Raw genomic sequence first — 43,276 nt, 5'->3', positions numbered from 1 at the left:
CTACCTGAAACCACTCACCCAACTCGTGGTCGACTACCTCGAAGACGCCGGCATCGAAGTCGTCGACGCCCTGTCCCTCGAAGTCCCCGACAACCTCGCCGTCGCCCGCCTCGACCCCACCGACCTACGCGAACACTGGCGCAAACTCGACCTCACCGGCGCCGACGCCCTCGTGCTGTCGGCGTGCGTGCAGATGCCATCCCTCGAATCGATCCAGGCCGTCGAGGACGAGGCCGGCATCCCGGTCCTGTCCGCAGCCACCGCCACCACCTTCCGGATCTTGTCGCAGCTGGGCCTCCCGACGGTGGTTCCCGGCGCGGGCGATCTGCTGAGCGGCCGGCACCGAGACCCCACCGCCGCGTAGCCGTCGACGGCACACATCCGGTGCGGTCCGCACACCGAGTCGTGGTGTGACATGGGTCCGCGAGTCGGGGTCTGAAGCGCGCGAGTCGCGGCCCAGCATGTGGGTCGCGAGCCGGCCTGCGGGCCTGTGCTGGCGGGGGCCATGCACGTCTGGTTCGAGGCGTACGTGCGGTTGGGCGGCCTCGCGATGGGCGTGCGGATCGGACATCCGAATCCAGGCCATGATCGATCCGATCGGCACACCACTGCGGTCGGAACGACGCTGATGTACATGTCGCGGCGATCTTCGCCTGTTGATTTTTGCGGGCCGAACACCAGCGCGGCCCGTGGCGAGTTCATGTGCGGGTGAGAACGATCAAGCTGGTCCCGACTCGCATGGCCGGCGGACGGTGTGTGCGGACCCCACCGGACGTGTGCGGCGGGGCCTGTCGTCAGCCCCAGGTCAGGAAGCGGTAGTGCAGGCCCGTCGACGACTCCTGCCACGTCCCCACCGAGTCCGGCGGGCGTCCCACCTCCGGGGCGTGCGTGTCACCGTCGAAGTGCTCCCTGATCTCGGTGACCACGATGCGGTCCGCGAACGGCAGCGCCGCCCGGTACACCGCCGCACCGCCCATCACCCACACGTCCCCGGACACCGCGGCGAGCGCCTGCGGCAGGTCGGGGAACGTCTCCGCGCCCTCCCTCTCGACGTCCGGCTGCGGCGTGCGCGACAGCACGAGGTTGCGCCGGCCCGGCAGCGGCCGGAACCGCGGCGGCAGCGACTCCCACGTGCGGCGGCCCATGAGCACGGTCGCGCCCGCGGTCAGGGAGCGGAAGTGCTTCATGTCCTCGGGCAGGTGCCACGGCAGCGCACCGTCGCGGCCGATGACGCCGTTCGCCGACTGCGCCCAGATGAGCCCGATCACACCGCCACCGGTGCCTTGATCCCCGGGTGCGGGTCGTAGCCGTCGATCGTGATGTGCTCGTAGGTGTAGTCGAACAGGCTCTGCGCCGGCTTCAGGCTCAGCGTGGGGAACGGGCGCGCGTCGCGGGCGAGCTGCGTGCGGACCTGGTCCTCGTGGTTGTCGTAGACGTGGCAGTCGCCCCCGGTCCAGATGAAGTCACCGACGGCCAGGCCCACCTGCTCGGCGACCATGTGCGTCAGCAGCGCGTAGCTCGCGATGTTGAACGGCACGCCGAGGAACAGGTCCGCGCTGCGCTGGTACAGCTGGCAGGAGAGCTCTCCGTCGGCCACGTAGAACTGGAAGAACGCGTGGCACGGTGGCAACGCCATCCGGGGGATGTCGGCGACGTTCCAGGCGGACACGATGATCCGCCGGGAGTCGGGGTTCTCGCGCAGCGTGCGCAGCACCTCGCTGATCTGGTCGACGTGCCCGCCGTCCGGGGTCGGCCACGACCGCCACTGCACGCCGTAGACCGGGCCGAGATCACCGTCGGGCCCGGCCCACTCGTCCCAGATCGTGACGCCGTGCTCCTGCAGCCACGTGACGTTCGCGTCGCCGCGTAGGAACCACAGCAGCTCGTACGCGATCGAGCGGAAGTGGACCTTCTTCGTCGTGATCAGCGGGAAGCCGTCGGACAACCGGTAGCGCAGCTGGTGCCCGAAGATCGACCGCGTGCCCGTCCCGGTGCGGTCCCCCTTGCGGGCGCCCGTGTCGAGCACGTGGCGGAGCAGGTGTTCGTACTGCGTGTCCGGCATGCCCCCGAGCCTAAGCGTGGCGCCCGGACGGGTTTGGGGTCGTAGGCGGTCCGGGAACGAACCGACAACCCCGCCAGCTCATGTGCAGGAAGGCCCGTAGTGACCGGTGAGCGTTTCATCCCGTTCCGCAGGACCAGCATCGTCACGATGTGCGCGGACGAGGTCGCGCCGCAGGAGCGGGAGTCGTTCCGGATGTTCGCCGAGTTGCTGGCCAGCCTCCTGCACCACGAGTTCCGCGGCAGGCTCGAGGCGCTCAAGGAGGCCTACCACCCGTTCAACCCGGACGCCGACACGCGCACGCTCGTCGAGCTGGGCCCGGCCGAGCGGCAGGCGGCGCAGCGGCGCCTTGTCGACGAGCTGACCACGCTGGCCGAGGACGCCAACTTCGAACGCATCACGGCCGACGACCTCGGCCGCGCGTTCGTCGAGGAGTCGTTGATGAAGGTCCGGCTGGAGGCCGACTTCGACGACTTCGAGGAGGTCGTGTTCTACCGACGCGGCGAGCACACCCGGCAGGAGGAGGTGAAGTACCTGTTCGGCCTGCGCCGCCGGACCATCGAGTTCACCAACTACGGGAAGGTCCTCGTGTATGTGAAGTTCAAGGGCGCGGACCACTTCGAGGCCCAGGACAGGGACGTCGACGACCTGCCGTTCACGCCGGGCTCCACGATCATCAAGCTCTTCCAGGACGTGCCCCGCGCCGACCTGGAGATGCTGTTCCCCAACGCGCGGGTGCGGATGCGTCTCATCGACAAGCTGCTGATCGGCGTCCCGGCGGTCGTCTCCGGGATCATCGTGATCGTCACCAAGCTCGTCGCGGCGCTGCTGCCGGTGTTGTTGTTGCTGGGGTTCTGGCTCGGCGTGCGGAGGGAGCCGGTCGAGCTCGACCAGGCCCAGCTCGTCGCGCTCGGAGCAGGTCTGGCGACGTTCGGCGGCTACCTGGTGCGCCAGTTCACCAAGTTCAAGAACCGCAAGATCAAGTTCATGAAGTCGCTGTCCGAGAGCCTCTACTTCCGCAACCTCGACAACGACGCGGGCGTCTTCCACCACCTGCTGGATGCGGCCGAGGAGGAAGAGGTCAAGGAGGCGGTGCTCGCCTACCACTTCCTGCGCGGCGCCGACGCGCCGCTCACCGCCGCGGAGCTGGACCAGCGGATCGAGGACTGGTTCGACCGGCGGTGGGACGCAAGGTTCGACTTCGAGGTCGACGACGGCGTGGGCAAGTTGCGCCGGCTGGGGCTGATCGACGACGACGGACGGGGACGTCTCACCGCCGTCGCGTTGGACGAGGCCAAGCGGCGGCTGGACCAGACCTGGGACGACCTGTTCACCTACCACGCACCGACGCGCGCGGTGCAGGCCTGAGCCTGCGGCGGCTCGGGGCCTCCGTCAGCGCCGAGGGCCGCCACCCCGCGTCCTCGGTGTTGACATCGGTCCCGGGTGCGACGATCTCGTCGATGCGGTCGAGGACCGCCTCCTCCAGGCGGACGTCCGGTACCGGGAGCTGCGCCTCGAGCTGCTCCATGGTGCGCGGGCCGATGATCGCCGAACTCACCGCGGGATGTTCCAGCACGAAGGCCAGGGCGAGTTCCACCATGGTCAGCCCGGCGTCGTCGGCCACCGTCGCCAGTTCGGTGACGAGCTCGAGCTTGCGCTGGTTGGCCGGCACCGTGAGGTCGAAGCGACCGCCGGCTCCCGGCCGCGCGGGCAGCCGCCTGTCCCGCTCGCTGGTGTTCTCCTTGCCGACGCCGAAGCGCCCCGACAGCCACCCGCCGGCCAGCGGGCTCCACGTGAGGACGCCCATGCCGTAGTCCTGCGCCAGCGGGAGCACGTGGCCTTCGATGCCGCGGACCAGCATCGAGTACGGGGGCTGTTCGGTGCGGAACCTCTCCCGCCCGCGGTGCTCGGACATCCACCGGGCTTCCACGATCCGCCGCGCGGGGAACGTCGAGCTGCCGAACGAGCGGATCTTCCCGGCGTGGACCAGGTCGCTCAACGCCCCCAAGGTCTCGTCGATGTCCACCGACTCGTCGGGCCGATGCACCTGGTAGAGGTCGATGTAGTCGGTCCCGAGGCGGCGCAGGCTGTGCTCGCACGCCGCGGTGATCCAACGCCGGGACCCGCCCCGGGCGTTGGGGTCCTCGCTCATCGGCGAGCCGACCTTGGTGGCCAGGACGACCCGCGAACGGTCCACCTGGGCCAGTGCCTTCCCGACGATCACCTCGGACTCACCACCCGAGTAGACATCGGCGGTGTCGACGACGTTGATCCCCGCGTCGAGGGCCCGGTGGATGATGGCGACGGCGTCGTCGTGATCGGGATTGCCCCAGGCACCGAACATCATCGCGCCGAGGCTGAGCGGGCTGACCGTGATTCCGGTCCTCCCGAGGTTGCGCATCTCCATGGTCCCCACCCGACCACGACACTCCTGCCCGCCGTGAGGTCGATCCTGGCTCCGGCTTGCACGATCCTGTCGACCTCGCGCGGATCGTGCTTCACTCCCCCGGTGGACAGCCTCGACGAGCTCCGGACGCTGGTTCGCGGGCGCGCCGTCGGGGCCCACCAGAGCGTCTCCGTGCTCGACGGCGTCTCCCTCACTGTCGTCGAAGCGCCGACGCCCCCGGTCGCCGCCATGACGCAACCCTCGTTCGCCGTCGTTGCCCAGGGCGTCAAGCGGACGACGCTCAACGGCCGCCACCACGACTACCAGGCCGGCCAGTACCTCGTGGTGACCCTCGACCTACCGGTCACCGGCCAAGCGCTCGAGGCCACGGCGGAGGACCCCCTCGTGGTGGTGAGCATGACGCTGACGCCGGCCGCGGTCGCACCGCTGCTCCTGGAGGCCCCGCCCGCCCCGCGGCGCCGAGGGCGCCCCGGCATCGCCGTCAGCACCGCACCGCAGGAGTTGCTCGATCCGATCGTCCGGCTCCTGCGCCTGCTCGACCGGCCCGACGACCTGCGGGTGCTCGCACCGGGGCTCCGGACGGAGATCCTCTGGCGCCTCCTCACCGGGGACCAGGGCGCGCTCGTCCATCAGATCGGCGCCACCGACGGGAGCCTCGCCCACATCTCCCGCTCGATCCGGTGGATACGCCGGCACTACGACGAGCCCGTCGCGATCGCCGAGCTCGCCGACCTGGCGTGCATGAGCCCGTCGACCTTCCACCGCCATTTCCGCTCCGCGACCTCGATGACCCCCATCCAGTTCAGGCAACAGATCCGGCTCCACGAGGCCCGCACGCTGCTCGCCACCCGGGACGCGGACGTCGCCGAGATCGGCTACCGCGTCGGCTACGAGAGCCCTTCGCAGTTCAACCGCGAGTACCGCCGGGCCTTCGGCACGTCCCCAGGGAGGGACGCCGAAGCGATGCGCACCCGAACCGGCCGATGACCTGCGGGCACAGCGCCCGGCTCGGCGGTCCGGGCCTACCTGATCGTGATCGCAGTGAGACGCCGGTCACGTAGCGTGCCCGCTGCAACCCGCCCACGGTGAGCGGCACGACTCGGAGGCGCACATGCGTATCGGCGCTGTCATCGTCGTCATCTGGCTGGTCATCGGCGCATTCGCGGCGTACCAGCGCGGCTACTTCTCCGGGGACGAACAGGTCAACTGCGCCGAGATCGGCACCGTGCTGGCCACGGTCGTCGTCGGGCCGCTGAACTACGTCGGGCTGAACCCGCAGATCGAGTGCACGGTGCCGCAGCCGTCGCCCTGAACGAAGGACGCACGATAACCCGGTGATGTGGGGACGCATCCCCGCGACAATGACCGCGTGGAGGAGGTCGAGGTCGTCGTCGCCCACAACGAGCGCGCGACGCTACGCGTCGGCGACGTGTTCCTGAAGATCGACGCCGACCAGGGGCGCACTGATGTCGAGGTCGAGGCGATGGCCTTGGCGCCGATCCCCACTCCGGAGGTCCTGTGGCGGGAGCCGCCCGTGCTCGCGCTCGCCGCCGTCGACGGCACGGCACTCGGACGCCTCGGCGAGCCGTCGCTCGCGTCGTCGGCGGCATGGGCCGCGGCGGGCGCCGCCGCACGGACGCTGCACGACGCGCCGCTACCGCCATGGCCCGGCCGCAGTCCCGACGAGATCGCATCGCAGCTCGACGACGAATGCGAGTGGCTCGCCGCGAACGGCGTCCTCCCCACGGACGTGATCACGCGCAACCGCCACGTCGCCGAGGCCGCGCTCCGGCCGTGGACACCGGTGTTCATCCACGGCGACCTGCAGATCACCCACGTGTTCGTCGACGGTGACGAGATCACCGGCGTGATCGACTGGTCCGAGGCGGCCCGCGGCGATGCTCTGTTCGACCTCGCCATCTTGACGCTGGGGCACGAGGAGCGCCTCGGCGACGTGGTCACCGGCTACGGCTCCGACGTCGACATCGACGTGATCCGCGCGTGGTGGTCGCTGCGGAGCCTGCTGGCGGCCCGCTGGCTGATCGAGCACGGCTTCGACCCGTCCTCGCCAGGCTGCGAGTTCGACGTGCTGAGGTCCCGGATGTGAGGTGGCACGAGCCCCGACCGGGGCTCACCTGTCGTCGAAGGTGGCCAGGTGGGCCGTCACGTCGTCGGCGAAGCGAGCGAGCAGGCGGCCGAGGTCGCGGCGGTCCTGCTCGGACCAGTCGGCGACGGCGCCGGTGAACCAGCTGATGAGGCTGCTCGCATAACGTTCGGCGGCTTCCCTGCCCTCGTCGGTCGGCGCGATGATGCTCACCCGGCGGTCGTTCGGGTCGCCGGTGCGGCGTACCAGTCCGCGGCGCTCCAGCTGCTGGACCTGCCGCGTGACGTGGGGCTGGACGATCCGCATCCGCTCCGCGATCTCGCTGATCCTCAGCGGCTCGCCGGCGAGGTGCACCGAGAGCAGGACGGAGAAGGCCGGCTGCTCCACCTCGATCCCGGCCGCCGCCATGGCGTGCTCGACCAAGCGTCTGCGGCTGACGGCGTTGGCCAGCTGCGTCAGCCGGGGCATCACGGCCAGCACCTCGTCGTCCTGACCGCCTGCAGCCTCCGCTCCTGTGTTCATCCTCAGCCCTCGTTTGCATACTTGACGTAAGTATCTATACCCTCGGCTCCGCCAACAAGGATACCTGAGGTAAGCATCTACCGATGCTTCAGGCCTGCGCAGGAAGGATCCCGATGAACCACCCGCCCAACCGCAAGGTCCTGATCTCCGGGGCCAGCATCGCCGGTCCCACACTCGCCTACTGGCTGGACCGCCACGGCTTCAAGGTCACCGTCGTGGAGAAGGCCACCCACCTGCGCGGAGGCGGGTACGCCATCGACATCCGGGGCACCGCCCGCGACGTCGTCGAACGCATGGGCCTGCTGCCACGTCTCCGGCAGGCCCACGTCGACAGCCGTCAGCTCACGTTCCTCGACCCCGACGGCGAGGTCATGGCCGAACTGCGCCCCGAGGCCCTCACCGGCGGCATCGAGGGAGTCGACCTCGAAGTGCGCAGGGGCGACCTGGCCGACTGCCTCTACGACCTGGCCAGGGACAAGGTCGAGTTCCTGTTCAACGACTCCATCGCCACGCTCGACGACCGCGGCGACCACGTGGACGTCACCTTCGACAGCGGCACCCGGCGCACGTTCGACCTGGTGATCGGCGCCGACGGGCTGCACTCGAACACCCGCAGCCTGGTCTTCGGCCCCGAGGAGCGCTTCCACCGCTACCTCGGCTTCTGCTTCGCCGGCTTCACACTGCCCAACGACGCCGACCTGGCCCACGAGGGCGTGCTGTGGAACGTCCCGGGCAGGTCCGCCATCCTCTACGCGTACGAGCCCGGCGAGTCGACGTACGGGTTCTTGACCTTCGCGCAGGACGAGCCGCCGTTCTCCGCCTTCCGCAACCCGCAGGCGCAGCGCGACCTCGTGGCCGCGACGTTCCCCGACACGGTGTGGGAGATCCCCCGGATGGTGGCGGCCATGCGCGGGGCCGACGACCTGTTCTTCGACGTCGTCAGCCAGATCCACATGCCCGCCTGGTCCACCGGCCGCGTCGCCCTCGCCGGTGACGCCGCCCATGCCACGTCGTTCATGTCGGGTCAGGGGTCGAGCGTGTCGCTGGTGGGCGCGTACGTCCTCGCCGGCGAGCTGGCCACCCGGACCGACCACGTCACGGCGTTCGCTGCGTACGAGAACACGGTCCGCGAGTTCGTGGAGCGCAACCAGGCCCTCGCGACGGAGGGCGGCGGCGTGGTGGCCCCGCGCACCCGGCAGCACCTCGACACGCGCAACGCGATCCTGCGCAACCGCACGACGATGCCGTCCAGCACCGAGGGCCGCTCCGCCCACACCGCCTTCGACCTGCCCGACTACGAGCAGTCCCTCCGAACCGCCTGACAGCGCCGGTCGCAGGCAGTCATCCGAGCAACCCGGAGAGGATCCGCTTCAGCGCTTCCGGGAGCGGGTCGCCGATCTCGGGCTTCCCGCTGAGGGCAGCGAGATGCGGGTGCTTGCCCTGGGCGGCGACATGCGCCACGTAGCGGGCGCTTCGCAGCGCGTCGACCGGGGATGCTTCCGAACGGGCGGCTGCCGCGACGATCGCGTTGAGCATCGCGAGGGCGACCAGCTTGTCCCCGTCGGGAGCCGAGTGGTCGGCGAGGACCGCGAGGAAGTGCTCGGTGACGTCGACCCCGTTCGGGCCGACGACGGGCCGGGTGAGGACCAGCTCGGCCAGCCAGGGGTGGCGCCGGTAGATCTCGCGTGCCTGCAGGCCCATGTCGACCAGGTCCGAAAGCCAGTCGCCGGACGGGGAGGGGAGGTCGTACTCGGCGTAGACGTGGTCGGCCATCAGGTCGAGCAGGTCGTCACGGGTCTCGACGTAGCGGTACAGCGAGCCGGCCCCGGTGCCCAGTTCGGCGGCCACGTGCCGCATGGACACCCCGGCGAGCCCGTCGCGGTCGGCCACCCGCACGGCCGCCTCGGTGATCTCGGCCCTGCTGCGCCCCGCCGGCCGACCGACTCCGGACTTCTCGGGCCGCATCCAGATCAGCTCGGACTCCACCGCCCCTCCCCCACTCCCGTTTGCGAACAGCGTATGCCATCAGATAGCTTTGCGAACGTTGTTCGCGAACGAGGGAGTGGCGATGCAGGTTCTGATCCTGAGTCCCGGAACCAGAGGGGACGTGGCTCCGGCGACCGGGCTGGGCGCGGCGTTCGTGGCCGACGGGCACCGGGTCACGATCGTCGCGAACTCCGAGTACGAGGCACTGGTGACCGGCGCCGGATGCTCCATCGCGCCGATCACCGCTCCGATCACCCCGCCCTCCGGGACCGTGGGTGCGCGAGGTGTTCGCGCCCACCTGGCGACCCTGCGCACCTACATGGACCAGGCCGCCACGGCGGCCCTGGCGGCTGCCGTCGGGGCCGAGGCGGTCCTGACGAACGCGATCTCCCCGTACGGCCATGACATCGCCGAGCACCTCGGGGTCCCCTCCGCCGAGGCGCTCCTGCAGCCCTCGCAGCCCAGCGCGGCGTACCCGCCGATGATCGCGAGCGGCACCGACCTCGGGCGCGTCGGCAACCGGATGGCAGGTCACCTCGCGCAGCAGGTACGCACGCCCTACGACCCGGCCCGCCAACGGGTCCGCTCGGAGCTCGGGCTGCCCCCCGAGAGCCGTCGAGCCGCACAACGGCGACGACGCTCGCAAGGACTGCCGATCCACCACGGCATCAGCCCCGCCGTGCTCCCCCGCCCGGACGACTGGCCCGCGGAGCTGACCCTCGACGGCTTCTGGTGGCCGCACGAACCCGACGACTGGGCACCCCCGCCGTCGCTGCTCGAGTTCCTCGACGCCGGGCCCGCCCCCGTGGTCGTCACCCTCGGCAGCATCCCGACGAGCTCGGCCACGGCACGCGCCGTGGCCGACGCGCTCACCGCCACGAAGGCCCGCGCCGTCCTGCAGGGCGAGGACCTGCGCCAGGTCGCCGAACACCTCGGCAGCCCCGACATCCTCCACGTGGGCGAGGTGCCGCACAGCTGGCTCCTCCCCCGGGCAGCCGTCGTCGTCCACCAGGCCGGCGCCGGCATCACCTCCGCCACCCTGCGCGCCGGCATCCCCTCCGTCACGCTGCCGGTGCACACCGACCAGCCGTTCTGGGCACGCCGACTGGTCGCGCTCGACGCGGGGACCGAACCGATCCCGGCGAAGGACGCCGACGGCGGCAGGCTGGCCGCCGCCATCACCACCGCCCTGTCCAGCCGACAGCTCCGCGACGGCGCACACGCGGTCCGGGACGCGCTGCGCGGCGAGAACAGCACACTGCCGCTGCAATCCTGGCTGCGCAGGCTCGCCGTCACCTCCTGAGTCCGCCACGGCGCAGCGCCGTCACCCCACAGCGGTCGTGATCCACTGCAGGATCGCGGCGTTGGTCTCGGGCGCGTTCTTGTGCAGCTGCACGGAGTGACCGCTGTCGGGGACGACGACGGCCGCGAGGTCGACCTCGTCGGAGTAGTAGGGCCGCTCGTGAGCAAGCATCGACTCGGCGGTGCAGACGCCGACGGTGCAGTACTGGTCCTGGTCACCGACGACGAGGAGGGTCGACACCGTGATCGCGCGCGAGGGCGACTGCGCCGGAGGAAGATCCGGGCCGTCCGAGTCCGCCGCGGTACTCAGGTCCTTGAGGCGCTCGTCCGCCTCGATGACGGCCGGGTCGGCGTTGGGCTCGTAGTAGAAGAACTGCCGCACGCCGGGTTTCGTCGTCAGGTAGCCGGGGTCGCTCACCGTGCCGCGGAACTTGGGGTCGTCCTTCGCCGTGACCTCGAACTGGATGTCCTCGCCGGGATCGGCCGACGGTGGCGGCTCCTGCCTCACGACGTGGCTCATGCCGGTGAGCACGAATGCGTCGACGTCGTCGAACTCCTCGTTCCAGGCCATCGACGAGCCCAGCGAGTGGCCGACCCAGACCACCTCGGCGAACTGGCGGTCCTCGATCTCGCCCGCGCGCAGCATGCTGATCACCTGGTGGATCGCTTCGGTTCCGGAGTCGAGGGTGTAGAGCGCGCTGGGCGGCAAGGTGCTCCTGCCGGTGGCGAGCCGGTCGATGTTGAACGTGGAGTAGCCGGCGCCGAGGGCCGCCGCGACGTACGAGTAGTGGGAAGGCTGCACGGGCATGTCGAAGTAGCTGTGGTTGTAGGAGGAGCCCGGCACCAGCAGCTGCACGATCTTGCCCGTCCCGTCGCCGTGGCGCGGCCGGCACAGCTCCCCGTACACGTGGGCGTTGCCGATCTCCGCGACCGACACCGGGACCTGCACCTCGTCACAGTCCGCGCCAGGGTGCCTGTCCTGCGTGGAGGTGATGACCGGCACGGCGAGGCCGACCGCAGCGATCGCCGCCAGCGACGCGACGATCGCCCTGGTTCTCGTCGACGCGGTGCGCCACCGGGATACGGACATGATCACGCGCTCGCGCTCTCCGGGTGGCCGAACCATCGGGTGACGGCCTGCGCGAACGCGTCGCGATCGGGGGCGTCCTCGTCGGCCCATGCCACGACGCCGTCCGGGCGGACGAGCAGGGCGCGGAACCCGAGGTCCTTGCGCACCCGGCCTCCGGCATACCGGATCCGGCCCTCCCAGCCCTTGGCCGTGACCTGCAACGCGGTGTCGGTGCTGAAGTCGAGCGCTACACCGTGGCCCTGGCGCATCAGGTCGCCGAGACGGGTGCCGTCATCGAAGCGGAAATCCGGGACGGTCCGGCCGACGAGCGGGTGCTCGCTGCCCAGGTCGTAGCGGTGGAACAGGCCCGATGTCTGCCGGTACACGTGCGTCGTCCCGTCGGAGGTGCGCATCAGGTCGTGGATCAGCCGCTGCAGTGCGGGCGCGTTGGGGCCCGGCTGCATGGTCGCCACCTGGGCGCGTGACCAGTCGAGCACCGAGGCGCCGACCGGGTGGCGCTCGCCGGTGTAGGTGTCGAGCAGGCCGACGGGCGCGTGCCCGTGCACGGTGGCGGCGAGCTTCCACCCGAGGTTCACGGCGTCGCCGATGCCGAGGTTGAGCCCCTGGCCGCCCAGCGGCGAGTGGATGTGCGCGGCGTCGCCGGCGAGCAGCACGCGGCCGTTGCGGTAGGTGCTCGCCTGCATCGCGCGGTCGGTGAAGCTGGTGGCCAGATGGACGTCGGTCAGCTCCACGTCGGTACCGGAGATGCGGCGCAGGACCGCCTGGAGGTGCTCGCGGGTCAGCGGCGTGGAGCGGTCGAACGCGCCACCGTCGAAGTCCATCATGCCCACGTGACCGTCGAACGGGGTGCGCAGGTACATGCCGTTCGGCGTCAGGGTGAACCCGAGGCGCAGCTGCTGCGGGTCGGCGAAGCTGACGCGTGCGACGTAGCCGGTGAACAGCGGCTCGGTGCCGACGAAGTCGAAGCCGGCGAGCTCGCGAACCACGCTGCGGCCGCCGTCGCAGCCCACCAGCCAGCGGCCCCGGTACTCCTGCCCGCCTGCCGCGGCGACCACAACCCCCTCGTCCTGGGTCACGGCCGTGACGGGGGCGCCCCGGACGATCTCCACCCCGAGGCCGGCCACCCACCGGGACAGCACCGCGGAGACCGCGTCGAGGCTGGTCATGAACCCTTCCATGGCCGGACCGGGCAGCCGGAACGGAAGGGCGGACGTGTCGATGTCGGCAGCGTCGAGGCCCATGCCGGCGAAATGGCTGACGCCACGGGGGGCGGGCGCGTCGACCGCGTCCGGATCGGCGCCCACCTGCTTCTCGTCGGCGCGCGACGCGCGCACGACGGCCTCGAGCAGGCCGCGCCGGTAGAACGCCTCGGCCGACCCGGCGGTGAGGCCCCGCAGCCCGAGCGGGAGCGCCGTCAGCGGCGAGCCGGGTTCCTGGTCCCGCTCGAGGACCATCACCGAGCAGCCGGACAGGGCGAGCTCGCCTGCCAGGAACAGGCCGACCGGACCGCCACCGGCGATCAGTACGTCATGCATGGGACCCCTTTGATGGCTAGCTAGCGGAGATGCGTCAGGCCGTCGAGGACGATGGCGATGCCGGTGAGGAACTGCTCGCGGTCGTCGTGCTCCCTCATCTGGGTCACGACGGCGTGCAGGAACGGGTGGTCCTCGGGATCGAGCTCCTGCCACGCCGCCGACGTCGCGTCGAAGAACTCGTCGCGATCGAAGGCAGGCCCCGGGCCCGGGACGTCCCCGTCGGTGCGGGCGTTCTGGCTGACGGCTCCGAGGATGTAGTGCACGAGCGTCGACGTCGCGTCGAACCAGGAGGCTCGCGGCACGCCCAGGGCGCCCACCTGCCGGCCGATCCTTTCGAAGATCCCCACCGTGACCGGTCCGGCCGGGTTGCGGACGATCTGGAGGGTCAGCCGCGTGGCGAGCCAGCGGTGTTCGGCCATAGCGTCGAACAGGGCCAGCGCAACCGCGCGGACCTCGTCCTCGGGTGCGGCCGCAGCCCGGGAGGGGTTGGCCGCCAGAGCCGCGGCGATGACCGTTTCCGTCGCCGCGTCGAGCAGCTCGCCCCGGGCGCCCACGTGATAGTAGATCGCCCCGGACCCGGTGGTCAGGCGCTCGGTCAGCGCCCGGACCGTCAGCGCTTCCTCTCCGCCCGCATCCAGCAGCTCGATCGCGGCATCGATGATCTGCTCCCGGGAGAGCACCTGGTTGCGCCGCTTGCCGGCCCGCGTTGCCACACCTCGACGGTAACAGGTTTTGGAGCATCGCACCAAATTGGTGCGATGCTCCAAACATCAGGGCGTCAGGCAGGCGAGAGTGCCGACGGCCTGATCAGCGGTGCAGCCTCAGCCCGTCGACGACGATGGTGAGCATGCGGTCGAACTGAGCGCGCTGGTCGGGCGCGCCGGCGACGGAGAGCACCCCGGCCATGATGCCGCCGACGTCGACCGGATCGATGTCACGGCGCAGCTCTCCTGCCTGCGCGCCCGCCTCGAGCACCATTCCCAGGATCTGCTGGACCTGGTCGCAGACCGGGCCGGTGCCGAAGCGCCCGGAAGCGCTCATGGCGACCAGGGCTTCGCAGATGCCGCGCCGTTCACCGGCCCACTCCGCGAAGCGGAGCATCCAGGCGTGGAGGGCCCGTGCCGGCTGCTCGGTGGCGAGGAGGGCTCGCGCGTCATCGCGCAGCGGGCGGATCTGGTCGCGGTAGACCTCCTCGACCAGGTCCTCCCGGGTGGGGAAGTGCCGGTAGAGGGTGCCACTGCCCACGCCTGCGCGTTTGGCGATCGCGTCCAGCGAGACCCCCCGCCCGGAGGCGAATGCCTCGGCGGCCGTGGCGATCAGGTGCTCGCGGTTGCGTTGGGCATCGGCGCGGCGGGGGCTCTGAGGAAGTGTCATGACCTTCGCGATCAGGAGTGTCGAGTAGGGGCGCGGGGCGAATCGGGGACCTCTCCGGTTGAGTGTACAGTCGCTGAAGCGGGGACCTCCCCGCTTGGCGACGACGCCCGATCCGCCCCTCCCGACGAAAGGCACGTCATGCCCACAGCACTCATCACCGGTGGCACGACCGGAATCGGGCGAGCGACCGCCGAGCTGTTGCACTCCCGTGGCTACCAGGTCGTTCTCACCGGACAGAACCCCGACTCGGTGGAGCGGGCGGGACGGGAGCTTCCCGACGACGTGCTCGTCGTGCGCTCCGACGCCCGGGACCTGGCCGGCACCGACGCCCTCGTGGCGACGGTGACCGAGCGGTTCGGATCGCTCGACGTGCTGTTCCTCAACGCCGGGATCTTCCGGCCGGCACCGGTCGCCGACGTCACGGAGGAGTCGTTCGACGAGCAGGTCGACATCAACTTCAAGGGCCAGTACTTCACGCTCCAGAAGGCCCTGCCGCTCATGAACGACGGCGGCTCGATCGTCCTCACCGTGGGCATCGGGTCCCGGCGCGGCAGCCCGGGCGCCACGATGGGGGCCGCGACGCGCGGTGCCCTGCTGGCGATGATGCCCTCGCTCGCCCTCGAACTGGCGCCGCGCCGGATCCGCGTCAACACCGTGAGTCCGGGGGCGACCGAGACCCCGCTGTTCGACAAGCTCGGAATTCCCCAGAGCGGCCGGGACGCCATGCGCAGCCGGATCCCGTTCGAGCGCTTCGGAACCAGCCACGAGGTCGCCGAGGTCGTCGCCTTCCTCGCCTCGGACGCCGCCGCCTACGTCACCGGGCAGGACGTCACCGTGGCCGGCGGCTACGGGCTCGGCGCCTGACCCACACCCTCACGTCAACGACCAACTACAGGAGATCCACGATGGCACTCACCCTCGACACCTACCGGCAGCTGGGACGTTCTGGCCTGTGGGTCTCGCCGCTCGCGCTCGGGGCGGCCACGTTCGGCAACGAATGGGGCTGGGGCGCGGAGCAGGACGAGGCGCGGAGGTTGTTCGACCTCTACGTCGAGCGCGGCGGCAACTTCATCGACACCGCGGTCACCTACACCAACGGCACGTCGGAGCGGATGCTCGGCGAGTTCGCCCGGGACCGGCGGGACAGCCTGGTCCTGGCCACGAAGTACACGACCCTGCGCCGGCCCGACGACCCCAACTCCGGTGGCGCGAGCCGCAAGAGCCTCTTCGGGGCGGTCGAGACCAGCCTGCGGCAGCTGAACACCGACTACATCGACCTGCTCTACCTGCACGTCTGGGACTCGACCACCTCGGCGGAGGAGGTCCTCCGCGGCCTGGACGACCTGGTCCGACAGGGCAAGGTCCTCTACGTGGCCATCTCCAACACCCCGGCCTGGCAGATCTCACGCATGCAGACGATCGCCGACCTGCGCGGCTGGTCGCCGCTCGCCGCACTGCAGCTGGAGTACAACCTGGTGGAGCGCACCGGCGAGCGCGACCTCATCCCGATGGCGAAGGAGCTGGGACTGGGGACGGTCCTGTGGTCGCCGCTGGCGGGTGGGGTGCTCACCGGCAAGTACAGCCGCGACGACCTGAACGCGTCGACGCCGGGTGCGGGCGAGAGCGCTCGCAAGAGCTTCAACGTGGCCCTCGGCGGCGTGACCGAGCGCGCCCTCGACATCGTGGACGTGGTCAAGGAGGTCGCCGGCGAGCTGGGCCGCACGCCCGCCCAGGTGGGGCTCGCATGGACCCTGCAGAACCCGGGGGTGACCGCGCCGATCATCGGGGCCCGGACCGTCGAGCAGCTGAAGGAGAACCTGGGGGCCCTCGAGGTCGACCTGACCCCGTCCCAGGTGGCACGCCTGGACGAGGTCAGCGCGATCGACCTCGGCTTCCCCCACGCCATGCTCGCCAGCGACCACATCCGCGCCCAGACCCGCGGCGATCTCAAGATCCAGGCCCACCGCTGAAGATCGAGCAGCGCCAGGGGCCGGCGACACCGTCGCCCCCTGGTGCCGGCCGGCCTCAGGGCAGCACGGCCACGGCATCGACCTCGACGAGGTAGCCCGGCGCGGCCAGCGAGGTGACCCCGATCCAGGTGCTCGGCTGCTGGAACTCGACGCCCAGCGCCGCGGCCGCTCGATCGCGACCGACGACGAACCGGCCGGCCTTCGCCTCGTCGAGGTCGACGATGTAGACGGTGACCTTGGCCAGGTCGGCCGCCGTCGCCCCGACCGCGTCGAGCGCGGCGGCGATGTTGAGGTAGCACCTCTCGGCCTGCGCGGCGACATCGTCGCGGCCCACGAGGTTGCCCTCGGTGTCCCAGGACACCTGTCCGGCCAGGTACACGGTGCGCGAGCCCTGCGTGTCGGCGACCTGGTGGTGGACCTCGACCCGGTTGACGCCTTCGGGATGCACCAGCTTGACGGTCATCGCCTTACCCCTCTCTCCTGCCTGCATCGCAAAACATAGCATAACTATGCCATGCTTCGGCTCACGTGACAGGAGCTGCTGCCGTGACGCCGCGTCGCAGGGCCTGTCGGTCCATCCCCTTGGGGCGGCACTGCCCCCTGCCGGTCCGCGACGATCCGCACTGACAGTGGCCCGGAGTTTCAGTGCCGCCGCAAACCCACCACACTGCAGCCCTCAAGGCGACCACTGCAGTCCGCTAGGCTCGACGAGCGAGGGCAGCTTTGGGTACTGCGCGAAATGGAGTAACGGCGTGACGGAACCACAGCCAGGTATCGATACGACCACGCCGCAGTCCCCGCGGGTATGGAACTACTGGCTGGGCGGCAAGGACAACTACGAGGTCGACCGGCAGGTGGGCGACGAGGTCATCGCGATGACCCCCCAACTGCCGAAGCTGGCCAGGGAATCACGGCGTTTCCTCATTCGTGCTGTGGAGTACCTCGCCGGCGAGGTGGGAATTCGGCAGTTCCTGGACATCGGGACGGGGCTGCCGACGGCGGACAACACCCATCAGGTGGCACAGCGCGTCGCTCCCGAATCGAAGATCGTCTACGTCGACAACGATCCGGTCGTCCTCGCTCACGCCCGCGCCCTGCTGGTAGGAACCCCCCAGGGAGTCACCCGGTACCTCGACGAAGACCTTTACGCGCCGGAGAGAATTCTTCGCGATGCCGGCAAGACCCTTGATCTCAATCAGCCTGTCGCCCTGATGCTGATGGGCATTCTGGGCCATGTGGCCGATTGGGATCAAGCGAAGGCGATAGTTCGGGAGCTGGTCAGCGGCCTCCCCTCCGGTAGCTATCTGACCACCTGCGACAGCACCAACGTGCACGACACGGAAGCGATGGACCGGGCGGCGAGCATCTACAATGCGGCCGCGAGTCCACGGATCCATCTCCGCCGGCCGTGGCATTTCACCGAACTGGTCACCGAGCTCGGGCTGGAAGCTGTCGCGCCAGGTGCGGTACCGGTGACGCAGTGGGGAGTCGCCGAGGATCAGCTCGTTCCCCGGCCGGAACCGATCGATGAGTATGGAGTGGTCGCACGAAAGCCCTGAACCTCGCTTTTGAGTCGGAGACGGCTTTGGCTGAGCCTGTCTCCCTGAGGTAGCGACCCGACCGACCGGGGCGAGCCTCTCGACGCCCTGGCGGACAACCAGGATCTGGCACGGGCCGAACCTGCCTGAGCCCACGAGCCCTTCGAAGCGGCGCGGGCGGTCTGGCGAACGACAGCACATCCGCGCCACGGCAGGTGTTGGAGCACGAGGAAACCCCCGCCCAGCCGCCGGTTGCCTAGGTCGCTGCCGGCTCCGGCTGCGACCCTCTCCGGCTGGCCGGCAACCTGAAGTGGTCGCGACGTTCGCATGAAGTTCGACCGCGACGGGGTTGCGCACCCGAGCGCTTGGCCCCAAGCTGGGACCGGTCCCACCATGGGACCGGTCCCAGCGGTCGCTGGGACCGCCCCGGATCCGTGCCTTCTATCCTGAAAGGCCCTTCCCATGCGCTCGTCCAAGCGCTTCAGAGGTCTCCTCGCGGCCGCTGCGGTTGCGGTCGTCGCCGGCAGCACCAGCTGTTCTGCAGGTTCGCCGGACAGCGGCGGCGCCGTGAACTTGAGTCTGATGATCTGGGATCCCGCCCAGACCGCCGGCGTGCAGAAGGCAGTCGATGCGTTCGAAGCAGCCAACCCGAACATCGCCGTCGCGCTCGAGCAGGTCCCGCAGGATCAGTACTACACGAAGCTCGATGCCTCCCTGGGGGCCGGCGAGGGGCCGGATGTGATGTGGCAGAGCTCGAGGGCTCCTGACTACGTCGACGGCGGCGCCTTGGAGCCACTGAACGAATACATCGAGCGCGACGTCGTATCGCTCGATGCGTATCCGAAGGAGCTCACGGGCCTCTACGAGTTCGACGGCCAGCAGTACGGGGTGCCCAAGGACCAGGATGCGTGGACGTTCGTCTACAACGCAGCGGTGTTCGAGGAGCTCGGTGTCGCGGACGTACCCACCGCGGGTTGGACGTGGGCGGACATGGTCCGGATCGCCGAGGAGGTCAAGTCGAAGCAGACCTCGCCGGCTGATGTCCCGCTGTACTACGACTACCAGTTCAACAACGGCGTATCGAGTCTCATCCACTCCCTCGGCGGCGATGTCGTCGTGGACGGGCAGGCCACCGTGTCGTCGCCCCAGGGAACCCGGGCGCTGGAGACCGTCAAGGATCTGCAGGATCGCGAGCTGATCCCGAGGATCGCCGATTCGGCGGACTTCGACGCGGTGTCGTCCCTGATCTCCGGCACCGTCGCGATCGCCGAGATTCCCTCCTGGAACCTCAGTCTCCTGTCGAAGGCCGACGTACCGGCCGGAACATTCCACGTCGTTCGGGCGCCGTCGGTCGACGGGGCATGGGCGACTGACACCAACGGGTTGGCGTACGTGATGAACGCCAACTCCTCCCACAAGGAGGAGGCCTGGCAACTGATCAAGTTCCTGACCTCCGACGCGGGAGCGGTGCTGCACGCCGAGGGGGGAGCGAGCCCGCCGGCGAACGTCTCGGGTGACGCTCTGGCGGCGTTCGTGGACGCGAACGATGCGCTCGCCGGCCTCGCCGACGCGCTCTCTGCGACGCACGAGCAGAGCTACCTCCGCACGTCCACGGAGTATCCAGCGACCCGCTCAAGCCTGCCGGAGATCGACAGCACGGTGATGGGGCCCTTCTACGCGGGGTCGCTGTCGCCGTCCGAGGCTGCGGCGAAGATCGACGAGATCCTCGACGGCGCCTTGCGATGACCGGCGTCACGACGCTTCCCCCCGCGCCCACCCGATCGAGCTCACGCCGGGCCCCCCTGCCACGCGGTCCCGGACGGCGCACCCTCGGGCGTCGGGAGGCCCGGATCGGATACCTGTTCCTGCTCCCCCTGTTCGCCGGCCTCCTCGTCTTCCGCTTCTACGGGTTCGGCTACAACCTGTGGTTGTCGTTCACGAAGGCCGGCGCGTTCGGGCCGCCGCGGTTCATCGGGCTCGAGAACTACCAGGAGTTGCTGTCGGACTCCCAGCTCGCGGTCGCACTGTTGAACACCGTGAAGTTCTGCATGATCACCGTCCCCGTCGTCGTCGTGGTCTCGCTCCTGTGCGCGACACTCATGCAGTACCCGATCCGCGGCGGGTCCGCGTTCCGGGCAGTCGTGTTCCTCCCGGCGGTGTGCCTACCGACCGCGATCATCTTCGTCTTCGGTTGGCTGTTCCAGACCCGCTACGGGCTCGTCAACGCCGCCCTCCATGCACTCGGCGCCCCGCCCGTCAGCTGGTTCGGCAGTGCCACCGGCGTCACGGTCGTCGTCACGCTGATCGTCGTCTACCTGTCCTTCAGCGTCCCGGCAATCATCCTCTTCGCCGGATTGCAGGACATCCCGCACGACGTCTACGAGGCCGCCACGCTCGACGGAGCCGGCCCGGTGCGCCGGTTCTTCTCGATCACCCTGCCGCTGCTGAGCCCGTCGTTGTTGTTCGTGGTTCTCACCACGACGATCAGCACGCTCAAGCTGTTCGACGTCGTCTACTTGTTACTTCCCCCGGAGCAGTCGGTGTCGGTGAACTACGGGATCACCGTGCTGTACTACTACTATCAACTCGCCTTCCTGGGCAGCGGCCAGCGGGGTTACGCCGCCGCAGTCTCCCTGATCCTGTTCGTGCTCATCCTCGGCGTGTCCCTCGTGTTGTTCCGGCTGCAGCGCCGGTTCGTCCACTACGGGGAGGACGGCTGATGCTGCTCCGACACCGTTCCCGCTGGTGGACCTCCGTCACCGCCGCCGTCGTCGGGCTCCTGATCGTGGCGCCGTTCGCGTGGATGGTCGCCACCGGCCTGATGACCACGGGTCAGACCCTCCAGGTTCCGCCGAGCGTGATCCCGGCACCTCCGACGCTCGACGGCACACGAGTGGTGTTCGAGCGCCTGCCGTTCGCGACCCTGCTGGCCAACACGATCGTCGTCTCGGTCGGCCGGGCCGTCGCAACCCTCGCGATCTGCTCGCTCGCCGCGTACGCGCTGGCCGTCATCAAGGTCCCCGGGGCCCGCGTCGTCCTCGTCCTGATCCTGACGCTGATCATGGTGCCGGGAGACATCTTCATCGTCCCGAACTTCGCCATCATCTCCGCGCTCGGCTTCACGGACACGCTCGGCGCGCTGGTCCTGCCGACGGTCTTCGACGTGTTCGGGGTGTTCCTGCTCCACCAGTTCTTCCGGGGCGTGCCGCGGGAACTGGTCGAGGCCGCTCGGCTCGACGGCGCATCGCACCTGCGCATCCTCACCACGATCATCGTCCCGATCGCCCGCAGCGGACTCGTCTCACTCGCGATCCTGACGGTGCTCTCCGAGTGGAAAGAACTGCTCTGGCCGATCGTCGTCAACCGGTCGGTCGACAAACTCACGCTGGGCCCCGGGCTCGCGTTGCTGCGCGGCACCGACACCACGGACTGGAACGTGCTCATGGCAGGAGGCGTCCTCGCCGCCCTGCCGATGATCGTCATCTTCCTGATCCTCCAGAAGCAGTTCATCGCCAGCTTCGCCCGGAGCGGGCTCAAATGAGCCATCCCACCGCAGCCGACCGAAAGGCCACGTTGCCCACCATCGATGCACTGGAGCTGCTGGACGTCGCTCGCGCGGTCGCCGCTGAAGCGGGCGCACTGGCCGCAGACATGCGGAGCACGGGCATCAGCGTGCAGTCGACGAAGTCCAACCAGTTGGACATCGTCACCCAGGCCGACACGGCCGTGGAGGCGCTGATCCGGGAGAGACTGACCTCGGCCCGGCCGGTGGACGGATTCCTCGGTGAGGAGACCGGCGAGACCGCGGGCGCGAGCGGCATCACCTGGATCGTCGACCCCATCGACGGGACCGTGAACTACCTGTACGGATCGCCCTATTACGCGGTGTCCATCGCAGCGACCGTCCAAGAGGGCAACGGGCGGCGCACCTCCCTCGCGGGATGCGTCCACGCCCCGGCCCTCTCGGTGACCTACACCGCCGCGATCGGCCACCCGGCCCGACTCGACGACAGGCCGGTGCTTGTCAACGCGAAGGTTCCGCTCGAGAAGGCTCTCGTCTCCACCGGCATTCCGTACGACCTCGCCCAACGGGCACGCGTCCTCGAGACCATCGCCGCCCTCACGCCACGGATTCGCGACCTCCGACTCGTCGGGGCCGCATCGCTGGAGATCTGCGGGGTGGCGGAGGGACGTACCGACGCCCACTTCCAACGCGGACTCCCGGCCTGGGACTACGCCGCGGCAGCCCTGATCGCCGCGCAGGCCGGCGCCGACGTCCGCGGTGCGAGCGGCGGCCCTCCCGGCAACGAGCTCCTCCTGATCGCCGACCGGCAGCTGGCCGACGAGCTCGATCCGCTGCTCGTCTGACGACGCCGGGCGGGCATTTCACCCGCTCGCCCCCCACGTGAAAGGACGGTGTGATGACGGACTCGCGGGCATTCGTGCTGTGCGGGCATCGCGGCAACATGGCGGGTTGGCCGGAGAACACGCTTTCGTCGTTCGCCGGCGCAGAACTCGCCGGCGTCGACGAGATCGAACTGGACGTGCGCATCACCCGGGACGACGTGCTCGTGGTCATCCACGACCGCACGGCAGCGCGAACCGCGGCAGCACCGACACCGCATCTGCACACTGCGATCGAGGACCTGACGTTCGACGAGGTCAAGAGCATCGACCTGGGCTGCGGCGATCGGATTCCGACGTTCGAGGAGGCGCTCGACGCGACGCGCGTCCTCCTCCAGGTGGAGATCAAGGCGCCGCGCGCCGCCCGTGTACTCGCGAAGTTCCTTCAGAGCCGCACCGGGTCGGATCGAGCCCGTTGCCTGGTGACCAGCTTCGACCCACTGTCGTTGAGCGACTTCATCGCTGAGTCGTCGACGCTCCCGCGGGGGACTGCCCTGCACGTACCGGACCCGGACACCAACTGGCGCGACGATGCCCGGAGGTTGGGTGTCTCGACGGTCCTCCTCCCGCTGGCGACGACGCAGCGACGCCTGGTCGACGAACTGCACGACGCGGGGTACGCAGTCGGCGCGTCGCTCATCGAGGGCCCTGGCGACGTTCGGCGGGTCTGCGAGCTCGATGTCGACACCTCCGCCTCGAACGCGCCGGAATACGCCCGTCGACTTCTCCGGGCGAGCGAACAGTTCATGGCTCGATTCCCCTCATTCGGTAGACGACCGCTACCCGTAGAAGGACCGTCATGACCTCTGCACTCCCCGCAGGTTTCCTGCTCACCGCGCACCGCGGCGCTGTCGACATCGCACCCGAGAATACGCTGCTGGCATTCACCGAGGCCGAGCGAATCGGAATGGACGAGATCGAGCTCGATATCCAGGTCACCCAGGACGACGTGCTCGTCATCGGTCACGACCGCACCTTCGAGCGCGTTGCCGTCACCGATTCGGCACACAACACCGTTCCCGTCGAGCACCTGTCCTACGAGACCGTGCGGAGCATCGATCTGGGCATGGCGCAGCGGGTGCCGACGTTCGACGAAACGCTCGACGCGACCAGCATCCCCCTCCAGGTCGAGATCAAGTCCCCGCGTGCGGCGTCCGGGCTCGCGGCCGCGCTCGCGCGCCGGTCTACCACCGACCGCGATCGCTGCATCGTGACCAGCTTCTACCCACAAGCGCTTGCGGAGTTCCACCGTCATGCCGCGCCGGGCGCGCGCGGGACGGGCCTTCTCGTTGCATCCTTGGACTCCGACTGGCGATTCGATGCCGAGGTGCTCGGGATCCGCAACCTCTACCTCCATTGGCCCGGCCTCACCCGGGCCCTCGTCGACGAACTCCGCGAGCGCGGGCACCGGATCTGCGCATCGATGTTCAACCATGCCGGCGATCTGCGGCGAATCGTCGAGACCGGGGTCGACGGCAGCAGTACCGACAGACCGGTGTTCGCCCGGTCCATCACGGCCGACGGGACCCGACCAGGCACGGCCGAGCTGAGCGCCCATGGCGGATAGCATCTCTGCCATGCCCAGCGGCCCGCGGCCTCGCGGCACCCATCGAGCGAGCACCATCCGCGACGTCGCGTCGCTCGCCGGGGTGTCGAAGTCGACGGCGTCCCGGGCGCTGCTCGGCCAAGCCGGAGTCAGCCCGGACAACTTGGAGAAGGTACGGCAGGCGGTCCTGCGGCTCGATTATGTGCCGAACCAGATCGCACGTAGCCTCTCGGCGAGTTCCCCGACGCTCCTCGGACTCTTCGTGCGGCAATCGGGGTCGCCGTTCTATGCTCAGCTCGCCGGGGCTTTCGAGAGTCAAGCCGGGGTTCACGGGTATGAGGTCCTGTCCGTCTCGTCAGACGACAGACCCGACGAAGCGAACTACCGCTCGTTGATGGTCCTCGCGGATCTTCGAGCCGCAGGGATCGTGGTTGCGACACCCACGGTCGATCCGCGGACGATCCGCCAGATCGCATCGCGTGTCCCGCTGGTGCTCGTCGGACAGATGGGCCAGCCGGACAATCCCGATGTGCCGTTCGTGGCACCGGATCCCACACGCGGCGAAGTACTCATCGACCACATCGCCGGACTCGGCCACGAGTCGATCGCCCTCACCGCGAACCCACCCGAACACTCGCCCACGCAGTGGGCACGAGTCGAACTCATGCAGAAGCAGCTCCAGGACCGGCGGCTCGCCGGACGGTTCACGGTGTTGCAGCCCGGCACGAGTATCACCAGAACGGTCGATGAGCTGCACCGGGCCGGGATCACGGCCATCCTGTGCAACGACGATACGACCGCACTCGACGCGATCGCCGCAGCCGAGCAGCTCGGCCTGTCCGTTCCGCGCGACATATCGATCGCGGGCCACGACGGCATGGCGCCGCTCGATCACGCTGCGATCGGCCTCACCACTTACCGCGTGCCCATCGAAGCGATGGCAGCGGCGTCGGTCGAGCTCGTCGAGAAGCTCGTCCGAGCCGAGAAGGTGACCACCGGCGGCGTCCTGCTGACCGGGAAGTTCATCGAAGGGCGCACGACCGGGCCACCGCCGCCACCCTGACAGCGGATTCGGCGTCGTCGGGGTGATCACGCACCCGGCGGTGGGACGGCAGCACAGCCGGTCGTCAGCCCGGCCGATGCCACGCCGCGTCGGCCTCCCCGGGTAACCACAGGCCGGGCAGGTTCACCACGATCGCCTCCTGGGTGGTGCGGGAGATGACGACGACCGCGTCCTCGTCCGGGTTCGGGTTCTCCTCGCGGTGCGGCACCCAGGGCGGGACGTAGACGAAGTCGCCGGGGCCCGTGCGCATCCGGCGCTCGGCCCCGTTCTCGAGGAACACGAACTCGGGGTGCCCGGACACCACGTAGATCGACGTCTCGGACTCGCCGTGGTGGTGGTCGGCGGAGTTGGTGGCCGGGGCGACGGTCGTGCGGCCGGTCCAGAGCCGGTCCGAGCCGACGGTGCGCCCGGAGATCGCCTCCTCGCGGCGCATGCCGGAGCTCTGGGCCGTGTCGCCGGTGAGCTCGCCCGCGCCGACGCGGTACAGCCGGCTCATCCCACCAGCTCCGCCGCGCGGGCGGCCGTGTGCCGGTTGGGCGGCACCGGCAGGCCGAGGTTGCCGCGCAGCGTCGTCGACTCGTAGGCGCTGCGGACGATGCCGCGCTCGCGCAGGATCGGCAGCACCTCGTCGGTGAACCGCGCGAACTCGCTCGGCACGGTGACGGTGAGGTTCAGCCCGTCCAGGGCCCCGGCCTCGAACCAGCGCTGGATCTCGTCGGCGACGGTGCGAGGCGACCCGACGAACGGGGAGCGCTGTTCCCGCGTCACGTGCTCGACGGTCTGGCGCAGCGTGTAGCCGTTGTCGCGAGCGAGAGCCTTGATCTGCTCGGCGCGGGTGCGGAAGCTCGTCGCGCCGAGGTCGCCCAGCTCCGGGAACGGGGCGTCCAGGTCGTAGCGGCTGAAGTCGTGCCAGCCGAACGGGCGGCCGAACTGGGCGAGGGTCTTCGCGAAGTCCTTGCCGAGCAACGCCTCCTCCTGCCGGGCGCGGGCGGCCTCGTCGGTGTCGGCGATCACCGGGTTCACCCCGGGCAGGATCAGCACGTGCTCCGGGTCGCGGCCCTTCGCCGCGGCGCGCGCCTTGATGTCGCGGGCGAACGCCACGCCCTGCTCGACGGTCGCGGCGTGGGTGAAGATCCCCTCCCCCACGGCGGCACCCAGGTCGCGGCCCTCCTCCGAGTCACCGGCCTGGAAGATCACCGGTTGCCCCTGGGGTGAGCGGGAGATGTTCAACGGGCCGACCACGCAGAAGTGCTCGCCGCGGTGGTCGAGCCGGTGCTGGCGGGCCGGGTCGACGAAGACGCCGGTCGCCGCGTCGCGGGGGAAGGCGTCGTCCTCGTAGGAGTCCCAGAGCCCCTGCGCGACGCGCACGTGCTCGAGGGCGCGCCCGTAGCGGGTGGCGTAGTCGTAGTTCTCCTCGAGGCCGTAGTTGCCTGCGGTGCCGCCGTCGCCGGTCGCGACGACGTTCCAGCCGGCCCGCCCGCCGCTGATCAGGTCCAGCGAGGCGAGCCGCCGAGCCACGTTGAACGGCGAGTTGTACGAGGTCGTCAGGGTGCCGACCAGCCCGATGTGCGTGGTCGACACCGCGAGCGCCGACAGCAGCGTGAGCGGTTCGAGGCGGTTGAGGTAGTGGGGCGGCGAGTCCGGGGTGATGAACTGGCTGTCGACGATGAACACGAGGTCGAACAGCGCCGCCTCGGCCTGCTGGGCGCGGGCGGCGTACCAGCGGATGTCGATGCTGGCGTCACCCGGGACCTCGGGGTGGCGCCAGGTGTCGTGGTCGCCGGGGCCGCCGACGCCCATGAGGACGGCGCCGAGCTTGAGCTGTCTGGGCATGCGGGGGTGCACCCTTCGGATCGGGTGGGAACGGGGCCGGGTCAGCGCGAGAGGGCGCGACAGCCGGCCGACGCCGTGCGCAGCAGGTCGATCGACCGCCGGCGGGTCAGGAGGGCCACGCCGCGATCGTCACACCGTCCGGGGCGGGCGTCCAACAGCGAGTGAGGATCGGCATCGATCGTGGACTCCGATCGATCGGCCGCCGTAGCGTCGCCGGCGTGGGGCGGACGCTGGACCTGGAACACCTGCGCAGTTTCGTCGCGGTCGCCGACTGCGGCGGGTTCCACCGCGCCGCGAAGGCGCTGCACCTGTCCCAGCCGACGGTCAGCCAGCACGTCCGGCGGTTGGAGAGCGTGGTCGGTCAGCCCCTCACCGAGCGCGACGGCCGCCGGTCGCGGATGACGGCGGCGGGCGAGCTGCTGCTCGGCGACGCCCGCCGGATGCTCGCCCTGCACGACGAGACGCTGCGCCGCCTCGGCGCCGACACCGACGAGGACCTGGTCGTCGGCGCCACCGAGCACGCCGCCGACGACCTGCTGCCCGAGCTGGCGAGCGCGCTGGCCGACGACCCGGGCATCGGGCAGGTGCGGTTCCGGCTGGACCGCGGCACGCGGCTGCGCGAGGCGATCGACCGTGGGGACGTCGACGTCGCCCTGCTCCTGGGCGATCCGGAGGACGAGCGCTCGCAGCAGGCCGGGGCGCTGCCGCTGCACTGGTACGCCGCGCCCGGCTGGACCCGGTCGCCGGAGCGGGACGCGGTACCGCTGGTGGCCCTGGACGAGCCGTGCGCGATCCGCACCCGCGCGCTGCAGACCCTCGCCGCGCACGCGACGACCGCGGCGATCACGTGCGAGGCGGCCTACCTCGCGGGCGTGCTCGCCGCTGTCCGCTCCGGCCTCGGCGTGGCGCTGCTGGCCACGGTCGGGCCGGGGCCCGACGGCCTGGTCCGCCGCGACGACCTGCCCGCCGTGACACCGCTGCCGGTGGCGGTGCGGTCCCGGCGCGGGCTGCGCCCGGAGGTCGGCGATCGGGCCGCCGCGGCCATCAGGAACACACTCTCCGCAGGTCACGGCCGGTAATGTCCGGACGATACCGATCATCGCTGCCGATCGACCACGATGTGGATCCGCTATTGGACACCGCGACGCAGCGTCGGTGACACTCGCTGTCGTGCCGCTGACCACGACCGCCCGCCGCGCCGTCCCGCGCCGCGTGCCGTCGTGCCTGCTCACCCGGCGCCGGGTCGTCGACCTCGGCCGCACCGGGTCCGCGGGCTGTCGCCCCTGCTGACGACCCCGTCCGGCTGACGCGCTCCGACGCGTCCCTCCCCGCACCCCGACGCGCCCGCAGCCGGTCGCGCCGGGCCCCGTCCTGTGCAGATCCCTGACCCCAGGAGCGCTCGATGACGCTCGCCCAGCACCCCGTCCAGACCTGGTCGCAGCCGGCCGCGGTGGCGCCGCGCGGCACGCTCGTCGTCGTCCCCGGCCGGGGCGAGCACCCCGGCGTCTACGAGCGGTTCGGCCTGCGCCTGGCCGCCGACGGCTACCCGGTGCACGCGGTCGGCGACCCGGTCGTCGACGCCGCGTCCGCTCTCGCCGCCGTCCGCGCCGCCCTCGCCGACGCCCCGCGCCCGCACGTGCTCGTCGGGTCCGACACCGGCGGGCTGTGGGCCGCCGGGCTCGTCGCCGACGGCGAGGTCGCGGTGGAGGCCCTGGTGCTCGCCGGTCTACCCGGGCCGCCCGTCGTCGTGGGGTCGTGGGAGGAGGAGGTCCTCGCCCGCACCGCGTGTCCGACCCACCAGGGCCGGCTCACCGCCGACCCGGACCTGCGCCGCGGGGCGCTGCGCGAACCCGTCCCCGAGGGGTGGACCGAGCGCGCGCGACCTACCGCGATCGCGGTGCCGGTGCTCGGCCTGCACGGCGAGGACGACTCCGTCAGCCCCTTCGGCCTCGCCCGCGCCTGGTACGCCGACCTGCCCGCCGGACGGTTGGTGCGGATCACCGCAGGCCGCCACGACGCCCTCAACGACCAGACCCACCGCAGCGCCGCCGCCACGGTCGTGCTCTTCCTGGAGCAGCTGCGCTCCGGGCCGGACCTCGCCCCGATCGCGGTCGACGTCCGCTGATCTTCCTGCCCTCGAACATCGGACTGCGCATGAACACCAGACGCCTCAGAGCCGCGCTCGCGGCCGCCTCCGCCGCCGTCCTGCTGCTCGCCGGCTGCGGCGGGGGTGCCGGCGGGAGCGGCGGCCCGACCCTGTCGTGGGCCGTCGAGTTCCCGGCGCACTGGGACCCCGTCGTCCAAGGCAGCGGTGCCGGTTTCCGCGTCCTGTCGCTGGTCTACGCCTCGCTCACCGAGATCGACGAGAACGGCGACGCGCAGCCGGGGCTGGCCGAGAGCTGGACCTACAACGACTCCGGCGACGAGGTCACCTTCCACCTCCGGCCCGGCCTGACGTTCTCCGACGGCACCCCGGTGGACGCCGATGCCGTCGCGCAGTACCTCGAGCGCGCCCGGCACCAGGAGGACTCCGCGCTCGACGGCGACCTCGGCTCCATCGCGTCGGTCACGGCGTCCGGCGCGCAGGACGTCGTGACCGGGCTGACCCAGGTCGACTACCAGATCCCGCTGCTGCTCGGCCAGCGCGTCGCGCAGATCACCAGCCCGGCCGCGGCGCAGGACCTGGACCGGCTCGACCAGTGGCCGGTGGGCGCCGGGCCGTTCGTCGTCACCGACCTGGTGCCGGAGTCGCACGTCGTGCTGGAGAAGAACCCGGCCTACTGGGACGCGGCGAACATCCACCTCGACCGCGTGGAGGTGCACGCCACCCCGGACGCGTCGAGCGTGGTGTCGGCCGTCTCGACCGGCGTGTACGACTTCGCCCCGCTCGCCCCGAGCCAGGCCCGGGCGGCGCAGGCCGCCGGCCTGGACGTCGTCGAGCAGCCGGGGTTCAACGCCTCGAACATCAGCCTGAACACCCATCGCGCGCCCTTCGACGACCCCGCCGTCGTCGATGCGGTGCGCTACGCGGTGAACCGGGAGGAGTTCGTCGACAAGGTCACGTTCGGCCTCGCCGAGCCGACGACCCAGCCGTTCCCGTCGAACTACCTCGCCTACGACCCGCAGTCCGCCGACCTGTGGCCCCACGACCCCGAACGCGCCCGGCAGATCCTCACCGACGCGGGCTACGCGCCGGGCGAGATCCGCGTCGAGCTGGTGGCGCGCGCCGAGGATCCGCAGTCGGAGATCATCCAGAGCCAGCTCGGGGCCGTCGGGATCACCGTGGACATCCGGGTCTCGCCGGACTGGGCCACCCCGTTCTTCGCCAAGGACCTCGCGCTGTCCTGGTACTCGACCACCGGCCGGGAGTCGCCGGTGCAGACGCTCACGGCGCACTTCGGGCCGGAGGGGCCGCTCAACCTCAGCTCGCCCGCCACGCCGCCCGGCTTCGCCGAGGCCGTCGCGACGGCCCGCAGCACCCCGCTCGACTCCCCCGACTACGCGGCGAACCTGCAGGCCGCCACCCGCGCCGGGTTGCAGAGCAGCGCGCTGGTGTTCACCTACAGCCTGCCGAACCTGTTCGTGAAGAGCCCGCGCATCTCCGGCCTGCCGCCGATCCCCGGCCAGGTGCACTGGACGGGTGTGCGCATCGGGGACGCGCCGTGAGCCGTGCCGGCGCGGTCGGCGGGATCGTCCTGCGGTCGGTCGGCGTGTTCGTGCCGGTGTTCCTCGTCGGCACGTTCGTGACCTTCGCGCTGCAGGGGGCGTCCGGCCTCTCCCCCGCCCACCTCCAGCTCGGCGAGTCGGCCACCCCGGAAGCGGTCGCCGCGCTGGAGCACGAGTGGGGTCTGGACCGGCCGTTCCTCGTGCAGTACGGCGACTGGTTCACCGGCGTGCTCTCCGGTGACCTCGGCGCGAGCTGGTACAACGGCGTCGACATCGCCGACGGGCTGGCCTCGCGCGCCGTCGTCAGCCTCTCGGCGGCCGGGCTCGCCCTGGTGATCGGGATCGTCGGCGGGCTCGCCCTCGGCACGCTCGCCGCGCTGCGCCCGCGCACCCTGTTGGACCGCGCGATCACCGCCTGGACCACCCTGATCTCCACGATGCCGCCGTTCGTGGTCGGCATCGCGCTGGTCGCCGTGTTCTCGGTCGGCCTGGGCTGGCTGCCCTCGGCCGGGTTCGTGCCGTTCGAGCGCAGCCCGCAGCTGTGGCTCGCGCACCTGCTGCTCCCGGCGCTCGCGCTGTCGGTCGACACCGTCGCCGACGTCGCGCGGCAGCTGCGCGCCGGGCTGGTGTCGGCCTACCGGCAGGACTACGTGCTCGGCGCGGTCGTGCGTGGGCTCGGCCCGCAGCGGATCTTCTTCCGGCACGTGCTGCGCAACGCGCTCGGCCCGGCGCTGGCCATGCTCGCGCTGAAGTTCCCGAACCTGATCGGCGGCGCCGTCGTCACCGAGGCCGTCTTCGGGCTCGCCGGGCTCGGCGCGTTCGCCGCCGACTCCGCGCAGCGCGGCGACGTGCCCGCGGTGCAGGGCGTCCTCGTCGTCTCGATCGTCGTGGTCGTCCTGTTCAACGTGCTGGTCAACCTGGCGCTGGTCCGGATCACGCCGTCCTCGGCGCGGGGGGTCTGACGCATGCTGCGCTCCGTACTGGCGCTGCCCACCGGCCGGATCGCGGCCGCCATCCTCACCGGCGTCCTGGTCCTCGCCCTGCTCGGCCCCGTCCTCGCCCCGTACGACCCCCTGGAGGGCACCGACGCCGCGCTCGCCGCGCCGTCGGCCGCGCACTGGCTCGGCACCGACTACCTGGGCCGCGACGTGCTGTCGCGCATCCTCGCCGGCGCCCCGGCGAGCGTGTTCGGGGCCGTGCTCGTGGCGTTGATCGCGCTCGTCGTCGGCGCCGTGCCCGGGCTGCTGTCGGTGTACCTGGGCCGCGGGTTCGAGTGGCTCACCCTGCGGCTCGTCGACACGCTGATCGCGCTGCCGTTCCTGGTGTTCGCCGTGGCCGTCACGGCCCTGCTCGGCAACGGGGTCGTGCAGGCGATGACCACGGTCGGCGTGCTCGTGTCGCCGGTGTTCTACCGGGTGGCCCGGGCGGCGGCGCTCGGCGTCTCGCGGTCGCAGTACGTGGAGGCGGCAGTGCTCGCGGGCGCGTCGACGGGGTGGATCGTGCGCCGGCACGTCGTCACGCAGGTGCTCCCGCCGGTCGCGATCGCGCTCGCCAACACGATGGCCGCGGGCTTCGTGGTCGTCTCCAGCCTCACGTTCCTCGGGATCGGAGTGCAGCAGCCGGCGCCGACCTGGGGCGGTGTGCTCGCCTCCGACCTGGGCTACCTCGCCTTCCGGCCGTACGCACCGCTCATCCCCACCGTCCTGATCATGCTGACCGTGTGGGCCTTCAACCTGCTGGCCGACGCGCTCCGCGACACCGAGGGCGCGGCCGGCCGCGCACACGCGAAAGGGGCTGGCACCCGATGACCGATTCCGTGCTCTCCGTGCACGACCTGCACGTCCACGACCCGCGGTCGGGCAGCGAGCTCGTGCGCGGCGTCTCGTTCGACGTGCCGGCCGGCGGCGCGCTCGGCATCGTCGGCGAGTCCGGCAGCGGCAAGACGCTGACCTGCCGCACGGCGCTCGGCATCCTGCCCGCGCCGCTGGAGATGACGGGCGGGCGCGTCACGCTGCTGGGCCGCGACACCGCGACGCTGACCGAACCCCGGTGGCGGGAGCTGCGCGGCCGCGGGATCGGCGCGGTCTTCCAGGACCCGGGCGCGTTCCTCAACCCGTCGTTGCGGATCGGGTCGCAGGTCGCCGAGGTCCTGCGGGTGGGCAGGCGGCTCGGGCGCCGCGCGGCGAGGGCCGAAGCGCTGCGGCTGCTCACCGCGGTGCACCTGCGCGACCCGGAGCGCGTGTCGCGGCAGTACCCGCACGAGCTGTCCGGCGGCATGCTGCAGCGCGTCGTGATCGCCGCCGCGATCGCGCTCGACCCGCAGGTCCTCATCGCCGACGAGGCCACCACCGCCCTGGACGTCACCGTGCAGGCCGAGATCCTCGACCTGCTCGCCGACCTGCGGGAGCGGATCGGGCTCGCGCTCGTCGTCGTGTCGCACGACCTCGCCGTCGTCGCGCAACTGTGCGAGGAGGTGGTGGTGCTGCGCGACGGCGAGGTCGTCGAGCGGGGCGCCACCGACGCCGTCCTGCGCGCGCCCCGGCACCCCTACACGCGGCTGCTCATCGACGAGCACAACCGCTACGGCCTCGACCGCTACCTCGCCCCGGAGCTCGAACATGCCGGCTGAGCAGACCGTCCTGCAGGTGACCGGGCTCGGCGTCCGCTACGGGCGCACGACCGCGCTCACCGGCGCCGACCTGACCGTCGGCCGCGGCGAGACCGTCGGTGTGATCGGCGAGACCGGCTCCGGCAAGTCGACGCTCGCACGCGCCGTCGTCGGGCTGGTGGCACCCGCCACCGGGACCGTGACGATCGCCGGGGAGGAGGTCACCGCGTTCGGCAGGCGGCAGTGGCGTGCGTTCCGTCGCCGCGGCGTCGTGCAGTACGTCTTCCAGGACCCGCTGCGCAGCCTCGATCCGCACCTGCCCGTGGGCACGTCCGTCGCCGAACCGCTGCAGCTGCAGGGCCGCTCCCGGGCCGACGCGGACGCCGCCGCTCGCGCCCAGCTGGAGCGGGTGCACCTCGCCGCCGACCTCGCCGACCGCTACCCCGCGGAGCTGTCCGGCGGGCAGCGCCAGCGCGTCGCCGTCGCCCGCGCGCTGGTCACCGACCCGCAGCTCGTGGTGCTCGACGAGCCGGTGAGCGCGCTCGACGCGGCGAACCGGGTGCGGGTGCTGGAGGTCCTCACCGAACTGCGGGAGACCGGCACGGCACTCGTGTTCATCTCCCACGACCTCGGCTCGGTCGCGGGCGTCAGCGACCGCGTCGCGGTCCTGCACCGAGGCGCGGTCGTGGAGACCGCGCCCACCCGCTCGATCGTCAACGACCCGCAGCACCCGTACACCCGGCTGCTCGTCGGCTCGGCGCCCACCCTCGCCGCCGGCGCGGTGGATCGCGAGACGCGCGCCGAACTGCGCCGGCAGCTGCTCACCGTCGGCTGAAGGAGAGACCCGGATGACTCGTCAGCTCAAGCTCGGCCTGCGCCTCTACGGCGTCGGCGGACCCGGCCAGCACGGCCTGTGGAAGGACCCGCGCGTCGCGAAGGACGCGAGCACCGACATCGACTGGTACATCGCGCAGGCGAAGGCCGCCGAGGCCGCGAGGTTCGACCTCCTGTTCATCGTCGACAGCCAGTTCATCGACCCCACCTACCCGCCCCACTACCTCAACCGGCTCGAACCGCTCACGCTGCTGTCGGCCGTCGCCACGCACACCCGCCACCTCAGCCTGGTCGGCACGCTCAGCACGACCTACAACTCGCCGTTCAACGTCGCACGCCGGTTCGCCTCGCTCGACCACATCAGCCGCGGCCGCGCCGGCTGGAACGTCGTCACGAGCTTCGACACCGGCACGTCGCGCAACTACGGCCTGGACGAGCACCTCGACTACGCCACCCGCTACGGCCGCGCGCACGAGCACGTCGAGGTCGTGCGCGGGCTGTGGGACTCCTACGAGGACGACGCGTTCCCGGCCGACGTCGAGCGCGGGGTGTTCCTCGACCCGGCCAAGCTGCACGCCCTGGATCACCGCGGCGAGCACTTCGCGGTAGCGGGCCCGCTCAACATCTCCCGCTCCCCGCAGGGGCAGCCGGTGATCTTCCAGGCCGGCGTCTCCGAGGAGGGGCGCACGCTCGCCGCGGCCGTCGCGGAGGGGATCTACGCCCCACCCGGCACGCTCGAGGCGACATCGGCCTACTACGCCGACGTCAAGGCGCGCACCGTGGCCGCCGGCCGCAACCCGGACCACCTACTGATCTTCCTCGGCGCCGCCCCGGTGATCGGCGCGACCGACGCCGAGGCGCACCGGATCGCGCGGGAGGTCTACGAGGCCGACAACGACTTCGACCGCAAGCTCGGGCAGTTCGGCCGCGCCTTCGGCGCCCACGACTTCTCGCAGTACGACCTGGACGCACCGTTTCCCGACGTCGAGACGCTCGCCGAGCGCGGCGGCCGCACCCGCGGCGCCGACATCGTCGCTCGGGCCCGGGAGGAGGGCCTGACCCTGCGCCAGACCGTCGAGGCGTTCACGACCTTCACCCCCTCGCCGTTCACCGGTACCCCGGCGACGGTGGCCGACTCGATCGAGACCTGGTTCCGGGCGCGCTCCTTCGACGGGCTCAACCTGGGCTTCCGCACGCTGGAGGACGTGGAGCGGTTCGCCGATGAGGTGCTGCCGGTGCTGCGCACCCGCGGGCTCGTGCGCAGCGAGTACGACGCCGAGACGCTGCGCGGCAACCTCGGCCTCCCGATCCCGCAGAACCGCCACACGGCCGCCCGCACGCAACCGGCGACGATCGCCGGGCAGTAGCCCCGAGCGACCGAGCCGCACACCGTGTCGAACGGCGCCGGGTCACCGTGCCCCGAGGTTCGCACCGGTCGCATCCGCCCATCGGCGGCTGTGACCGGCCACCACCCGGCCCGGCGTCAGTTCCGCAGAGAGGACAACAACGGAATCTTGTTCCACGAACCGTCCGCGACATGCTCGGTCCGGCAGCGGGGAGCTGCGTGACATGATCGGTCGCCCGGAGGAGGCCGGAAGGACTGTTGGTGGAGCACACGTTTCAAGTTGATCTGCGCGGCGTCGTGGACCTCCTCAGCCGTCACCTCTACACCGGCCCCCGCGTCTACGTGCGGGAGCTGCTGCAGAACGCCGTCGACGCCATCGCCGCTCGTCGGCTGGTCGATCCGGATGCCCCAGCGGCCGTCGCCGTCGTCGCGGGCGAGGTGCTGGAGGTGCACGACAGCGGGATCGGGCTGACCGAGGACGAGGTGCACGAGCTGCTCGCCACGATCGGGCGCAGCTCCAAGCGCGACGACTTCGGGTTCGCCAGGCACGAGTTCCTGGGCCAGTTCGGCATCGGGCTGCTGTCCTGCTTCCTGGTGGCCGACCAGGTGCGTGTCACCACCCGGTCGGCGAAGGGCGGGCCGACCGTCGTGTGGACCGGGTTCGCCGACGGCCACTACACGGTGACGCCCGCGGACAACGAGCGTCCGCAGCCCGGCACGACGGTGACCCTGGCTCCGCGCCGCGGGATGGAGTACTGGCTGGGTGCGCCCGTCGTCACCGAGCTCGCCACCGCGTTCGGGGGCCTGCTGCCGGTGCCGGTCACCGTGAACGGGCAGGTGGTGAGCGAGGACGAACTGCCGTGGCAACGCCCGTACGGGACCCCGCACGACCGGACCGCCGCGCTGCGCGCCTACGGGGAGAGCCTGTTCGGGTTCACCCCGTTCGACGCGATCGACCTGCGGGTGCCACAGGCCGGCCTGTCCGGGGTGGCGTTCGTGCTGCCGGTGGCCGTCAACCCGACGGAGCGCGGCGGTCACCGGGTGTACCTGCGCCGGATGCTGCTCGGCCAGAACGTGCAGGACCTCTTGCCGGAGTGGGCGTTCTTCGTGCGGTGCGTGGTCGACACCAGTGAGCTCCGGCCCACCGCCAGCCGGGAGTCGCTCTACGACGACGACCTGCTCGCCGACACCCGCGATGCCATCGGCGCGCAGCTACGGGACTGGCTGGTGGCCCTGTCGGCAACGCAGCCGCAGCGGTTGCAGCAGTTCCTGCAGGTGCACCACCTCGGGGTGAAGGCGCTGGCCGTGCACGACGACGCGATGCTCGGCGTGGTCGACCGCTGGTGGCACATGGAGACCAACCTCGGGCCACGGACCCTCGCCGAGTTCCGCCGGACGAATCCGACGATCCGCTACACCGTGACCGCCGCCGAGTTCCGCGAGCTGGCCGCGGTGGCCGCCGCCCAGGGCATCGGGCTGGTCAACGGCGGCTACACCTACGACATCGAGATCATGAAGCGGGTGCCGCGGCTGGACCCGGCGGTACGGGTGCAGCACCTCGAGCCGGCCGACCTGACCACGAGCTTCGCACCGCCGGATCCGGTCACCGCGCAACGGCTGCGGCCCTTCGTCGCCCTCGCCGAGAACCTGCTCGGCCGGCAGCGGTGCGCGGTGCTCCCACGCACCTTCGACCCGCCCGGGGTTCCCGCGCTGTACCTGGTGAGCCGGGCCGCGGTGCACGCGGGCGAGATGTCCGCGGCGCGCGAGTCGGCGGGCGATCTCTGGTCCGGGGTGCTGGCCAACGTCGACGGCCCCCACCCGGCCGACGACCGGCCCCAGCTGGTGCTGAACCTGGCCAACCCGGTGGTCCGCCGCATCACCGAGCTGCCGGATGCGAACCTGGCCGGCCTGGGCGTGCAGGCGCTGTACGGGCAGGCACTGCTGCAAGGACAACACCCGCTGCACGCCGAGGACAGCGCGGTGCTCAACCAGGCCCTCCTCGGGCTGCTGGATTGGACCATACGGCCGGGAGAAGGTGCATGACCCAGAACGAACCGCAGCTGTGGGCCGCGTTGGCGGCAGCGCAGGCGACGGACTCGTACGAGGCGCAGCAGGCGCAGCTCGAGGACGTCGTCCGCCACGCCGACGCCGGAGGCTTCTCCCGGATCGCGTTCGCCGCCCGGCGTGCCCTGGCGAGCGCGTACTGCGTGGGCCGGCAGTGGGACAAGGCGTTCCCCCTGTTCTCCCGCTGCCTGTCCGAGCACGACGCCCAAAAGCGGGAGTTCAGCCCGGGCGAAGAGGCGTCGCTGCGCTCCTGGTACTGCTGGATCATCCAGACGATGGCCGAGTTCCCCGCCATCAGCCTGCCCCAGATCTACGCGGCGCTCGACGACGTCGAACAGCGTTACCAGGCGGCGGGCCAGAACCTGCGTGAGGTGTACGAGACCCGCCGCTCCGTGGCACACATCGCCGCGGACTGGCAGCAGGAAGAGCACTACTTCCGGCAGTGGATGGCCGCGGGCGGTCCAGGACCGGATCTGTGGGACTTCGCCCTTCAAGTCGACCGGCTCACCGACCGCGGCGCCGACGCGGCGGCATACGTGGTGGCCGCCCCGGTGCTGGCCGGCGCGCGAACCTTCGGCGTGCCCCCGGTGCCGGTGTGGATCGACATGTTGCTCCCCTTGGCGCGGCTGGGCAGGCACGCGGAGGCCCGGCAGGCGTTCCGGCGGGCCCAGCGGAACATCTTCCGTGGCGTGTACCGCTTCGAGTACAGCGGCAAGCTCATCGAGTTCTGCGCGCTCACCGGGAACCTCGACGCGGGTCTCGAAAAGGTCAGCGCGATGATGTGGGGCTTCGACACCCTGAACCGGCCGACCGGGCGGATGGGCTTCGCCACCTCCGTGGCCGTGCTGATGCAGCAGATGGTCCAGGCGGGCCGCGGCGACGAGCCCGTCCGCTGGAGCAAGCAGGACCAGGACGAGCACGTCACCGCGGCCCAGCTGCTCGAGCGGATGCGCGGCATCGCGCTGGATCTCGCGGCGCAGTTCGACGCCCGCAACGGCGCCACCGCCCAGGGCGATCAGGTGCGCGTCCGGCTCGCCTCGCAGCCGGTCGGGCGGGTCCGGGTGGGTAGCGTGGCCTTCCGGATCCACCTCCCGATTCCCGCAGGCCTGCCGGCCGAGGACCTGTTGACGCGGGCCGAGTGGCATTTCCACCGTGAGCAGCCTGCGGTGGCCCGCGACCACCTCCGGGCGCTCGGGCAGCCGCCGCCGCACCTGGCTCCCCGCCGCGCCCACCTGCTGGCGATGATGGACGACAGCCCGGAAGCGGGAGCCGCTCTGCACGAGGCGGCCGGGCAGTACAAGGCCGCGGACGACATGCTCGGCATGATGCTCTGCCTCTGCGACGTCGCGGTGTGGCTGACCGACGGCCCCTCCGGCCAGGAGGACACGGCCAAGGGGCTCGTCACCACGATGTGCAAGAACCTGCACAAGCTGGGCGACCAGCGGGGAATCGCCCTCGGCGAGCTCGCACTCGCCCTCGTGGTGATGCGTTCGAATCAGCGTGCGGCCGATAAGGCGCTGGCCCGCGCCGCCAACCACGCCGCCAACTCCGGCGATCCCCACACCGTCGCGAAGATCGCGCACCAGCAGGTGCAGCGGGCGTTGCGCCATAAGAAGAAGCCGCTCCAGCAGGTCGTCGCGCTCGCCACGACGCTGCGCGACGCCTCGTTCGCCGCGGGCTGGCTGGACAGCGCGGTTCGGGCGTTCGACATCATCGAGACGGCTCACGTCGACGCGGGCAGCACCGCCGCCTACGACCGGGAGATCGACGCGCAGATCGCCCAGCTCCCTCCGAACACGCCGCGCTGGGTGCGGGTGTGTTTCGGCTACGCGCAGGCACGGGGCTTCATCGCGAACGGCCGGGTAGCGGACGCGCTGCCCGGCTTCGAGCAGTTGGTCGCCGAGGAACGCCCCGGCGGGGTGCCCGCCGAGCACTGGTTCTGGCTCGCCCAGGCCTACTTCGCCGCCGATCGCCTCGACGAGGCGGTCGACGCCGCCGACATCAACGCCGCCTGGCTCGACACGCTGCGGGAACGCGGAAACCTCGACACCCCGTCGATGGCCGACCGGAACCGCAAGCTGCTCGTCGAGTGCTACCAGCGGCTGGGCGACCCCGAAAGCGCCCTGGAGGAGCTGGAGATCCTGGGCCGTGGCGCCCGTGAACGGGACGACACGGACCTGCGGGCCTACGTGCTGGCACAGACCGATCGGGTCGGTCGCGCTATGGCGGCGTCGCCCACGGCCGGCCGGATCGGGCCGTGACCGCCCCTGACGACATCCCGGCCACGAACCGGCTGCGGCCGCGTACTGGGCAGCGCGTGGGCGTGGGGTTCGAGATCATCGGGTGGTGGGGGCGTACTGCAGCTCCAGCGCTCCGCTGCGGAGCGCCTCGGACCCGGTGAGTCGGAGCGCCAGGCGTTGGGTGGGCATGTCGTCGAACAGCCGAGGACCCTCGCCGACGACGATCGGCAGCACGGTCACGTTGAGTTCGTCCAGGAGGTCGTTCGCCAGCAGCCACCGCACGAGCGTGGGGCTGCCCAGCACCAGGACGTTCCCCTCGCTCTCGGCCCGAAGCTGCGCGATCCGCTCAGGATCGCCACCGATGATCGTCACGCCGTCACGCCGGGCGTGGGTGAGTGTCGAGGACACGACGCAGGTCGGTGTCGCGTCCAGGAAGGCGAGCATCGGTGAGTCGGGGTGCTCGACGCGCAGTCGTTCGTAGCCCTCGTAGGAGTGCCGGCCCAGCAGCAGCGTGGCGGCACTGCGCCAACCGGCCAGGACGCGCGCGAAGAGCTCCTCGTCGAAGTAGGGGAACTGCCAGTCGTCGTCGGCGTCCACGATGCCGTCCAGCGAGGTGAAGAGCCCCGTCACGATCTTGCCCATCTGATCGGCCTCCAGGTCGGGTGGTCTGCTCAACGAGAGCAGACGGCGCGAAGCGCGCGAAATCATCGCTCCAGCGGTCGGCGCCCGCCGAGGGCTTCGGCGAGCATGGCGCGGAACCGTTGGTTGTCGGCGTCGAGGTGCCGGATGCGTTCGGTGGCCGATCCCAGGCGGCGCCGCGGGGAGGCGACGGTGGCGCGCTGCCGATCCGGAACGGCCGAGTCGGGCGCGGGACGCTCGCGTGCTCGCAGGCGCTCGATCTCTCCGGCCTCGTGGGCGACGATGTCGAAGGTGATCGGTGTTCCGACGGTGTCCATGCGGCGCAGCTCGGCGACGGCGCGTCGATGTCGTCGGAGTTGTCGAGGACCTGTTGCGACGGATCGACGCCCTGCAAGCGGTACACGCTCCCCTCCCGCTTGCGAGCGGCCGGGGGAAGCACCCTGGTGAGGCTGCTACGGCTCAGTCCGCGTTGGGGCGGAACTCCCGTAGCTGAGCAAGGACGTCATCGAGTAGCCACCGGTGTTGCCCGCCAGGGGTCGTGTAGGCAGGCGTGATCTTCCCGTCCTGGTGGTACCGCCGGATCGACTTCTCCGAGAGCCGCAGCGCACGCGCCAGCTCCGGGGTCGTCAGGTACTCGGCGGGCGGCACGCCCGCGACGTTAGGTCAGTGCGGACCGTGTTCGGCCGGGTCTGTCCAGGTAGTCGCAGGTAGTTCCGCAGATGTCCAGGTTTGACCTACTATGACCAGGTGGCGTTCTGGATCACGGTGACAAGGGATGGCGGCATGGCCATGGGCGAGGCGGCAGACGAAGCGGAGGCGCGACTCATGATCGAGTCTCAGCAACGCGGCAGCGTCAACTTCAACGAGCGCACCGGCCGGTACCGCTGGGCCGTGGTCGCCGGCGACGGGAAGAGCTCCCACGGGTGGGCCGACACAGAGGCGGACGCCTGGTGGTACGTCCGGGAAGCCGTGAATCGGCCACACCGGGGCACCCACTACCGAGGTTCTCGCTGCCGCTGGGTCCGCGAGCCGTGAGCACGTGAGCCACGAGGCGCGATGGGCACGCGCTGGCGATCGCGCTCCTCGCGGTTGACATCGCGATTGTCACCGATGTGCTCATCCTGGCCACCTGGTGACCGGGTCCTCGGGAATTCCGGCAGAACCGCTCCGCCTCGTGGCTGCTCCAGAGGGCTGGACCATCCCTGATCGAACACGGTCGACCCACCTGAAGCTCGTTGCGATTGATCGGCGTAGTTGTGGATCGAGGGCTCATCGATGCGCTGACCCAGCCTTTCACGATCGACGGGCACTCATCGGGCCGCCGCTCGACGGAGGACGCGATCGATGCGTTCACGGCTGCAATCGTCGGCGGGGGTGTGGACGACGATCCGGATGCCGGGGTGGTCGACAAGGGCCATGCCGGTGGAGCGGATACGAATTTCCCCGATCTCCGGGAAGCCGTAGTGCTTGTCGCACAGACGGGGTGGGGCCACGTCTTCGGTGTCCCACAAGCGGGCCAACAGTGGGCTCGCGTCGCGCAGGCGGGCGACGAAATCGCGCCATTGCGGATCGTTGAGGTGCTGGCTGTAGCTGTAGCGGAAGCCGGCCACGACCTCCGGTGCCTGTTCGTCGCGGTTGAGGATGCGGCTGTGCTCCTGCAGCGCCGTGAACAGGTACCAGATGGTGTTCCGTTCGGCGGCCGGCGCGCTGACCAGGTGATGGTGCAGGGCACCGTACGACCGGTTCCAGCCCAGGACGTCCGTGCGGGCGTTGACCAGAACCGCCGGCAGCGGGTCCAGGGCCCGCACAATGGCGTGGAGCTCATCCGGGATGTCGAGCGCGGGTTCCACGCCGGCCAAGGGCTGGGGGACCCCCGCCAGGCGGTAGAGGTGGTCGCGTTCGGCGTCGGTCAGGCGCAGGGTCCGCGCCACCGCGGCGAGTACCTGTCCGCTGGCGTTGATCGGCCGGCCCTGTTCGAGCCAGGTGTACCAGGTGATGCCGACCCCGGCGAGCTGGGCGACCTCCTCGCGGCGGAGCCCCGGGGTGCGCCGCCGGGTGCCGGGCGGGATGCCGACCTGGGCAGGTGTGATCCGTTCGCGTCGTGACCGCAGGAACGACCCGAGTTCCCTACCGTGTGCGGTGACTGTCACGCCACCATCGTGCCGGAGCCGGCAGCCGGTAGCCGGGTGGTGTCAGTACCGGTATGACCAGGCTCTCAGCACCGGTATCGGAAGAGGCTCATGCTCGGATCGCTGGTGATTTCCGAGCATGAACGGACGAAGATCTCGATGAGCGACACATTCGACTGCAAGATCGCGGTCGTGACGGGCGGCAGCGCCGGTATCGGCCACGCCACGGCACGGAAGATCGCCGCACGCGGCGGCGCCGTCTACATCACGGGCCGGGACGGGGATCGCGTGAAGGCGGCGGCGGCGGACATCCCCGGTGACGTCATCGGTGTCCAGGCCGACTCGGCCTCCGTCGACGATCTCGACCGGCTCTTCACGCAGGTCCAGGAGCGCAGTGGCCGGTTGGACGTGCTCATCGCCAACGCGGCGGCGATCGTGCCCGCCCCGCTGGGCTCGATCACCACGGAGATCATCGACACCGTGTTCGGCGTCAACGTGGCTGGGACGATCATGACAGTCCAGAAGGCGCTGCCGTTGCTGGTCGACGGGGGTGCCGTGGTGCTCGTCGGGTCGATGGCCGCGCACAAGGCGTCGCGCGGGCAGAGCGTCTACGCAGCGTCCAAGGCCGGGGTCCGTGCGCTGGCCCGTACGTGGGCTCTGGAGCTCAGCCCGCGGGGGATCCGGGTGAACGTGGTGAGTCCAGGCCCGACGGACACGCCCGGCATCGCGCAGCTCGCCCCGGGCGACGAGGCGCGGAAGGCGTTCTTCTCGAGGATGGGAGCCGGGACGCCGATGACCCGGGCCGGCACCGCGGAGGAGGTCGCCGCGGTCATCGCTTTCGTCGCCTCGGACGCCGCTTCCCACGTCAACGGCGCCGACTACCAGGCCGATGGCGGATACGGACAGGTCTGAACCGCCGATCGTGCTTGCTGAGGGTCTTCTTTTCGTGTTCGAGCATTGGGTCGGATGCGGAACGTGGGCCGGTGGTCGCGTTCGGTCCAGGCGACGGGTTCGACGG

The 43,276-nt window shown here is 70.8% G+C and carries 44 protein-coding genes and 1 pseudogene; 29 read left to right on the top strand and 16 right to left on the bottom strand.

From position 1 onward, the window contains the following. A pseudogene (locus CFP66_RS34465) lies at positions 1-364 on the top strand (Asp/Glu racemase); the annotation flags it as partial. 430 nt (positions 365-794) lie between these two features. Here the strand turns inward: CFP66_RS34465 and CFP66_RS34460 are convergent. Next, the gene (locus tag CFP66_RS34460) at positions 795-1,268 is read right to left on the bottom strand and encodes a dihydrofolate reductase (protein WP_094929518.1); all 474 of its coding nucleotides are present in this window, start codon (positions 1,266-1,268) and stop codon (positions 795-797) included. Next, positions 1,265-2,062, bottom strand: a complete 798-nt coding sequence (locus CFP66_RS34455; protein WP_094929517.1) for a thymidylate synthase — start codon at positions 2,060-2,062, stop codon at positions 1,265-1,267. The genes CFP66_RS34460 and CFP66_RS34455 overlap by 4 nt, the downstream gene beginning before the upstream one ends. Positions 2,063-2,161: 99 nt before the next feature. On the opposite strand from CFP66_RS34455, the gene CFP66_RS34450 reads away from it, so the two are divergent. After that, positions 2,162-3,427 (top strand): TMEM143 family protein, encoded by a 1,266-nt coding sequence (locus CFP66_RS34450; RefSeq protein WP_094929516.1) that lies wholly within the window; start codon positions 2,162-2,164, stop codon positions 3,425-3,427. On the opposite strand, the gene CFP66_RS34445 is transcribed toward CFP66_RS34450, so the two are convergent. Further along, positions 3,390-4,466, bottom strand: a complete 1,077-nt coding sequence (locus tag CFP66_RS34445; protein ID WP_094929533.1) for an aldo/keto reductase — start codon at positions 4,464-4,466, stop codon at positions 3,390-3,392. The genes CFP66_RS34450 and CFP66_RS34445 overlap by 38 nt on opposite strands. Positions 4,467-4,568: 102 nt before the next feature. Here CFP66_RS34445 and CFP66_RS34440 point away from each other — a divergent pair, with 102 nt between their 5' ends. The 3 genes from CFP66_RS34440 to CFP66_RS34430 all read left to right on the top strand — a co-directional run bounded on the left by CFP66_RS34440 (position 4,569) and on the right by CFP66_RS34430 (position 6,573). Further along, positions 4,569-5,453 (top strand): AraC family transcriptional regulator, encoded by an 885-nt coding sequence (locus CFP66_RS34440; RefSeq protein ID WP_094929515.1) that lies wholly within the window; start codon positions 4,569-4,571, stop codon positions 5,451-5,453. Between the two features lie 124 nt (positions 5,454-5,577). Then, positions 5,578-5,778: a hypothetical protein gene (locus CFP66_RS34435; RefSeq protein ID WP_094929514.1), complete on the top strand. Its 201-nt coding sequence runs from the start codon at positions 5,578-5,580 to the stop codon at positions 5,776-5,778. Between the two features lie 57 nt (positions 5,779-5,835). Continuing rightward, positions 5,836-6,573, top strand: a complete 738-nt coding sequence (locus CFP66_RS34430) for a phosphotransferase family protein (RefSeq protein WP_094929513.1) — start codon at positions 5,836-5,838, stop codon at positions 6,571-6,573. Between the two features lie 24 nt (positions 6,574-6,597). On the opposite strand, the gene CFP66_RS34425 is transcribed toward CFP66_RS34430, so the two are convergent. Next, the gene (locus CFP66_RS34425) at positions 6,598-7,092 is read right to left on the bottom strand and encodes a MarR family winged helix-turn-helix transcriptional regulator (RefSeq protein ID WP_094929512.1); all 495 of its coding nucleotides are present in this window, start codon (positions 7,090-7,092) and stop codon (positions 6,598-6,600) included. Between the two features lie 113 nt (positions 7,093-7,205). Here CFP66_RS34425 and CFP66_RS34420 point away from each other — a divergent pair, with 113 nt between their 5' ends. After that, a complete protein-coding gene (locus CFP66_RS34420) occupies positions 7,206-8,414 on the top strand; it encodes an FAD-dependent monooxygenase (protein ID WP_094929511.1) in 1,209 nt (402 codons plus the stop codon). A 19-nt stretch (positions 8,415-8,433) separates the two neighbouring features. Here the strand turns inward: CFP66_RS34420 and CFP66_RS34415 are convergent, their stop codons facing one another. After that, a complete protein-coding gene (locus CFP66_RS34415; RefSeq protein WP_198961848.1) occupies positions 8,434-9,078 on the bottom strand; it encodes a TetR/AcrR family transcriptional regulator in 645 nt (214 codons plus the stop codon). A gap of 121 nt (positions 9,079-9,199) precedes the next feature. Here CFP66_RS34415 and CFP66_RS34410 point away from each other — a divergent pair, with 121 nt between their 5' ends. Next, complete coding sequence (locus CFP66_RS34410) at positions 9,200-10,381, top strand: glycosyltransferase (RefSeq protein WP_143517456.1); 1,182 nt, start codon at positions 9,200-9,202, stop codon at positions 10,379-10,381. Positions 10,382-10,402: 21 nt separating this feature from the next. Here CFP66_RS34410 and CFP66_RS34405 read toward each other — a convergent pair whose 3' ends face one another. The 4 genes from CFP66_RS34405 to CFP66_RS34390 form a co-directional block, all read right to left on the bottom strand. Further along, a complete protein-coding gene (locus CFP66_RS34405; protein WP_158228320.1) occupies positions 10,403-11,470 on the bottom strand; it encodes an alpha/beta fold hydrolase in 1,068 nt (355 codons plus the stop codon). Between the two features lie 2 nt (positions 11,471-11,472). Beyond that, positions 11,473-13,005 (bottom strand): FAD-dependent monooxygenase, encoded by a 1,533-nt coding sequence (locus CFP66_RS34400; protein WP_094929508.1) that lies wholly within the window; start codon positions 13,003-13,005, stop codon positions 11,473-11,475. Between the two features lie 20 nt (positions 13,006-13,025). Further along, the gene (locus CFP66_RS34395) at positions 13,026-13,718 is read right to left on the bottom strand and encodes a TetR/AcrR family transcriptional regulator (protein WP_094929507.1); all 693 of its coding nucleotides are present in this window, start codon (positions 13,716-13,718) and stop codon (positions 13,026-13,028) included. A gap of 94 nt (positions 13,719-13,812) precedes the next feature. Beyond that, a complete protein-coding gene (locus CFP66_RS34390) occupies positions 13,813-14,379 on the bottom strand; it encodes a TetR/AcrR family transcriptional regulator (RefSeq protein ID WP_094929506.1) in 567 nt (188 codons plus the stop codon). A 138-nt stretch (positions 14,380-14,517) separates the two neighbouring features. Here CFP66_RS34390 and CFP66_RS34385 point away from each other — a divergent pair, with 138 nt between their 5' ends. Then, positions 14,518-15,243, top strand: a complete 726-nt coding sequence (locus tag CFP66_RS34385; protein ID WP_094929505.1) for an SDR family oxidoreductase — start codon at positions 14,518-14,520, stop codon at positions 15,241-15,243. A gap of 41 nt (positions 15,244-15,284) precedes the next feature. Then, a complete protein-coding gene (locus CFP66_RS34380; protein WP_094929504.1) occupies positions 15,285-16,349 on the top strand; it encodes an aldo/keto reductase in 1,065 nt (354 codons plus the stop codon). Positions 16,350-16,404: 55 nt separating this feature from the next. Here CFP66_RS34380 and CFP66_RS34375 read toward each other — a convergent pair whose 3' ends face one another. Next, positions 16,405-16,812, bottom strand: a complete 408-nt coding sequence (locus tag CFP66_RS34375) for a RidA family protein (protein WP_094929503.1) — start codon at positions 16,810-16,812, stop codon at positions 16,405-16,407. A 289-nt stretch (positions 16,813-17,101) separates the two neighbouring features. Here CFP66_RS34375 and CFP66_RS34370 point away from each other — a divergent pair, with 289 nt between their 5' ends. From CFP66_RS34370 to CFP66_RS34335, 8 genes are all read left to right on the top strand, one after another. Continuing rightward, the gene (locus CFP66_RS34370; RefSeq protein ID WP_233159950.1) at positions 17,102-17,908 is read left to right on the top strand and encodes an SAM-dependent methyltransferase; all 807 of its coding nucleotides are present in this window, start codon (positions 17,102-17,104) and stop codon (positions 17,906-17,908) included. Positions 17,909-18,349: 441 nt separating this feature from the next. Further along, positions 18,350-19,633, top strand: coding sequence for an ABC transporter substrate-binding protein (locus tag CFP66_RS34365; RefSeq protein WP_094929501.1), 1,284 nt, complete (start codon positions 18,350-18,352; stop codon positions 19,631-19,633). Next, a complete protein-coding gene (locus tag CFP66_RS34360) occupies positions 19,630-20,607 on the top strand; it encodes a carbohydrate ABC transporter permease (RefSeq protein WP_094929500.1) in 978 nt (325 codons plus the stop codon). Before CFP66_RS34365 ends, CFP66_RS34360 begins: the two co-directional genes overlap by 4 nt. After that, complete coding sequence (locus CFP66_RS34355) at positions 20,607-21,428, top strand: carbohydrate ABC transporter permease (protein WP_094929499.1); 822 nt, start codon at positions 20,607-20,609, stop codon at positions 21,426-21,428. The genes CFP66_RS34360 and CFP66_RS34355 overlap by 1 nt, the downstream gene beginning before the upstream one ends. Then, positions 21,425-22,255 (top strand): inositol monophosphatase family protein, encoded by an 831-nt coding sequence (locus CFP66_RS34350; RefSeq protein ID WP_094929498.1) that lies wholly within the window; start codon positions 21,425-21,427, stop codon positions 22,253-22,255. The genes CFP66_RS34355 and CFP66_RS34350 overlap by 4 nt, the downstream gene beginning before the upstream one ends. 53 nt (positions 22,256-22,308) lie before the next feature. Further along, the gene (locus CFP66_RS34345) at positions 22,309-23,094 is read left to right on the top strand and encodes a glycerophosphodiester phosphodiesterase (protein ID WP_094929497.1); all 786 of its coding nucleotides are present in this window, start codon (positions 22,309-22,311) and stop codon (positions 23,092-23,094) included. Further along, positions 23,091-23,858 (top strand): glycerophosphodiester phosphodiesterase, encoded by a 768-nt coding sequence (locus CFP66_RS34340; RefSeq protein ID WP_094929496.1) that lies wholly within the window; start codon positions 23,091-23,093, stop codon positions 23,856-23,858. Before CFP66_RS34345 ends, CFP66_RS34340 begins: the two co-directional genes overlap by 4 nt. 10 nt (positions 23,859-23,868) lie before the next feature. Beyond that, complete coding sequence (locus CFP66_RS34335; protein ID WP_158228319.1) at positions 23,869-24,900, top strand: LacI family DNA-binding transcriptional regulator; 1,032 nt, start codon at positions 23,869-23,871, stop codon at positions 24,898-24,900. Positions 24,901-24,964: 64 nt separating this feature from the next. Here CFP66_RS34335 and CFP66_RS34330 read toward each other — a convergent pair whose 3' ends face one another. Beyond that, positions 24,965-25,396, bottom strand: coding sequence for a cupin domain-containing protein (locus tag CFP66_RS34330; RefSeq protein ID WP_094929494.1), 432 nt, complete (start codon positions 25,394-25,396; stop codon positions 24,965-24,967). Next, positions 25,393-26,733: an NtaA/DmoA family FMN-dependent monooxygenase gene (locus CFP66_RS34325; RefSeq protein WP_094929493.1), complete on the bottom strand. Its 1,341-nt coding sequence runs from the start codon at positions 26,731-26,733 to the stop codon at positions 25,393-25,395. Before CFP66_RS34325 ends, CFP66_RS34330 begins: the two co-directional genes overlap by 4 nt. A 218-nt stretch (positions 26,734-26,951) precedes the next feature. Between CFP66_RS34325 and CFP66_RS34315 the strand changes: the two genes are divergently transcribed. The 10 genes from CFP66_RS34315 to CFP66_RS34270 all read left to right on the top strand — a co-directional run bounded on the left by CFP66_RS34315 (position 26,952) and on the right by CFP66_RS34270 (position 39,511). Continuing rightward, positions 26,952-27,812 (top strand): LysR family transcriptional regulator, encoded by an 861-nt coding sequence (locus CFP66_RS34315; protein WP_094929491.1) that lies wholly within the window; start codon positions 26,952-26,954, stop codon positions 27,810-27,812. Between the two features lie 323 nt (positions 27,813-28,135). Continuing rightward, complete coding sequence (locus tag CFP66_RS34310) at positions 28,136-28,858, top strand: alpha/beta hydrolase (protein WP_094929490.1); 723 nt, start codon at positions 28,136-28,138, stop codon at positions 28,856-28,858. 29 nt (positions 28,859-28,887) lie between these two features. Beyond that, positions 28,888-30,399 (top strand): ABC transporter substrate-binding protein, encoded by a 1,512-nt coding sequence (locus CFP66_RS34305; RefSeq protein WP_094929489.1) that lies wholly within the window; start codon positions 28,888-28,890, stop codon positions 30,397-30,399. Continuing rightward, a complete protein-coding gene (locus tag CFP66_RS34300; RefSeq protein ID WP_094929488.1) occupies positions 30,396-31,361 on the top strand; it encodes an ABC transporter permease in 966 nt (321 codons plus the stop codon). Before CFP66_RS34305 ends, CFP66_RS34300 begins: the two co-directional genes overlap by 4 nt. Before the next feature lie 3 nt (positions 31,362-31,364). After that, positions 31,365-32,207: an ABC transporter permease gene (locus tag CFP66_RS34295; RefSeq protein ID WP_094929487.1), complete on the top strand. Its 843-nt coding sequence runs from the start codon at positions 31,365-31,367 to the stop codon at positions 32,205-32,207. Continuing rightward, positions 32,204-33,028, top strand: a complete 825-nt coding sequence (locus CFP66_RS34290) for an ABC transporter ATP-binding protein (protein WP_094929486.1) — start codon at positions 32,204-32,206, stop codon at positions 33,026-33,028. Before CFP66_RS34295 ends, CFP66_RS34290 begins: the two co-directional genes overlap by 4 nt. Continuing rightward, positions 33,018-33,842, top strand: coding sequence for an ABC transporter ATP-binding protein (locus tag CFP66_RS34285; protein WP_094929485.1), 825 nt, complete (start codon positions 33,018-33,020; stop codon positions 33,840-33,842). Before CFP66_RS34290 ends, CFP66_RS34285 begins: the two co-directional genes overlap by 11 nt. Positions 33,843-33,855: 13 nt before the next feature. Beyond that, on the top strand, positions 33,856-35,208 hold the full coding sequence (locus tag CFP66_RS34280) for an NtaA/DmoA family FMN-dependent monooxygenase (RefSeq protein WP_094929484.1): 1,353 nt from the start codon (positions 33,856-33,858) through the stop codon (positions 35,206-35,208). Positions 35,209-35,447: 239 nt separating this feature from the next. After that, the gene (locus CFP66_RS34275; protein WP_094929483.1) at positions 35,448-37,229 is read left to right on the top strand and encodes an HSP90 family protein; all 1,782 of its coding nucleotides are present in this window, start codon (positions 35,448-35,450) and stop codon (positions 37,227-37,229) included. Continuing rightward, positions 37,226-39,511, top strand: a complete 2,286-nt coding sequence (locus CFP66_RS34270) for a tetratricopeptide repeat protein (protein WP_094929482.1) — start codon at positions 37,226-37,228, stop codon at positions 39,509-39,511. Before CFP66_RS34275 ends, CFP66_RS34270 begins: the two co-directional genes overlap by 4 nt. 75 nt (positions 39,512-39,586) lie before the next feature. Here CFP66_RS34270 and CFP66_RS34265 read toward each other — a convergent pair whose 3' ends face one another. The 3 genes from CFP66_RS34265 to CFP66_RS34255 all read right to left on the bottom strand — a co-directional run bounded on the left by CFP66_RS34265 (position 39,587) and on the right by CFP66_RS34255 (position 40,777). Continuing rightward, on the bottom strand, positions 39,587-40,165 hold the full coding sequence (locus CFP66_RS34265; protein ID WP_158228318.1) for a dihydrofolate reductase family protein: 579 nt from the start codon (positions 40,163-40,165) through the stop codon (positions 39,587-39,589). Positions 40,166-40,194: 29 nt separating this feature from the next. Continuing rightward, complete coding sequence (locus tag CFP66_RS34260) at positions 40,195-40,446, bottom strand: hypothetical protein (RefSeq protein ID WP_094929480.1); 252 nt, start codon at positions 40,444-40,446, stop codon at positions 40,195-40,197. Positions 40,447-40,588: 142 nt separating this feature from the next. After that, positions 40,589-40,777, bottom strand: a complete 189-nt coding sequence (locus CFP66_RS34255; protein WP_094929479.1) for an AlpA family transcriptional regulator — start codon at positions 40,775-40,777, stop codon at positions 40,589-40,591. A gap of 99 nt (positions 40,778-40,876) precedes the next feature. On the opposite strand from CFP66_RS34255, the gene CFP66_RS34250 reads away from it, so the two are divergent. Beyond that, the gene (locus CFP66_RS34250) at positions 40,877-41,164 is read left to right on the top strand and encodes a hypothetical protein (RefSeq protein WP_143517455.1); all 288 of its coding nucleotides are present in this window, start codon (positions 40,877-40,879) and stop codon (positions 41,162-41,164) included. 275 nt (positions 41,165-41,439) lie between these two features. Here CFP66_RS34250 and CFP66_RS34245 read toward each other — a convergent pair whose 3' ends face one another. Beyond that, entirely contained in the window at positions 41,440-42,279 is an 840-nt protein-coding gene (locus CFP66_RS34245) for a helix-turn-helix transcriptional regulator (RefSeq protein WP_094929477.1), read from the bottom strand. Positions 42,280-42,417: 138 nt separating this feature from the next. On the opposite strand from CFP66_RS34245, the gene CFP66_RS34240 reads away from it, so the two are divergent. Beyond that, on the top strand, positions 42,418-43,170 hold the full coding sequence (locus CFP66_RS34240; protein ID WP_094929531.1) for an SDR family NAD(P)-dependent oxidoreductase: 753 nt from the start codon (positions 42,418-42,420) through the stop codon (positions 43,168-43,170). Positions 43,171-43,276 lie beyond the last annotated feature (106 nt).

Origin of the sequence: Pseudonocardia sp. MH-G8, assembly GCF_002262885.1 — a bacterium.
Classification (GTDB): Bacteria; Actinomycetota; Actinomycetes; order Mycobacteriales; family Pseudonocardiaceae; genus Pseudonocardia.
This window is presented reverse-complemented; position numbering and strand designations above follow the sequence as displayed.

Excerpts from the sequence above, each read along its gene's own strand:
- CFP66_RS34425 (WP_094929512.1), bottom strand. The coding sequence starts at position 7,092 with ATGAACACAGGAGCGGAGGCTGCAGGCGGTCAGGACGACGAGGTGCTG.
- CFP66_RS34375 (WP_094929503.1), bottom strand. The coding sequence starts at position 16,812 with ATGACCGTCAAGCTGGTGCATCCCGAAGGCGTCAACCGGGTCGAGGTC.
- CFP66_RS34270 (WP_094929482.1), top strand. The coding sequence starts at position 37,226 with ATGACCCAGAACGAACCGCAGCTGTGGGCCGCGTTGGCGGCAGCGCAG.
- CFP66_RS34325 (WP_094929493.1), bottom strand. The coding sequence starts at position 26,733 with ATGCCCAGACAGCTCAAGCTCGGCGCCGTCCTCATGGGCGTCGGCGGC.
- CFP66_RS34435 (WP_094929514.1), top strand. The coding sequence starts at position 5,578 with ATGCGTATCGGCGCTGTCATCGTCGTCATCTGGCTGGTCATCGGCGCA.
- CFP66_RS34445 (WP_094929533.1), bottom strand. The coding sequence starts at position 4,466 with ATGGAGATGCGCAACCTCGGGAGGACCGGAATCACGGTCAGCCCGCTC.
- CFP66_RS34385 (WP_094929505.1), top strand. The coding sequence starts at position 14,518 with ATGCCCACAGCACTCATCACCGGTGGCACGACCGGAATCGGGCGAGCG.
- CFP66_RS34260 (WP_094929480.1), bottom strand. The coding sequence starts at position 40,446 with ATGGACACCGTCGGAACACCGATCACCTTCGACATCGTCGCCCACGAG.
- CFP66_RS34330 (WP_094929494.1), bottom strand. The coding sequence starts at position 25,396 with ATGAGCCGGCTGTACCGCGTCGGCGCGGGCGAGCTCACCGGCGACACG.
- CFP66_RS34240 (WP_094929531.1), top strand. The coding sequence starts at position 42,418 with ATGAGCGACACATTCGACTGCAAGATCGCGGTCGTGACGGGCGGCAGC.
- CFP66_RS34420 (WP_094929511.1), top strand. The coding sequence starts at position 7,206 with ATGAACCACCCGCCCAACCGCAAGGTCCTGATCTCCGGGGCCAGCATC.
- CFP66_RS34335 (WP_158228319.1), top strand. The coding sequence starts at position 23,869 with ATGCCCAGCGGCCCGCGGCCTCGCGGCACCCATCGAGCGAGCACCATC.
- CFP66_RS34360 (WP_094929500.1), top strand. The coding sequence starts at position 19,630 with ATGACCGGCGTCACGACGCTTCCCCCCGCGCCCACCCGATCGAGCTCA.
- CFP66_RS34390 (WP_094929506.1), bottom strand. The coding sequence starts at position 14,379 with ATGACACTTCCTCAGAGCCCCCGCCGCGCCGATGCCCAACGCAACCGC.
- CFP66_RS34405 (WP_158228320.1), bottom strand. The coding sequence starts at position 11,470 with ATGTCCGTATCCCGGTGGCGCACCGCGTCGACGAGAACCAGGGCGATC.
- CFP66_RS34380 (WP_094929504.1), top strand. The coding sequence starts at position 15,285 with ATGGCACTCACCCTCGACACCTACCGGCAGCTGGGACGTTCTGGCCTG.
- CFP66_RS34305 (WP_094929489.1), top strand. The coding sequence starts at position 28,888 with ATGAACACCAGACGCCTCAGAGCCGCGCTCGCGGCCGCCTCCGCCGCC.
- CFP66_RS34310 (WP_094929490.1), top strand. The coding sequence starts at position 28,136 with ATGACGCTCGCCCAGCACCCCGTCCAGACCTGGTCGCAGCCGGCCGCG.
- CFP66_RS34455 (WP_094929517.1), bottom strand. The coding sequence starts at position 2,062 with ATGCCGGACACGCAGTACGAACACCTGCTCCGCCACGTGCTCGACACG.
- CFP66_RS34400 (WP_094929508.1), bottom strand. The coding sequence starts at position 13,005 with ATGCATGACGTACTGATCGCCGGTGGCGGTCCGGTCGGCCTGTTCCTG.
- CFP66_RS34365 (WP_094929501.1), top strand. The coding sequence starts at position 18,350 with ATGCGCTCGTCCAAGCGCTTCAGAGGTCTCCTCGCGGCCGCTGCGGTT.
- CFP66_RS34295 (WP_094929487.1), top strand. The coding sequence starts at position 31,365 with ATGCTGCGCTCCGTACTGGCGCTGCCCACCGGCCGGATCGCGGCCGCC.
- CFP66_RS34280 (WP_094929484.1), top strand. The coding sequence starts at position 33,856 with ATGACTCGTCAGCTCAAGCTCGGCCTGCGCCTCTACGGCGTCGGCGGA.
- CFP66_RS34340 (WP_094929496.1), top strand. The coding sequence starts at position 23,091 with ATGACCTCTGCACTCCCCGCAGGTTTCCTGCTCACCGCGCACCGCGGC.
- CFP66_RS34290 (WP_094929486.1), top strand. The coding sequence starts at position 32,204 with ATGACCGATTCCGTGCTCTCCGTGCACGACCTGCACGTCCACGACCCG.
- CFP66_RS34355 (WP_094929499.1), top strand. The coding sequence starts at position 20,607 with ATGCTGCTCCGACACCGTTCCCGCTGGTGGACCTCCGTCACCGCCGCC.
- CFP66_RS34345 (WP_094929497.1), top strand. The coding sequence starts at position 22,309 with ATGACGGACTCGCGGGCATTCGTGCTGTGCGGGCATCGCGGCAACATG.
- CFP66_RS34350 (WP_094929498.1), top strand. The coding sequence starts at position 21,425 with ATGAGCCATCCCACCGCAGCCGACCGAAAGGCCACGTTGCCCACCATC.
- CFP66_RS34285 (WP_094929485.1), top strand. The coding sequence starts at position 33,018 with ATGCCGGCTGAGCAGACCGTCCTGCAGGTGACCGGGCTCGGCGTCCGC.